This window comes from Pedobacter sp. T50_32 (assembly GCF_057652195.1).
Map to the genome: position 1 here is coordinate 1,211,103 of NZ_JBYFBY010000001.1, position 42,010 is coordinate 1,253,112.

Annotated in this window: 30 protein-coding genes; 25 read left to right on the top strand and 5 right to left on the bottom strand. The window is 42.6% G+C overall.

Going from position 1 to position 42,010, the window contains the following annotated elements:
* The first annotated feature begins 4 nt into the window (after window positions 1–4).
* Together AC23ME_RS05285 and mobC are read left to right on the top strand one after the other, a co-directional pair.
* Window positions 5–1,228, top strand: coding sequence for a relaxase/mobilization nuclease domain-containing protein (locus tag AC23ME_RS05285; RefSeq protein WP_487726698.1), 1,224 nt, complete (start codon window positions 5–7; stop codon window positions 1,226–1,228).
* Between the two features lie 4 nt (window positions 1,229–1,232).
* Window positions 1,233–3,302 (top strand): conjugal transfer protein MobC, encoded by a 2,070-nt coding sequence (mobC, locus tag AC23ME_RS05290; protein WP_487726699.1) that lies wholly within the window; start codon window positions 1,233–1,235, stop codon window positions 3,300–3,302.
* A gap of 457 nt (window positions 3,303–3,759) precedes the next feature.
* Here mobC and AC23ME_RS05295 read toward each other — a convergent pair whose 3' ends face one another.
* Both AC23ME_RS05295 and AC23ME_RS05300 read right to left on the bottom strand, forming a co-directional pair.
* A complete protein-coding gene (locus tag AC23ME_RS05295) occupies window positions 3,760–4,794 on the bottom strand; it encodes a PAS domain-containing protein (protein ID WP_487726700.1) in 1,035 nt (344 codons plus the stop codon).
* A gap of 71 nt (window positions 4,795–4,865) precedes the next feature.
* Window positions 4,866–5,411: a BLUF domain-containing protein gene (locus AC23ME_RS05300; protein ID WP_487726701.1), complete on the bottom strand. Its 546-nt coding sequence runs from the start codon at window positions 5,409–5,411 to the stop codon at window positions 4,866–4,868.
* 214 nt (window positions 5,412–5,625) lie between these two features.
* Between AC23ME_RS05300 and AC23ME_RS05305 the strand changes: the two genes are divergently transcribed.
* From AC23ME_RS05305 to AC23ME_RS05315, 3 genes are read left to right on the top strand one after another with little or no spacing between them, the layout of a single operon-like run.
* Window positions 5,626–6,495 carry a helix-turn-helix domain-containing protein gene (locus tag AC23ME_RS05305; protein ID WP_487726702.1) on the top strand — a complete coding sequence of 290 codons (870 nt, stop codon included), beginning with the start codon at window positions 5,626–5,628 and terminating at the stop codon, window positions 6,493–6,495.
* A 43-nt stretch (window positions 6,496–6,538) separates the two neighbouring features.
* Window positions 6,539–6,901: a response regulator gene (locus AC23ME_RS05310; protein ID WP_487726703.1), complete on the top strand. Its 363-nt coding sequence runs from the start codon at window positions 6,539–6,541 to the stop codon at window positions 6,899–6,901.
* 9 nt (window positions 6,902–6,910) lie between these two features.
* A complete protein-coding gene (locus AC23ME_RS05315) occupies window positions 6,911–7,438 on the top strand; it encodes a DUF892 family protein (RefSeq protein ID WP_487726704.1) in 528 nt (175 codons plus the stop codon).
* A 207-nt stretch (window positions 7,439–7,645) separates the two neighbouring features.
* Here the strand turns inward: AC23ME_RS05315 and nhaA are convergent, their stop codons facing one another.
* On the bottom strand, window positions 7,646–8,998 hold the full coding sequence (gene nhaA / locus AC23ME_RS05320) for a Na+/H+ antiporter NhaA (RefSeq protein WP_487726705.1): 1,353 nt from the start codon (window positions 8,996–8,998) through the stop codon (window positions 7,646–7,648).
* Between the two features lie 47 nt (window positions 8,999–9,045).
* The gene (locus AC23ME_RS05325; RefSeq protein ID WP_487726706.1) at window positions 9,046–9,891 is read right to left on the bottom strand and encodes an ion transporter; all 846 of its coding nucleotides are present in this window, start codon (window positions 9,889–9,891) and stop codon (window positions 9,046–9,048) included.
* 177 nt (window positions 9,892–10,068) lie between these two features.
* Here AC23ME_RS05325 and AC23ME_RS05330 point away from each other — a divergent pair, with 177 nt between their 5' ends.
* The 18 genes from AC23ME_RS05330 (at window position 10,069) to AC23ME_RS05415 (ending at window position 38,767) form a co-directional block, all read left to right on the top strand.
* Window positions 10,069–10,770, top strand: a complete 702-nt coding sequence (locus tag AC23ME_RS05330) for a PRC-barrel domain containing protein (protein ID WP_487726707.1) — start codon at window positions 10,069–10,071, stop codon at window positions 10,768–10,770.
* Between the two features lie 262 nt (window positions 10,771–11,032).
* The gene (locus tag AC23ME_RS05335) at window positions 11,033–12,265 is read left to right on the top strand and encodes a glycoside hydrolase family protein (RefSeq protein ID WP_487726708.1); all 1,233 of its coding nucleotides are present in this window, start codon (window positions 11,033–11,035) and stop codon (window positions 12,263–12,265) included.
* Window positions 12,266–12,381: 116 nt separating this feature from the next.
* Complete coding sequence (locus AC23ME_RS05340; protein WP_487726709.1) at window positions 12,382–12,963, top strand: RNA polymerase sigma factor; 582 nt, start codon at window positions 12,382–12,384, stop codon at window positions 12,961–12,963.
* 82 nt (window positions 12,964–13,045) lie between these two features.
* Window positions 13,046–14,206: a FecR family protein gene (locus AC23ME_RS05345; RefSeq protein ID WP_487726710.1), complete on the top strand. Its 1,161-nt coding sequence runs from the start codon at window positions 13,046–13,048 to the stop codon at window positions 14,204–14,206.
* 258 nt (window positions 14,207–14,464) lie between these two features.
* Window positions 14,465–17,875 carry a TonB-dependent receptor gene (locus AC23ME_RS05350; RefSeq protein WP_487726711.1) on the top strand — a complete coding sequence of 1,137 codons (3,411 nt, stop codon included), beginning with the start codon at window positions 14,465–14,467 and terminating at the stop codon, window positions 17,873–17,875.
* A gap of 12 nt (window positions 17,876–17,887) precedes the next feature.
* Complete coding sequence (locus tag AC23ME_RS05355) at window positions 17,888–19,357, top strand: RagB/SusD family nutrient uptake outer membrane protein (protein ID WP_487726712.1); 1,470 nt, start codon at window positions 17,888–17,890, stop codon at window positions 19,355–19,357.
* Window positions 19,358–19,445: 88 nt separating this feature from the next.
* A complete protein-coding gene (locus tag AC23ME_RS05360; protein WP_487726713.1) occupies window positions 19,446–20,906 on the top strand; it encodes a BNR-4 repeat-containing protein in 1,461 nt (486 codons plus the stop codon).
* A 2-nt stretch (window positions 20,907–20,908) separates the two neighbouring features.
* Window positions 20,909–22,402 (top strand): PQQ-dependent sugar dehydrogenase, encoded by a 1,494-nt coding sequence (locus AC23ME_RS05365; protein WP_487726714.1) that lies wholly within the window; start codon window positions 20,909–20,911, stop codon window positions 22,400–22,402.
* A gap of 5 nt (window positions 22,403–22,407) precedes the next feature.
* Window positions 22,408–23,610 carry an Nramp family divalent metal transporter gene (locus AC23ME_RS05370; protein ID WP_487726715.1) on the top strand — a complete coding sequence of 401 codons (1,203 nt, stop codon included), beginning with the start codon at window positions 22,408–22,410 and terminating at the stop codon, window positions 23,608–23,610.
* A gap of 25 nt (window positions 23,611–23,635) precedes the next feature.
* Entirely contained in the window at window positions 23,636–24,652 is a 1,017-nt protein-coding gene (locus tag AC23ME_RS05375) for an NAD-dependent epimerase/dehydratase family protein (protein ID WP_487726716.1), read from the top strand.
* Entirely contained in the window at window positions 24,652–25,716 is a 1,065-nt protein-coding gene (locus tag AC23ME_RS05380) for a dihydrodipicolinate synthase family protein (protein WP_487726717.1), read from the top strand. Before AC23ME_RS05375 ends, AC23ME_RS05380 begins: the two co-directional genes overlap by 1 nt.
* A gap of 1 nt (window position 25,717) precedes the next feature.
* Window positions 25,718–27,667: a ligand-binding sensor domain-containing protein gene (locus AC23ME_RS05385; RefSeq protein WP_487726718.1), complete on the top strand. Its 1,950-nt coding sequence runs from the start codon at window positions 25,718–25,720 to the stop codon at window positions 27,665–27,667.
* A 196-nt stretch (window positions 27,668–27,863) separates the two neighbouring features.
* A complete protein-coding gene (locus AC23ME_RS05390; protein ID WP_487726719.1) occupies window positions 27,864–30,398 on the top strand; it encodes a family 20 glycosylhydrolase in 2,535 nt (844 codons plus the stop codon).
* 87 nt (window positions 30,399–30,485) lie between these two features.
* A complete protein-coding gene (locus AC23ME_RS05395; RefSeq protein WP_487726720.1) occupies window positions 30,486–31,436 on the top strand; it encodes a Gfo/Idh/MocA family protein in 951 nt (316 codons plus the stop codon).
* A gap of 11 nt (window positions 31,437–31,447) precedes the next feature.
* On the top strand, window positions 31,448–31,999 hold the full coding sequence (locus AC23ME_RS05400; RefSeq protein WP_487726721.1) for an adenylyl-sulfate kinase: 552 nt from the start codon (window positions 31,448–31,450) through the stop codon (window positions 31,997–31,999).
* 19 nt (window positions 32,000–32,018) lie between these two features.
* The gene (locus AC23ME_RS05405; protein ID WP_487726722.1) at window positions 32,019–32,843 is read left to right on the top strand and encodes a sulfotransferase family protein; all 825 of its coding nucleotides are present in this window, start codon (window positions 32,019–32,021) and stop codon (window positions 32,841–32,843) included.
* Between the two features lie 17 nt (window positions 32,844–32,860).
* A complete protein-coding gene (locus tag AC23ME_RS05410) occupies window positions 32,861–38,086 on the top strand; it encodes a DUF4347 domain-containing protein (RefSeq protein WP_487726723.1) in 5,226 nt (1,741 codons plus the stop codon).
* Window positions 38,087–38,323: 237 nt separating this feature from the next.
* Window positions 38,324–38,767, top strand: a complete 444-nt coding sequence (locus tag AC23ME_RS05415) for a helix-turn-helix transcriptional regulator (protein ID WP_487726724.1) — start codon at window positions 38,324–38,326, stop codon at window positions 38,765–38,767.
* 94 nt (window positions 38,768–38,861) lie between these two features.
* Here AC23ME_RS05415 and AC23ME_RS05420 read toward each other — a convergent pair whose 3' ends face one another.
* Entirely contained in the window at window positions 38,862–39,941 is a 1,080-nt protein-coding gene (locus AC23ME_RS05420; protein ID WP_487726725.1) for a helix-turn-helix domain-containing protein, read from the bottom strand.
* 108 nt (window positions 39,942–40,049) lie between these two features.
* Between AC23ME_RS05420 and AC23ME_RS05425 the strand changes: the two genes are divergently transcribed.
* Window positions 40,050–41,096 (top strand): hypothetical protein, encoded by a 1,047-nt coding sequence (locus tag AC23ME_RS05425; protein ID WP_487726726.1) that lies wholly within the window; start codon window positions 40,050–40,052, stop codon window positions 41,094–41,096.
* Window positions 41,097–41,327: 231 nt separating this feature from the next.
* A complete protein-coding gene (locus AC23ME_RS05430) occupies window positions 41,328–41,954 on the top strand; it encodes a hypothetical protein (RefSeq protein WP_487726727.1) in 627 nt (208 codons plus the stop codon).
* Window positions 41,955–42,010 lie beyond the last annotated feature (56 nt).

Here is a 42,010-nt window from a genome sequence, read left to right on the forward strand (position 1 = left end):
CATTATGCTCTACAATGAAAATAAGGTCAAGGAGCAAAAGGCGAAGATTGTTATCGCTAACAAATTTGGTATTGATATAGAAAAACTGAATGTCGCCTCAAAGCTCAAACGCTTTGAACTGTTGACTTTCCTCAAGCCTAATGTGAAGGCCAATGCGCTCCATATCATGCTCAATTTTGATAGCAGCGATGCTTTGGATGCCAGCAAACTTCAAAACATAGCAGTTGAGTACATGGACAAAATTGGTTTCGGCGACCAGCCCTATCTGGTCTATCAGCACCATGATACGTCTCATCCACACCTACACGTGGTTACCACTAACATCACTGCTTATGGTCAGCGGATAGATATGCATGGCATTGGTAGAACACTTTCCGAGGACGCAAGAAAGGAATTGGAAGTTACCTATGGTTTGGTCAAGGCGGAAGGTAGACAGAGAAGTGAAATCCTACAAACGGCGCCAATCGATCTGGTCAAAGCTGTTTATGGAAAGGCCGCGACCAAACGTACGATTACCAATGTCGTATGGGCAGTGATCAGGGATTATAAGTATACCTCGCTCGCAGAATTCAATGCTGTTCTTGGACAATTTGGGGTAGTTGCAGATAAGGGAAAGGAGGAGACTAAAATGTTTGAGAACCGTGGCTTGGTCTATTCGCTGATCGATGTGGATGGTAAAAGGATTGGTGTCCCTTTCAAGGCTTCCCGATTGAGTGGAAGGCCGTTATTGGATGTGGTAGAGAGGAAGTTCGGAAGAAGCAGGGGAATCAGGCAGACGTATAAGGAAAGTGTTACGCAGCGGATTGATCAGGTAATGAATAAATATAACCTGTTGACCAAACATACTTTTGATAAGGAGCTTGCTGCTCAGAAGATCGGAATGGTCTATCGGATGAATACAGAAGGCAGGTGTTATGGTGTGACTTTCGTAGACCATCGTACCAAATGCGTTTTCAATGGAAGTGATCTCGGCAAGGTATATTCCGCTAAAGCACTAACGGAAACATTTGCAAGTAGGGACGAACCAAAAACTTATTTGGGGGCTGCCATCAAATCGGTCCAAGCAAATGCTCCCGAACATGGCAGCCTGTCCAAATCTAATTCATCAGACATCGGACTGCTTGATATGGTACTGTCAAAAAACTACAATGAAGAAGTACCAGGCAGCTTTAAGACTAAAAAGAAACGCAAAAAGGGAAAATCAAATTCACAGGGTTTAAATCGTTAAACATATGAATACAGGGGAAGATATCCAATCGCTGCGCAAGATCATTGATTTCACTAGATTGATCAGCACATTTATTTTGGCCATCCATTTCTATGTTGGCTGTTATCGGGCATTCCTAGCATGGGGTCTGACTACTGGTGTTACCGATCAGATTGTAGCTAATATTGCCACGACTGGGCTATTTACAGGTTTCCTCGCAGCCAAGGCTGCAGCACTGGTCTGTCTGATTGTTTCACTGGTCGGAGCCAAGGGAAGAAAGGATGAAAAGTTGAAACTGGCGCCGATCTGTTGGCTGATTGGAACAGGATTATTCATCTATTTTTCCAGCCCTTTGGTACTTTACCTTCAGCTTGGAGTTGTTTTGTTGGCACTGCTTTACATGCTCCTAACCTCGCTAGGTTATCTATTGGTCTTGACTGGAGGAGTAAAATTATCAAGGTTGATCAAAAACCATCTGGATAGTGATATCTTCAATAACCTGGCAGAAACCTTTCCGCAGGAAGAGCGATTGCTCGAAAATGAATATTCGATCAACCTTCCGGCAAAATATCGGTTGAGGGATAAGGTTAGGGAAAGTTGGATCAATATCATCAATCCCTTCAGGGGACTTTTGGTGGCAGGGACCCCGGGGTCTGGTAAATCCTACTTTGTGATCAGGCATTTGATAGAGCAGCATATCAAAAAAGGGTTTTCTATGTTTCTCTATGATTTTAAGTTCGATGACCTTTCTAAGCTGGCCTACAATATGCTCCTGAAATATCGGGGCAACTATAAGGTGCAGCCCCAATTCTTTGTGATCAACTTCGATGATCTAAGCAGGACGCACCGCTGCAATCCCCTTGATCCGTTGAGTATGGATGACATTACCGATGCAACTGAGGCCAGCAGGACGATTATGCTCGGACTGAATAGGGACTGGATCAAAAAACAGGGGGATTTCTTTGTGGAGAGCCCGATCAATTTTTTGACAGCGATTATCTGGTACCTCCGTAGATATGAAGAGGGTAAGTATTGTACGCTGCCGCATGTGATCGAATTGATGCAGACCGACTATGACCAGTTATTTGCCGTATTATACCAGCAGGAAGAGATCAGGGTGTTGATCAATCCCTTTGTATCGGCTTATCAGAATAAGGCCATGGCGCAATTGGAAGGACAGATCGCCTCTGCTAAGATCGGATTGGCAAGGCTTGCCTCTCCATCTTTGTATTACGTGCTGAGCGGGAATGATTTTACCCTGGATGTGAACAATCCGGAAGAACCGAAGATCATCTGTGTCGGAAATAATCCACAGAAGCTACAGGTTTATGGGGCGGTGCTATCCCTTTATATCTCTAGGATGATCAAATTGGTCAATCAGAAAGGGAAGCTGAAAAGTAGTTTGGTATTCGATGAGTTTCCAACAATATTCTTCAACAATATTGATAGCCTGATCGCTACAGCCCGAAGTAACAAGGTGGCAACGACCTTAGCGGTACAAGATTTTAGTCAGCTGAAAAAGGATTATGGTGCTGAACAGGCAGATGTAATTACGGGTATCGTAGGCAATATTATCTCGGGACAGGTTACAGGAGATACGGCCAGGAAACTATCAGAGGGATTTGGCAAGATCATGCAGGAAAGGCAGAGCAAGTCAATTAACAGCAGCGACATTTCGATTTCCCAGTCCACCCAGTTGGACTTTGCCATTCCAGCCGCAAAAATTGCGAGCCTATCCAGTGGCGAGTTTGTGGGCATAGTTGCAGATAATCCAGAGCAGAAGATTACTTTAAAAATGTTCCATAGCGAAATACAGAATGACCATGGCGCTCTTGTAAGGGAGGAGCGGGTCTATGGGGACATCCCGGTGGTACAGGAGGTTTCAAAGGAAGAAATTGCAGAGAATTACCAAATGATCAAAAGACAGGTGGCGGCGTTGGTCAATCAAGAGCTACAGCTGATTTCGGCAAGGGATAAAACGGATGATGGGGATGGAAGCGTCCAGCAGACCCTGGATACAAAGAAAGAGCCTTCGAAGGCTAGGGTAAGAAAATCTAACAAGGCAAAAACTCAGGATAGACCTACGTCACTTTAATTATTCCTTACGTGCTGATTTTTACTTCCCTGCTGGGAGGGGTGTGAATTTTCGAGTGATGGAAGCTGTACAGGGCCACGTATGGAAAGTTCATGAAGTTTCATCCCGATAAGCATAGAGCCAGGTTGGAGGCCAAGGCCTTTTAGAACAGATGTGCTAGTTACAGGTCGTTCAGCTGTATGTTCTCCAGCTGTTTTAAAAGCAATTTTTCGGAACCGTATTCAGGGATCAGTTCTATACGGACCGAAGCTGAGGAGATGCGGATATAATGATGTTTCATGATTGGTTCCTCTCGGTATGCCACCGCATTTGCTCTTTTTAGGAATATTCGTTATTTTCTTCGCTATCTTTAATGTGTCTCGTTGTTCACTCAGTCCTTATTTATGAGCAGAATGATATATACCTATAACACCATCGCAATTTATCCCATAGTGGTACTACAAAGTCTGCTTTAATGTCATCGCTCAGGTGCAGCCGTCGGGGTATCATTCAGCCTTTTCATAGTCTTTTTAATCACCGAGTCAAGTTCTTTAACCTGTGCAATAAGCTTGGTGAGCAGTACCGTATGCTGATCGCTACGATCTTCCAATTCTAATAGCTCGGTAAGACCTAAAAGATTAGATAGGGGCTTTCTGACCTCATGGGCCTGAATCCAGGAGAGCTCCCTTAACTTGGAAATACTCTGTTCTTTGGCTATGTTTGCTGCAAGCTCGTCAGTCTTATCGACAACGACAACCAATCTGGCTGGCCTGCCGTTGAATACTATCGTGGTTCCTTTCACTTCTGTATAGATGATGTCCCCGTTCTTCTTACGGTGTCTGACCATACTTTGCTGAGCGAAGTTGGCTTGATGGATATTCAGCAGTGCTTCTTCCAGGGCGGGGATGTCCTCGGGAGGTCTGATGTCCCTTAGGCCGCTGGTGAGAAATTCTTCACGAGAGTATCCATAATGGGTCACTGCCGCTTCGTTGACATCGAGAAATGATAGATCGTCAATGTCATATACCCATTGTGGCAATGGGTTATGGTTAAAAAGATCACGGTACTTCTGGCGCTCGTTTTCCAGCTGTTGGGCACTCAGCTTTCGATAGGAGATGTCCTTGAAATAAACAGAAAGTCCTTGTCCGTTGGGGAATACGGCAACTTCAAACCACATCTGACGCGGTTCAAAATATTCTTCGAACTTGGTGGCCGTCTGTTCGGTTAAGCAACGGTGGTATTCAGTAAAGAACTTTAGCGATGTAGCTTCTGGATAACATTTCCACAAGTTTTGTCCAATAATCTGCTGCCTTGGCATGAGCAATAGCTCTTCGGCCGTACGGTTCCAATAGGTAACCGTCCAATTGCCGTCGACCTCGAAGAATCCATCGGTAAAACTTTCCAGAATAGTTTCTACCCGTCTACGGTAGGCGCTATGCCGTCCTTCGGAACGATTGGGATCTTTTCGGAGTTCAGCGCTACTAATATGGTCAATGGTTTTCGGAATTTTCATGGTTGGAAACAGGTTTCTGTGCTTAAGATAGTTAATTTACCTTATATAACTACTCTAGTACACATGATTTATCAACTTATCATCATCAATTTAGGGGGGGAGTCTGCCAAGGGCAATTCAATATCGCTATAGTCTTGAAGGAGGGGATATCGGTCCGTGTTTTGAAGCTCTAGGTTGTAGTCATAAAAGCTCCTGAGATAGTTGTAGGGCTGGATTTTCTGTTTTAGTAGGGACTGTTCAAATAATTTATCATGTAGCTCTTGGTATGCTTCGTGTTCAGGTTGCACTAGGTCGCGTGGTCGAAAGCTCATGCACCAAGAATTGAAGTGTTTTTTTTCCTGGAAGCCACTGGCTAATATAACGGGGATCTGATGCCGGGGGTCGCAGCTTATTCTTTCATAAACTTTCATAACTTCAGTCTCTTCTCCCTCGATCACATGCATGAACCTTCCCTGTAACTTAACTATGAAACGAGATTCCATATAGAGGAGCATTCCCGTTATATTGCGTGCCAGGTTGTAGCCATGGGAATGTTCAAGGAGCTGGAGCAGACTGCTGTCGTTCATCCTCGCTGGGGCGATACTTATACAAATCAGATAAAATGATTTTTTATGCATCTCAAAGTTAGTTGTCGTAGGTTTCGAAAAGACATGGGAACATTGCAAATTATTTCCAAGTGCTACACATTTTTGCCTTCCAAAAACAAAATTCAAGAAAAAAATGATGATGGTTCTGCCAATTTAGAGATGCGACTGACAAAATGAGATAACGTAGCCCACAGCTGAAACAAAACAGCTAATTTGCTGTTGCCTTGACACCAAAACATATTTTTTGGCTGATTTTAAAAAGGAATATCAAACCAAGAAAATGAAGAGTAAACCCCATAATGTCCAATTCGATTTTGAATACTATTTTAAACAGATCCCTGACTTTATATGTGTCTCGGGTTATGATGGCTACTTCAAGAAAGTCAATCCTGCGGCATTGAACATATTGGGTTATAGTGAGCAGGAACTGCTCTCGGCTCCCATTTATAGCTTTGTACATCCGGAGGATAGGGAGCTTACTTCCAAAAAACTGGAATGTTTGCGCAATGGAGAGATTTTGTTGTGTTTCGAGAGCCGGTACCTGGCAAAGGGCGGAAAAGTCGTTTGGCTTTTATGGACTTCGGTTCCCCTAGAAAGGGATAGGGTGGTTTTTTCGATCGCAAAAGATATTACCTTATTAAAGGAAGCAAGAGACCTGCATATCGGAACGATTTTGGAAAAACTGAATACTGATCAGATGCAAAGATTTGAGGCCGATATTAAGTTCATCAGACCGGCAATGGTCGTCGATAGTTCGAATTTGAAGTGGATGGGGAATGTTTCCCCAATATCCCAAAGGGACCAGGTTTGGCTGAACAGGCTAGAGGCGGTGGTCAGACAACATGTTGGCCGCTTAGAGATCAACCTTGCAATGCTCAGTTCGGATATGGCGATCAGTGAGCGGCAGCTTTTTAGACAGGTGAAGCGGATCATGGGCGTTACCCCGAGCAAGCTTGTACAGACCATACGTTTTCACCTAGCCTGGGAAGCAATTGCATCTGGAAAGTATCATTCTCTTGCCGAAATTGCAAGTATAGCCGGATACACTTCCAAAACTCATTTCAAAAAAGTTTTCAATAGAACTTATGGTATCGATATAGCGGAATTGCTCTAGATCATTGGTGTAGTGCTGTGATTTTTTCAAATAGATAGTAAATATGGATAAAAAAATATTGGTGATCGACGATGACCCTGATATCTTGGACGTTGTTGAATTGATCCTGATAGAAGGGGGATACCAGCCTGTTTTACGGCAGACTGGCGCCCAGGCCTCGGACATCGTTATGTTGAATCCTAGATTAATTCTGATGGACGTTAGGATAAAGGGCTACCCCTACTTGGGTACGGAAATCTGTGCCCAAATAAAGTCTGACAGCACGATGGCGAACATCCCTATTCTGCTATTCTCCTCTGAAGATGGCCTGGCTGAATTGACATCCAACAGTGGCGCCGATGGCTATATCCGTAAGCCATTTGATATTCAAGTTTTATTGGGCAAGATCAGGGAATTTGTATCTTAGCTCCCTGTTATGGAAGGAAGATCAAGTATACCCAATTCATGGAACCGTATCAATATGGATTCAGATAAGCTGAGGCTATTTTTTCTCAGGCATCTGGATCGCATCTACGCTGCAAAGCTACATTTGGTAACAAAGGTTCCCACCTTGGCCGTAGAGGTGCAGTTTTCGGCACTCAAGCATGCGATAGAAGAAACGGTTTCTGATGTCGAAAAACAGATTGCCCGCATGCAGATGATCTATACGCTGTTGGAAGCAGAGGTGAACCATGGAAGTATCCACGGTCTATCTGGTTTGATCGATGATGCATTTGAGGCGATCGGATCGCTGGTGGGCGAGCCTGAATTACAGGACCTGTCCATTATGTTTTACCTTCAGAATATTGAAAGCGTGGAGATGTCCTCATTTCAAGTACTCCAGATGGCAGCGGTCAAGTTGGGAAACAAACAGGTCAGTATGCTCTTGAAGGAAAATTATTTGGACGCGAAGGCGGATAGGGCATTGCTGTTAATGATCTCATCTAAATATATGGTAGGCTGATTGTATGCGCAGCTTAAACTTTTCTTTTTCGTATCGCAGCTAATTTGATGTCAATTCGTATGTAGCTGACTGCAGTTTTAATGCCGAATTTAAGGTCTATTAGGAGCTTAATTCCATTTGGCGTCGCACTACTTTTCTACAGAATCTTTAGAATTCAATGCTACAGTTGTCAGCGATCTTATAAAAGGCGGAGATATGATTTGGGCATTAGGTTGACGACGAGGGGTCAATCTCCCTTTTAGTCAGCTTATTCAAGGTAAGATAGCCCCCGATACCGCCTATCAGCGATGCCGCGAAAATGCCAATCTTTGCCTGGGTAATCAATTCCTCGCTACTGAAGGCCAAAGAGGTGACAAAAAGGGACATGGTAAAGCCTATCGATGCCAACAATCCCAGTCCTAACAGGTTACGGAAGTCCATGCCTTCGGGCAAGGGCGCAATGCGTACTTTTACCGCAAGAAAGGTGAAACCAACTACTCCAATCACTTTTCCAAGCAATAGTCCAAGTGCCACTCCGACAGCGACGTTGGTACTGAATAAATGGTCTATGTCTATATCCAGCGACACCCCAGCGTTGGCAAGGGCAAAAATGGGAATAATTAGGAACGTTACCATAGGGTGCATGGCGTGCTCCAATCTTTGCAGCGGGGGTGTTGCGGCAATAGTGGTTTCCTGGATCTTTTCCAGTTCGTGCAGTTGTTCGTTCGTTAGGGTAGGCGTATTGTCCGTAGGGTCAAGGCTACGAAAGCGGTTAAGGAAGTTTGTGATCCGTTCGATATAGTTTTTTTCGTCAATTTTCACATCTGCTGGTATGGTAAATGCGGCCAGCACAGCTGCGATGGTAGCATGAACGCCAGACAAAAGAAAGGTAGTCCATACGCCCCCAATGCCCAATATGGCATAGAACAGTATGCTCCTCACACCCATTCGGTTACCAATGTACATCATGACGAGTACAACTCCGCCAGTAATTAGGTGCATGCTCGAAATTTCGGAAGTGTAGAAAAATGCGATAACCAACACAGCACCGAGATCGTCTACAATGGCAAGGGCAGTAAGAAATACTTTTAGTGCCAGGGGAATTCGGTCGCCCAAGAGGTAGAGTACGCCCAATGCAAAGGCAATATCTGTTGCCATTGGAATTCCCCAGCCTGCGTGCGCCTGACCTGAAGGATTGAAGATCAGATAAATTACGGCTGGTACGGCCATCCCGCCCAAGGCAGCAGCAATGGGCAACATCGCTTTACGTGGATTTGAGAGTTCGCCACCCACAATTTCGCGTTTTAGTTCGAGGCCTACCACGAAAAAGAAAATAGCCATAAAACCATCATTGATCCAATGGTGAAGGTTGAAATTAAAATAGGGCTCGCCATCCCATTGAAATCCAAATTGGTGTTCGAGAAAATGGTGATAGGCGTGCGACAATGGCGAATTAGCCAGTATCAGGGCGATCACCACACTTAAACCTAAAACAATTCCTCCCGCCTTTTGCTGCTGGATAAAGCGTTGTATCGGTTTGGAGATTTTTTCTATAGGTGCGGGCTTTAGACCTTGTATCATGTGATAACAGATTTTATGGATGGGAAATGGCAAAAATAGCAAAATTATTAAATTGAAGTTTGTGGCCGCTGCTCGTCTGATGGTGGCACAGCTATTCCGCAATGGGAACAATACCTGTCTGTTGGCGAGTGCAGAGCCCCCAAACAATTGGGGCAGCGCCGCTTAGCCTCTTCGGTAGCCCTGGCCATTTCTACCGAAACTATTCCCGTAGGAACGGCAATGATCCCGTAACCGATGACCATTAGCACGCTGGCCAGCAGTTGACCTAAGGGAGATTGCGGTGAGATATCCCCATAGCCCACCGTTGTTACGGTTACAATAGCCCAGTAGATAGATACAGGGATGTTGGTAAAACCCGTATCCTCGCCCTCAATGATGTACATTAGCGTACCGATAATTGTTACGAGTGTAAGTACGCAGGTAAGGAATACGATGATTTTGTGCGAACTTGCCTTAAGTGCATTGCCCAGCACGTTGCCTTCGTTCATAAAGCGGGTAAGTTTCATGATCCTGAAAACCCGAAGCAGTCTGATGGCCCGCACCACAATCAGGTACTGGCCTCCTGGGAAGAACAAGCTGAGAAAGCTGGGTAAAATTGCAATAAGGTCTATTAGTCCATAAAACGAAAGGATGTATCGCCAAGGTTTTCTGCTGCTGTAAATCCTCAAAATATATTCTATCGTAAAAAGTCCGGTGAATAGCCACTCTAGTAGGTGAATGAACCGACCATAGGTCAGCCTTATTTCGGCTACGCTCTCCAGAAAAACCAAAAGTATACTCGCTACAATCAGTCCCAATAAAAGCATGTCGAAGTTTTTGCCTGCTGGGGTGTCGGCACGAAAGATGATAATATACAATCGTTGTTTTAGGGAACTGTGTCTATGTTTATCCATATGCTCTGTTCTTTAAACAGCCTAAGTTAAAGGATGTTTTTAAATGACGATGAGTCGTATGGCTACGTTGTCTCCATCATCATTATAAATGGGTAGGCTATAACCGTTACAAAGCGACTTTGGTTACCCTACTTTCATCATTTCCTACACGATAGCACAATTAATTTAGCGCAACAAATGCCATATGTTAATGAATTAATAGGTACTTTGGTTGTGGCTGCCGATGGGGAGCTGGGAAAAGTGAAAGATATTTATTTCGAGGATAAGGAATGGCGGGTGCAGTATTTGGTTGTGGATACTGGCAGCTGGCCATTTGGTCAATCGGTACTTATTTCGCCACTAGATACTGCCCTGTATCTCGCGGAACAAAAGGTTTTAATGTCTGCATTAACTAAAGCGGAATTAAAGCGTATTTCGGAGGATGAAGATCCTAGACCCATCACAAAACGAAATACTTCGCTGCTCTACAGCCATCGTGCCTGGCCTGCCTTTGGAAGGGCGGGCAATGGTTATCCTACGCTTGGAATGATGAAAGCTGGCTCCGGATTGGCCAACGTTGCCGAGTTTTCGGTTAAACGGCGCAGACATACACTCAGTTTCAAACCTATCGTAAATTATGATATACATAATAGTGACGGACGTCTTGGACTCTTAAAAGACCTCATGATGGATCTGGAAAAATGGTCATTACCCTATCTGCTCTTCGACGACACCTCGACATCTGATCGGGAGCGTGTAATTATTGCCAATGATAGAGTTATCTCTTTTGACTCCCGCCAATCATTACTGAACATATCGATTAGCCAAGCTCAATTTCAGGCCAGCCCAAAAATTAATCCAGTGGTTTTTTTTGCCAATGGGGCGGTGCAATGGTGTTAGTCAATAAGAGGAACTATCTTTCAATTTCAAAGAAAATAGTTTTGCGAAAAGTAGAAGCATTAGAATGGCCATGGTTGCTGCAAATCTGATGAAAGATCGCAGATTACATCATTTGGGAATTATTATCAGCAGATAATATATGCTGCCATACACATCACATCATTCAAAGATGAAATTAATTTGTTCATATTTTTTGCAAGCATATGGGATTTTCGGGTACTAGTTACTCTTCTATAGTACATAACACTAAAATATGATTAAGATGGGTAAATTTTTGACAGTGTGTATCATCTCACTGTCAATGAGCGGTCCTTTGACGGCGCAGGAATCAGAATTTGTAAGCAAGAGTTTTAAGACAGCGGAACCGCTCTATGAAAATCTACTAGCCAAAACAAGAGGTAATTTTAAAGATTATCCGCATTCGCTTTATGAGAATGGAGAAATCAAATACTTACAGATTGATGAGTGGACTGGCGGTTTTTGGCCTGGAGCTTTGTGGTATATGTATGAATTTACTAAAGATGAAAAATGGAAAGCTGCTGCCTTAGCATGGACACATTCCTTGGAAGACAACCAGTTTAACACTTCGCATCATGATATCGGCTTTATGATGTACTGTAGTTATGGCAATGCATTAAGATTTGTGAACAACGAAAAATACCCTCAAATACTTTTACAGTCGGCAAAATCGCTCTGCCAAAGATATTCTCCGGTGGTGGGCAGCATCCAATCTTGGAACAAACGCAAATCAAAGGGCGATATCAACACTTGGCAGTACCCGGTAATTATGGATAATATGATGAATTTGGAGCTATTGTTTTATGCTAGTAAAATAAGCGGGGATACTAGCTTTAAGCATATTGCGATTAAACATGCAGAGCAGACGATGAAAAACCATTTGAGGAAAGACTATAGTTCTTATCATGTAGTGAATTACGATCCCTTATCAGGAGAAGTGTTGCACAAGCAAACATTACAAGGTTTTTCAGATAATTCTACTTGGGCTAGAGGTCAAGCTTGGGGGGTTTACGGCTTTACCACCGTTTACCGCGAAACCAAGGATCCTCGCTTTCTAAAAGCAGCAATGAAAATGGCAGATTATTTTATCGATCATCCAAATCTACCGACAGATAAAATTCCCTATTGGGATTTCAATGTGGGGCAAGTTGGTTTTAAACCGGATTGGAATTTTAATCCAGCCAAATTTGAGGAAACACCTAGAGATGCATCAGCAGCTGCCATAGCCAGTTCTGGCTTATTAGAGTTAAGTACGATGCTTAAAGGTGAACATAAGCAGAAGTATTTCAATGCGGCTGTAGGGATGTTAAAATCACTCAGTACTGATAGATATCTTAACGTAGACCATCAAAATCCATATTTTCTGTTGAAACAAAGTACTGGTAATTTACCATCTAATAGAGAGATAGATGTGCCATTAATCTATGCGGATTATTATTTTTTGGAAGGGTTATTGCGTTACCAGAGAATAAAATAGGCTTAATTTTGTGGGAGATTGGAGTGCAGTAATCGAGCTTCGTTGTGGCGATACAAAGTGCCGCTTTTTGTAAAATCGAAAATATTAGATAGCTTTGGTTGAGTACTGCACTGAGTATGATTAGATCAACAGACAACCAAGTAGACGACCAATATTTGCTAACTCAAATGAGATCGGGTGACGAATCTGCTTTTCATTTGCTGTACGATAAGTATTGGGAGCAGGTCTACAATGCTGCCTTCAAGCGCTTGAAAGACTCTGATTACGCAAAAGACATTACGCAGGATATATTTTTGCAACTTTGGGCTAGAAGGACAGAGATACAAATTGCTTTTGTGCCAGGTTACCTTTATGCCGCTGTGAGAAACAATGTTTTTAAATGGATGGAAAAAGAACAACGTTTTACTACCATTCCAGATTTATTGTTGTGTTTAGAAAGGGTAAGCGACCAAGCCGATGTAGAGTTATTGCGAAAAGAGTTTATGTTGAAATACGAAAACTTGGTGAATAGTTTACCACCAGCTCAACAAGTTATTTTCAAGCTTCGTTTTCATGAAGAACTGTCTACCAAAGAAATTGCCGAAAAGCTGAATATCAGTAGAAAGACAGTGCAAAACCAACTTGGAAAGAGCGTGGGGCAATTGAGAGACGCCCTAGATGTACTTTATTTAGTAGCGATGCTGCACCTTTCAAACTAATTTTATTTTCTTGTGGGAGTTTTCCGTATTTGCTGGTCTTGATCATATAGGGCTACGCTAAACTCGTGGCACATAATTTAAAATGGATAAAAAAACATTCATCGATATTCTTGGTAAATACAATAAGGGTAAAGCCAGCGAGCAGGAAATTGAATTGTTGGAGGCTTACTATGAGTTGTTTGATGTAGAAGAGAATATCCTCGATAAAATGGATCTGGGCCGAAAAGAGCAATTGAAAAAGACAATATTAGCCGAGGTAATGCCAGAAAATCCAGAGGGGACTACAATAAAAATAAAAAGATGGTATAAAGGTCGATGGCTATCTGCAGCAGCTGTTTTAGTGTTGTTGTTTTCTGTAAGCCTCTTATGGTTTAAAAAACCTGCCAATAAAGGGGTGGTAGTTGAAAACACGGAAACTGTAACAGTGATTAAACCTGGGAGCAACCAAGCTATCCTCACATTGGCCGACGGATCTACCATAGGTTTAAACGAAGAGGAAAAAGGCATTATTGTGGCGCAAGCTGGCCTTCGGGTAACAAAAGGTAACGACGGAGAAGTAAAGTACGAATCTAACGATGAATTGGTGCCTACTATTAATACCATTGCTACACCTAGAGGCGGACAGTATCAATTGGTGTTAGACGATGGTACCAAAGTTTGGCTTAATGCCCAATCTTCTATCAAATTTCCTACACGTTTTACCGGAGATAATAGAACCGTAGATATTACAGGAGAAGTATACTTTGAAGTAGCGAAAAATAAGAATATGCCATTTCAGGTACGCACACCAAACCAACAAATTGAAGTGCTGGGTACACATTTTAACGTCAATACTTACACGGATGAAGAGGCTGAGAAAACTACTTTGATTGAAGGTAGTGTAAAAGTAGCTAGGTTGAAAAATGGTGTTGCCGAAATGGCCTGGGCTAAAATGTTAAAGCCCGGACAAGAAGCTTCATTAATTGAAGGAAGTAATATTGTAAATATTGCTGCTGCAGATACAGAAGTGGCCATTTCTTGGAAAAATGGTTATTTCAAATTTGATAAAGCCGATATACAAACAGTAATGCGCCAAATTTCTAGATGGTACAATGTAGATGTGAAATACGAAGGGCAAACTAGTAAAGATCTTTTTGTAGGTAAAATTAAGCGTACAGAAGATATTAACGGGGTATTGAGAATTTTAGAACTGAGTAAAATAAATACTTCCGTAAAGGGAAGAACAATCATCATCAACAACTAAATAATTACTAACCAAAACTTAAACCCAATTTAGTATGAAAACTTAGCTACCCTCATCACTAAATGGTTAACAAACTAAAAACCGGATGTGCGGGAACACAACCGGTTTGACCTCCGTTGAGGAGCCTGTTTGGTCTAACCTAAATGCTGTGTAAAGAACCTTTATTCAAAAACCAAACTTAACAAAAGTATGCAATTAAATTTTTATGGTAAAATCCAGGAAAATTCTGGGTTTTATTCATCCAAAATGTTTCTAATCATGAAACTTACGGTTGTCTTTATTTTCATTACTTGCTTTCATATCAGCGCAAAAAGCTATTCGCAAAGTATCAATTTATCAGGTAGAAATATATCACTAGAGAAAGCTTTAACGCTCATTAGCGAGCAAAGTGGTCACTACTTGTTTTATAAATATAATGAGGTAAAGGAAGCTACACCAGTAACTTTAAACCTGAAAAACGCATCGCTATCAAAAGCTTTGCAAGAAATTTTAAAAGACCAACCATTTACGTTTTCTATAGAACAGAAAACCATTGTGGTTACAAAAGTAAAGCTAACCACCAAAGCAGTTGTGCCTATAGATATTAAAGGTAAGGTATTGGGCGATAAATCGACCCCTTTACCCGGCGCTGGTATTCGAGTTAAAAATGGTACGCAAACCACCACAACAGATAGTGATGGTAATTTTTCTTTAACCAATTTGCCAGAAAATGCGGTGCTTGTGGTCAGTTATGTGGGCTACGTAACGCAAGAAATTACCGTTGGCAGCAAAACATCGCTTACCGTTACTTTGGTAGAGGATGCCAGTAACCTCAATACTTTGGTAGTAGTAGGTTACGGTAAACAAGAGCGTAAAGACATTACCGGGTCTATCAGTTCTATCAATTCGCAAAAAATTAAAGACCAACCCGTAGTTAGTTTAGATAATGCGATGGCTGGGCAAATGGCTGGGGTGCAAGTTAGCCAAGCTACAGGTGCACCAGGAGGCGGTTCTACCGTTAGAATTAGGGGCGCAGGTTCTTTAAGTGCTGGTAACGAACCATTGTACGTAGTAGATGGTTTTCCTGTAACTAATGACTATAACCAAAGAAATAATCCATTAGCTACCATTAATCCGGCTGATATAGATAACATTCAAGTCTTAAAAGACGCTTCTGCAACAGCAATTTATGGTTCAAGAGGGTCAAATGGCGTGGTAATTATCACTACAAAATCAGGCAAGTCGGGTGTTTCTAAAATCGATTTCAATTTAAACACCGGTGTACAACAAGTAGAGAGAACCCTAGAAGTATTAAATGCCAGTGAGTTTGCTACTTTTATCAACGAAACAAGAAATAATGCCTGGATAAATTCGGCTGCTGGCCGTTCGGCTTCAGATCCAAATTCGGCAAGGTTAAATAATGTGATGTATTTACTACCAGCGTCGCTTTCAAATCCTAGCGCTTTAGGCCAAGGTACCAACTGGCAAGACGAAATATTTAGAAATGCACCGATGAGCAACTATCAGATTAATTTTTCTGGTGGTAACGAGAAAACTAAATACTTTGTTTCTGGCGGATATTTAACCCAAGATGGTATTGTTTTAAACTCTGATTTAAAACGTTACTCGTTTCGTGTAAATGTAGAATCTCAGGTAAATAAAGCCGTAAAAGTGGGAGCAAACCTTACACCAACCTACAATTTCTCTAATCAAAGTTTGGCCGAGGGTAACTGGCAAGGTGGTGGTATCATTCAATCAGCTTTAACAGCAAATCCACTTTTAACGCCTTACAATGTAGATGGTAGTTATACTAAAATTACAGGTCAAGGTATAGGAACTAGTGAGGTAGATAATCCGGTGAAGATTGCCAGAGAATATTTCCATCAACAGGGTAATATGAGATTATTGGGAACTGCCTTTGCCGAAGTAAGTATCATTAAAGATTTAAACTTCAAAGCATTGGTTGGTGCTGATATCAGGAACTTTAGAGAGCAAATTTTTAATCCATCGGTAATTAATCCCAATAGTGTTAACGATACCAAGTTGGCTACTGCGAACAACAATACTTTGGAAACCAGAAATTGGCTGACCGAATTTACCTTAAACTACAACAAGAAAATAAAAAAGCACTCGTTTGATGCCTTGTTAGGTTATACCATTCAGCAAGAAAACATCGAATTAAATTCTATAAGCGCTACCAACTTTCCTAATGATCAAATTAAAACCATTAGTGCAGCAGGTGCTATTACCAGTGCCACGGCAACAAAAGAGGAGTGGGCATTGCTGTCGTACATAGCTCGTATCAATTATAGTTTCGATAACAAGTATTTGCTAACGGCAACATTCAGGACAGATGGCTCGTCTCGTTTTGGTTTTAATAGCCGCTGGGGAGCTTTTCCATCTGTTTCATTAGGTTGGAGAATTTCAGAAGAAAACTTTATGAAGGATGTGAACTGGGTATCTGATTTAAAATTGAGAACCAGTTATGGTTTAACGGGAAATAATTTCATTAGCAACTATGGCGCTATTGGCTTAACTGCTCCAGATAATTATGTTTTTGGTGCTAGCGGCGGAACAGTAGTTAACGGTATAAGATTAGCCAATATTGGCAATGCCGATTTGAGCTGGGAGAAGAACAAGCAGCTAGATATCGGTCTAGAGTTCGGTATCTTGAGAAATCGTGTCTCTTTAGGTGTAGATTATTACAATAAAAGAACTTCAGATTTATTATTGAACGTTCCAACACCTACTTTAATAGGCTTCAGCAATGCTTTGCAGAATATTGGCGAAATAGAGAACAAAGGTTTCGAATTTACGGTAACCAGCAGAAATTTAGTAGGAGAGTTTAAATGGAATACGGATATCAACTTTTCTACCAACAATATCAAGGTGTTGGCTTTAGGTCCAGATGGTTCTAGAATTTTAGCTAGACAAACCACTTTTGCAGCTGGAAACACACATATTACCGAAATTGGAGGTACCCCTGGTGCATTTTTTGGTTACAAAGTGATTGGTGTGTTCCAAAATCAAAATGAAGTTAATACACAACCTGGTTTTGTAAATGCAAGTGGCGTGCCTACGGGTAAACCTGGACAGTTAAAATTTGCAGATGTGAACGGAGATGGAATCATCACAGCTGATGACAGAACAAATATTGGAAGTCCATTTCCAGATTTTACCTACGGGATGACCAACAGCTTTTCTTATAAAGGTTTCGATTTGGCTTTTACACTACAAGGTGTTCAAGGTTTCGAGGTATTGAATGCAGCTCGTAGATTTTATGGAAACTATGCAGGTTCCTATAATGTATTAAAGAGCACGGCCAACGGTTGGAAATCTGAAAGTGACCGCGGAGATGGCGTAACCCCACAGTTAGATCGTAATTTTAATGCCTTAGGCAATGCTTCGGTAATTAATAATGCAACTTCTGCATTTGTAGAAGATGGTTCTTTTTTAAGGATTAGAAATGTCACCTTAGGCTATAATTTGCCAGCTACAGTAGCCAAAAGCTTAAAAGTAGCTAATGCGAGGTTAAGTTTTACGATACAAAACTTGCATACTTTTACAAAATACGAGGGCTACAATCCAGAAGTAAGTGTTGAGGGTGCAAATCCTTTAATGCCTGGTGTAGATTCTGGTGGTTACCCACTTGCTCGCACATTTATGTTTGGTTTAAATTTTGGATTTTAAGAAGTATTAGACATGAAAAATATAAAAACAATTTTTGTCGCAGGCGTATTAGTGATACTGTCTGTCTGCAGTTGTACCAAAGACTTTTTAGACCGTGCACCAATTTCTCAGATGAATGGGAACAACTTTTATAAAACTGCCGATGATATGAAAAATGCACTTTCTTCGGTGTATAGTGGTTTGCAAACTGCAGGTCTGTATTACTCATCTATGCACGTCATTGGCGACATGAGATCGGATAATACAGAAATTACCAATCCAAATGCAGGTTCTGATTTGGTGGCTATCGATAACTTTCAAAATTTGCCAACCACATCTATCAGCAGCACTACTTGGGCAGGTCATTATCAAGCCATCCAATCGGCTAACATTGTGATAGAGAAAATACAAGCTGTAAATATGGATGCCAATTTAAAAGCTAGATATGCAGCCGAAGCTAAATTTTTGCGAGGATTGATGTATTTTAACTTGGTGCGTATTTTTGGCGACGTTCCTTTGGTAGTAAAGGTGATCAATAGCCCGCAGGAAGGCTATACGTACGGCAGAAACCCCTCAGCCGAAGTTTATAATCAAATTATTACTGATTTAAGCGAAGCCGAAGCTGTTTTACCACACGAATTTACAGGTGTAGATATTGGTAGGGCAACTAAAGGTGCAGCAGCTGCTTTATTGGGAAAAGTTTATCTAACCCAAAAAAGATGGGATCTTGCAGCGCCACAACTTAAAAAAGTAATAGACAACGTATCGCTAAATAAATACCAGATTATGCCAACCTATGCTGGTGTTTTTGGTATTGCTAACGAGAATAACAGAGAGTCTATTTTCGAAGTTCAGTTTAAAAAAGGTTCGGCAGGAGAAGGTAGCCCGTTTACCAACCAATTTGCTCCAATTGGCTCTGGAACTGCGGTAGTAGCTATCGGAAATCCATTAGGGCAGAACATCCCTACTGCTAATATGAGCAATGCTTATGAAGCTGGCGATTTAAGAAAAGCGGTATCTATGAGAAATAGTTATGTGCTGGGAGCAAATACAGTACAACATAATTACGTTGTCAAATATTTGGGAACACCAGCAGCAAGTTTGGATAGTGACAACAACTGGATTGTGTTGAGGTATGCTGACGTGCTATTAATGTATGCTGAAGCCTTAAACGAGCAAGGTTACGTAGCCGATGGTCCAGCTTTCACTTATCTTAACCAAATTAGAAATAGGGCAGGTCTGTTACCTAAAACCAGTAATAACGCAGATTTAGCACTGCGGATTGCCGATCAGAATGCTTTTCGATTGGCTATAGAACAGGAAAGAAGGGTAGAACTTGCCTTCGAAGGCCACCGCTGGTTCGATTTAGTTCGTACTGATCGTGCTTTAACGGTAATGGCTGGTAGTGGTATACAAGCACATCATATATTGTTCCCTATTCCCCAAAGTCAAATAGATATTAACCCTGCTTTAATTAGGCAAAATACGGGTTACCCTAACTAAGTTATCTTTTTCCCGTCTTTGCTGCGGCTGTGGCAAAGACGGGAATTTGATTTGATATCTTTCTACCTATCTTTTAATTCCTAAATTTATGAGAAGATTATTTCTGTCTTGCTTAATGGCCATTGTTTGCTTTCAATTTTCATGGGCGCAGGTAAAAACACTTAACCAAAAAGATACTGGCTATAGAGGGATATGGTACAGCAACCAGCCTTCTAACGACGAATACGTCTACAAATATAGCGGCGGTTTGGGCACTTACCCAGCCAATCACTATCCTTTTTCTGTATACGTAGCTAAAGAGAACAAAACATTTTTTTGTTACGGCGGAGCAGATCTAGCTGGCAAGACATTGCTGCACATGGTTTCTTATTTCGATCACAAAACTGGGATGGTACCCAAACCAACCATTGTTTTAGATAAAAAAACAGACAACGCACATGATAATCCGGTAATGAATATTGATGGCGAGGGTTACATTTGGCTGTTTTCTACAGCACACGGTACCAACGGGCCATCTTATGTGCATAAAAGCGTAAAGCCTTATGATATTACTAAGTTCGAACAAATTCAGGCTACCAAAGTCGAGAATGGCAAAGTGGTGCCGATGAACAATTTTTCTTACCTGCAAAGTTGGTATCAAAAGGGAAATGGCTTTATCAATTTATTTACCCATTACGATAGAAAAGTGATACCAAACCAACCTAGCAAGCCACGTAGAACGATTAGTTATATGACTAGCCCCGATGGTATAAGCTACAGCGATTGGAAGGATTTGGCCACTATCGAAGAAGGGCATTACCAAACCAGTGGTAGTTTTGGCAATACAGTGGGTACTTCGTTTAACTTCCACCCAGTAAAGCAGGGAGAGAACGGACTGAACTACCGTACGAATTTGTACTATATCCAAACCAAAGATTTTGGAAAAACTTGGGAGAACGTAACTGGTAAAAAGATGCAGCTACCCTTAACCCAAATTCAAAATGAAGCATTGGTAAAAGATTATCAATCACTTGACCTAAACGTTTATATTAACGATTTAGCCTACGATAACCAAGGCAATCCTATCATTTTATTCATCACTAGTAAAGGCTACCAAGCTGGCCCAGGAAACGCACCCTATACTTGGCATACTGCAAGGTTTACAGGTACGCAGTGGGAAATATTGCCGGTAACCACTTCTGATAATAATTATGATATGGGCTCTTTAATGGTAGATAAAAAAGGTAATTGGACTATTGTAGGGCCAACTACTACCGGGCCTCAAGCTTTCAACACTGGTGGAGAAATGGTGATGTGGACTAGCAGTAATCAAGGTAAAAACTGGAAAGCAAAACCGCTAACAGCGAATAGCACATATAATCACTCTTATGCCAGAAAACCTGTAAATGTACATGATGGTTTCTTCGCTTTTTGGGCCGATGGACATGGAAGAAAGCGTTCTGTATCTCATTTGTATTTCTCGGATAAAAAAGGAAATGTATATCAGCTACCAGACAATATGACTGCCGATATGATGAAGCCCATCAAACTAAATAAACCAAATAAATAAGCATGAGGAGTTACGCAAAGCTGATATTTGGATTGCTGACAGCGCTTTGTTTTACGGCTTGTAACCAAAACAAACTGCAATTGCCAACCATTGATAATATTCAACTGCAGCGCAATTTATTGAAAGTAGAGGTGTTGGCCAAAGATCTGGATGTCCCTTGGGATATTTGCTATGCCGATGACCATTCACTTCTTGTTGCCGAACAAGGCGGAACGGTTTCTAGGATAGATTTAGCGACGGGGGAAAAAAGACAGTTGGTTAAAATAGCTGAGGTTTGGCGTAAACGCACAGCCGGTTTGTTGGGTTTAGTGGTGCATCCGCAGGTGCAAAAAAATCCTTACCTATTTGTGAACTACACCGTTAAAAAGGATAGTTTGCTTGTCATAAACCGTTTGGTGCGTTACGAAATTACCGCCGACACCCTGAAAAATCCTAAAATACTTTTAGAAATAGATGGCTACACTGCACACAATGGTTCTCGCTTAGCTATCGGTCCTGATCAAAAGTTATATTGGGCCACAGGCGATGCCTATTTCGGTGAAAAAGCACAAGACCCCAAAAGCTTAAACGGTAAAATTCTGCGGATAAATACTGATGGTTCCGTGCCTTCCGATAACCCAACACGAAATAGTTACGTTTGGGCTTCGGGCTTTAGAAATATGCAGGGACTAACATTTTCAGATAGAGGTTTGCTCTATACTTCCGAACACGGTGATGCTATTGAAGATGAAGTCAACCTCATTGAAAAAGGGAAGAACTATGGTTGGCCAGTTATTGAAGGTAAGGAAGATTTGCCAGCCGAAAAAGCATTTGCGTTGCAATATCATACCACGCCACCCATCAAATCGTGGACACCCGTTATTGCTCCAGCAGGAATTACCTATCACAACGGTAAAGGCATCCCCGAATGGGCAAATAGTTTACTGCTTACCACATTAAAGGGCAAAAGTTTAAGGGTGATTAAGTTAAGCGATGATGGTAGGAGCACGAAAGGAGAAGAAATCTTTTTTGAAAAATATTATGGCAGGTTACGTGATGTTTGTACCGATAAATATGGTGCTGTTTATATCGCAACCAGCAACAAAGATTGGAACCCTTCACCAGGTTTCCCACTACCAGAAGATGATAAAATCTTAAAAATTAGCAAAGCTGATAAAGCGACGCACAAGGTACTCAAAGCCAAAGAACCAGAAATTGAAAATCTCGTTTCTGGTAAAACCATCTATCAACAATATTGCGCTTCTTGCCATAAAGAAGATGGAAAAGGCGTGTTAGGTACATTCCCTGCTTTAGCAGGTTCGGCCAAAGTAAAGGCTAGCCCAGAAATGCTAATTCCTATTTTGTTAAATGGCATTAGCAAGGAACAAGCAGGTGCGGCCATGCCAGCTTTTGATTTTTTAAGCATTCAAGAATCTGCTGCCGTTCTTACTTACATCCGCCAAAACTGGGGTAACAAAGCAAGCGCCATTACACCTTCGCAAATCAAAAAACAGTAGATCAAATGGCAAATTCAAATAAAATCATATCCATATTAAAAGGATTGGGGCCGGGTATCATTACAGCCGCCTTGGTTTTTGGTCCAAGTAAAATGACCATTACTTCTCGCTTAGGCGCCGATTTTGGTTACGCCATGTTGTGGATTGTAGTAATAGCCATATTTTTTATGCTCGCTTTTACCAATATGGGCGCTCGCATAGGGCTTAGCAGTAACGAAAGTTTACTTACTCAAATTAGACTAAAATGGGGCAAAAGTGCCGCCATTGCTATTGGATTAGGGGTGTTTTTAGTCACTACTTCTTTTCAAGCTGGTAACTCTATTGGCGTTGGCATTGCCATTGCCGAAGCCAGCGGCACACCAGTTTGGTTTTGGGTGGTATTGTTCAATGCACTAGGTTTGGCGCTGCTGTTTTTTAGGAGTTTTTATAAGGTATTGGAAAGATTGATGATTGCCCTAGTAGCAGTAATGCTCATCGCTTTTTTAACCACACTTTTTTTAGCCAAACCATCTGTTTCTGGAATAGTACAAGGTTTCGTACCTAGCTATGATACAAATGCTTCTGTATTGTTAATTGCTTTTGTAGCCTCATGCTTTTCCATTGTGGGGGCTTTTTATCAATCGTATTTAATGCAAGAGCGTAAAAAATTAGGTGCCCAAGTGACCAACAAAAGCACAACAGGCATCCTGATTTTGGGTTTTATGAGTGCCGTGGTAATCATTTGTGCCGCTGCGGTGCTCCATCCGCAAGGCATCAAGGTAAACAGCGCCTCCGAAATGTCTAAAGCTCTACAGCCACTGTTTGGCGAATATGCCGCCGATTTATTTTTGGTGGGCTTATTTGGCGCTTCATTTTCATCTTTAGTAGGTAATGCTACGGTAGGCGGCAGTTTACTGGGCGATGCTTTTGGTTATGGCAGTCAGTTGAGTGCTAAAATGGTGCGATTGTTTATTGCGCTGGTCATGGTTTGCGGAGCTACCATTTCCTTAATTTTTGGAAAGCTGCCTTTAGAACTCATCATTTTCGCCCAAAGCGTAACCATTTTCTTGGTACCATTCATCGGCTATGCCATGTACCAAATTGCTAACGACGAAAAAATTATGGGTGCTCAAAAAAACAGCACTTACATTAAAATAGTAGGAGCCATTGGCTTGCTGTTACTGGTAGCACTAGCCGCATGGAATTTCTACAATATGTTTATTCAATAAAAACGATCAAATACAACACATAAATATGGAAGATTTAAAAGCGCTTGAAGAAAGATATACACGTCCTTCGGAAGCTCTTATTGCAGACGTAAAGAAAATTAATGGTGATATTGTACTGTTAGGTATTGGCGGTAAAATGGGGCCGAGCATGGGCAAATTATTGGTAGATGCCCTGCGTGAAGCGGGAATGTCTAACCGTGTAATTGGCGTATCTCGTTTCTCTGATCAGGAGGCAAAAGAAGCACTTCTAGCGGTAGGCATAGAAGTAATTGCTTGCGATTTATTAAACGACGAAGAACTTTTTGCCTTGCCAGATGCGCCAAACGTAATCTATTTGGCAGGCAACAAATTCGGTACCACCGGAAAAGAAAATTTTACTTGGGCAATGAATGCTTACTTACCGGGTAGGGTAGCCGAAAAGTACAAAAAATCAAATATCGTAGTGTTTTCTTCGGGTAACGTATTGCCTTTTGTACCCGTTACTTCGGGTGGTGTATCTGAAGAAACTATACCAGAGCCTATTGGCGAATATGCACAATCTTGTTTGGGTAGAGAGCGTATTTTCGAATATTTTGCACATAAAAATCAAACCCCAACTTTGATTTACAGGCTAAATTATGCGGTAGATTTTAGGTATGGTGTAGTGATGGAGATTGCCAAGGCTATTTTGGCAGGAAAGGAAATAGATCTGAGCACCGAAAACGTGAACGTAATTTGGCAGGGCGATGCCAATGAAATTGCAATCCGTTCGCTCTTACATTGCACGGCTCCTGCAAAAATTTTAAACGTTACTGGTCCCGAAATTCTATCCATCCGATGGATAGCGCAGCAATTTGCCAGCATTTTCAATATCGAACCAAAATTTGTAAACGAACCTGTAGGTACTGCATTGTTAAATAATGCTTCGGAGTGTCATCGCATTTTTGGTTATCCAAAAGTTACCATCAGAGAGATTATAGACATTACTGCTACTTGGTTAAGCAACGGTGGTGATGAATTTGGCAAAGCAACCCATTTTCAAGAAAGAGGAGGGAAATTCTAATGAAATTAAGTAACGAATTATATCAGCATTTGCAGCGGGGTACGGTTATACCTGCTCATCCGTTGGCACTTAAAGCCAATAGGACTATAGATGAGAAAATGCAGCGCCAGCTTACCAGATATTATATCGAAAGCGGTGCAGGTGGTATGGCAGTTGCTGTTCATTCTACGCAATTCGAAATCCGCGATCCAGGAGTGAATTTGTTTACCACAGTATTGTCTTGGGCAGCCGAAGAAGTAGAAAAAGCCAACTTGCAACGCCCGTTTTTAAAAGCGGCAGGTATTTGCGGCCCAACAGCGCAAGCAGTTAGCGAAGCAAAAATTGCGTCTGGTTTGGGATATGACATGGGACTGCTGAGCATGGGTGGCCTACAAGGTTGGAGTGAAACACAAATTTTAGCTAGAGTGAGGGAAGTGGCCAAGGTAATGCCGGTATTTGGCTTTTATCTACAGCCATCTGTAGGTGGGCGTATTTTCAGCTACGATTTTTGGCTGCAGTTTGCGGAGATAGAAAACGTATTGGCAATTAAATGTGCTTCTTTTAACCGTTACCAAACTCTAGATGTAGTAAGAGCGGTTTGTAACAGCAGCAGGCGAGATGAAATTGCACTCTATACTGGTAACGATGATAATATTGTGGCCGATTTGCTTACTCCTTATCGTTTTACTGTACATGGAACACAAGTGGAGAAAGGTTTTGTAGGTGGTTTGTTAGGTCATTGGGCAGTTTGGACACAAAAAGCGGTAACCTTGATGGAAGAAATCAAAGCTTATCGCGAAAATCCAACGGCTACTCAATTTGATGATTTGATGAGCCGAGGTGTAGAAATTACTGACGTTAATGCCGCATTGTTTGATCCAGCGAACCATTTCCACGGCTGTATTCCTGGTATTCACCAAATGTTACGCAAACAGGGTTTGTTGAAAGGTATTTGGTGCTTAAACCCTAACGAGCAACTTTCTGTTGGGCAATTAGAGGAAATTGAACGTGTACATCAGGATTATCCACACTTAAATGATGATGCATTTGTAACCAGTTTTTTAGCAAAGCAAGGAGGACTTTAAGATGAAGCTATTGAAAATTTGGGTGCTATTACTTGCTTTTACTTTTGTTAAAACGGCCACAGCACAGCAGAATAAATTTGTAAACCATGGCCCGCAACTAACGGCTACCATGATACAGGGCAGTATCTTCTTGAAAGATGCCAAAGGAAATTTATTGCTTTATACCGTAGTGAGAGGCGAACCTGCACATTTGCTTGCGTTTAATGTAAAAACTAAAGCCTTGGTGCTCGATGTTCCCTTGCCAAAATCTGATGGCGCTTGGGATTTAGCACAATCTACTGATGGGATGTTGTACGTTCCCGGTGCTGGAGGGAAGCTGTTTAGCCACAAACCAGGCACTAAAACTATCACAGATTTAGGTAATGCTTTACCAAACGAAACGTATCTATGGAACCTTACGGCTGGTAAAAATGGGGAAGTTTTCGGTGCTACTTATCCCGGTTGTAGGGTGTTCAGGTATCACCCAAAAGATGGATTTACAGATTTGGTTAATGGCCCACTAGTTGTTGGCGAAAATTATGTACGTAGCCTTGCTTTTGATGCCAAACGCAATGTTTTGTATGCTGGTGTGGGTTCCCATGCGCATCTAATTGCTGTTAATTTAACTACCAAAGAGAAAAAGGAAATACTGCCAACTAAATATCAAGACAGAGAATTTGTTTATGGTTTAGAAATGGTAAAAGGTACAGACGGCCAAGACAGGTTATTAGCCTTACTTACTGCTGGGCAAACTACCTTGGTGTACAACCTTGAAACACAAAAAGTAGAGCAGGAAGTTGCCAATATGGACATGAAGGCGGTTGGTTTAGATGTGAATAAATCGATGCTGTACTATACCTCAAAAGGAAGTTTGAAACGTGTTGATGCGGGTAAAAATTTCAATACTGCCGTTACTTTAGCAACAGATATTGCTGCTGCAACGGCATTCTATAACGACAATTCCGGGAATATTTACGCATTAAACGTTAAAGGAAATTTACTGCGTTACCATTCTCCAAACCAGAAAATACAAAGCACTACATTAAAAATTCCGTCGCAGCCGATACCAATAAATGCCATTATGTACGGCCCAGATAAAAAAGTATGGACTGGTGGTTATCTGGCAGGTGGTCATGCTACATTTGATCCTGCAACGCACAAAAACACTAAATATGCTGGCTTAGACCAAACCGAAGGAATGACCTTTATGGACAGTAAAATCTATTTTGGTATTTATCCCAAAGGGAGATTTTACACTTATGATGTTACCCAAGCTTGGAATACCGCTAAAAACAATCCGAAATTGATTTTCGAAGAGAAAGACCAAAGTCGTTCTTTTGCGGTATATGCCTTGCCGAAGTTGCAAAAGGTTTATTTTGGTACTGTACCGGAATATGGTAAATTGGGTGGCGTGTTAGCCATGTACGATGAAGCTAACGATACACACACTTCTTTTGGAGAGGTATTAGAAAAGCAGTCGGTGGCAAGTTTGGCCAGCAAAGGCGATGTGTTGATTTTGGGCGGATCTATTTCTGGGGGCTTAGGTGTAAAACCAGCACTTAAAGAAGCAGAGCTGATGCTTTGGGATCTCAAAACCAATCAGCCTATGAAAAAGTTGGTGCCAGTGGCCGGTGCAGCTGCCATTACCTGCCTTATTAATGGTCCAGATGGTCATATTTGGGGCATCGCCGATGGTCATTTGTTCATCTTAGATATAGCACAACAAGAAGTGCTTTTTGTACAAAAGTTGTATGATTATCCTCCCTTTGGTAGTCACATTTGGCGCAGTGCATTTTTAGCAGTCCATCCGTCGGGAGCAATTTACGGAACCGATAATGGAAAGCTTTTCAAGCTAGATCCATCCACTAAAAAAGTAGAATTTTTAGCAGAAAACGCTGGACTAATGATTATGGATCCAACCGGGAAAATTTACTTTAAACGTGGTACGGAACTGTGGTCTTATACGCCGTAATTCACGTGATTATGGGACTTATCTCGTCCTTTCGACCGCAGCGAAGCGAGTGGAGAAATCTTTGGATATATTTATTATAACTATCCAAAGATTTCTCGGCTACTCTCGAAATGACGGCCGTTTCATACATGAAGAATAACACAAGACATTGGAAAACTATTACTAATACGGATAGTTCACCTTAATTTAGGTCAATATGAAAAAATTATTTTTACTGCTACTAACAACAATAACAGCAACCCTTTCTGCAAATGCCCAGCAAACGGAATTGCTAAAGAAAATTAGTATCGAATGGCAACTGCATCAAAACGATTACCCACAGCAAGGACAATTTACCGCATCGTTCGTATTTACGAATAACAATAATGTAGCTGTAAATTTGCAAGATTGGGAATTATACTTTTCGTATCCTCGAGATATTATTTCGATCACTACCGCAAATGCTTTAGCCAAACCTCACGGGGGCGAGTTTAGACAATTAAGTTTCATCAACGATAAAGCTACACTTGCCGCTGGAAAAAGCTTAGCTATAAATTACGTAGCCAAAGGTAAATCAATGAACCTTACCGATGCGCCAAGTGGCTTGTATTGGGTAGCAAAAAACAATGATCAAACCATCGTTAACGTTAATGATTTAAAAATCAATTTAGGTGAGCAGCACGAACAAGCTTTAGTAAAACAGTCGGCAGCGGCAGCTTTTACCAAAAATAGCAACGTATCGGCTTTACCAACTAGTCAAATAGTTAAAATATTACCAAAACCAGTAAGTTATAAAGAGCATTTGGGTACGTTTAGCTTATCTGCAGCTACGAAATTAGTTTTTGATTCAGTTTTTGCTCAAGAAGCGGCGCTATTTAACCAAGAGTTAGGGGAGCTGCTAGGCAAAACATTAGCGATAGCAATGGGTGCATCAACCAACTATATTCAATTGAAGTTAATTCAAGGCCTGCCCGATGAAAATTATCAGCTATCTGTAACTAAAGATAGGGTAGTCATCTCTGCTTCTTCTACATCAGGTATTTTCTACGCATTGCAGTCGCTAAAAATGCTAATGCCTCCAACTTCTTGGTCTAAAAAGCAGCAGCAAATCAGTATTCAAGCCGTAGAAGTTAAAGATGCACCAAGGTTTGGCTATCGCTCTTTTATGTTAGATGTGGCTAGGAATTTTCAAAGCAAAGCTGAAATCTTAAAACTGTTAGACCTTTTGGGGCTTTATAAAATCAATACTTTTCATTTTCATTTAAATGATGATGAAGGTTGGAGACTAGAGATTAAGGGGCTTCCAGAACTTACCCAAGTGGGTGCAAGAAGAGGACATACCTTAAATGATGCCGATTACCTAAAACCTGCCTATGGTTCTGGACCAGACGTAGCAAAAGCACCCGGCAGCGGTTATTATAGTCAGCAAGATTTTATAGAGATTTTAAAGTATGCCAAACAGCGCCACATTACCGTAATTCCAGAACTTGAAACTCCGGGACATGCAAGAGCAGCCATCAAAGCCATGGATAACCGATACCGCAGATTGATGCAGCAAGGTAAACCTACAGAAGCTCGCCAATATTTACTGCGTGATACGCTAGATCAATCGGTTTACAGATCGGTACAAGGCTATAGTGATAATGTGATGAATATCGCTTTGCCATCTACCTATAATTTTATTAGCAAAGTAGTAGATGAGATGGTAGAAATGTACCGTTTGGCTGGAGCTACATTAAAAACTGTGCACTTAGGGGGGGATGAAGTACCAAAGGGGGTTTGGGAAAAATCGCCTGCTATTGCCCAGTTGATGCAACAACATAAAATTGCTACTTACGACGATCTTTGGTACTACTACATCGGCAGAGCCAATCAGCTATTAAAAGCTAAAAATTTGCAAATGGCGGGCTGGGAAGAAATCGCTATGCGAAAAGTAAGCACAGCTGATGGTAAATCAACCTACATTGCTAATCCAGATTTTGTGAACGAAAACTTCCAAGTTTACGTATGGAACAACGTTTGGGGAGGTGGTAACGAAGATTTATCCTATCGATTAGCCAATGCTGGTTACAACGTTGTACTATCTGCGGTAACCAATTATTACTTTGATCTGGCTTATAATCAAAATTCTAGCGAGCCTGGCCTTTACTGGGGCAGCTATGTAGATACCGACAAAGCCTTTTATTTTTCGCCATTTAATTATTATAAAACGGCAACTGAAGATGCTGGTGGAAATGTATTAAACACCACTATTTTTAAAGATAAGGAAAGGTTAACTGATAAGGGTAAGCAACATATTGTAGGCATACAGAGCCAATTATGGTCTGAGAAAATTAACGGACCCGAAGCAGTGGAATACATGTTGCTGCCCAAATTACTTGGCTATGCAGAACGTGCTTGGGCGGCAGAACCTGCTTGGTCAAAAGAAACCGATAGTGCTAAATCATGGTCGTACTATTTAGAAGACTGGAACCATTTTGCGAACCAGTTAGGACAGCGAGAATTACTACGACTTCTTCATTATGCTGGTGGTTTTAAGTTTCGTGTACCGCCTCCAGGTGTGTCGCTTAAAGAAGGGAAGCTAAGTGTAAACCTACAGTTTCCAAGTATTCAAATTAAATACACTACCGATGGCAGTGAACCAACTTTGCAGAGTAAAAGTTACAAAGGACCAATAGATGCTACATCTACCATTAAATTCAAAACTTTTGTTGGACAGCGGGGCAGTAAAACCATCACCATAAAAAAATAAAAAATAGTTGTGGGAGTTTTTGGGTTAAGGCAGTCTATATAGAAAAGTAACCAAGTCTTGATCATCCAAAGGCGCAATTTTATAAAGATGTTGACCTTGGGAAGTGCTGTTTTTGCACTTCCAGGGAATTCCCTTGGTCATCAATCTGTGCAAAAGCGGGTAGGGGTTATTGGTCTAGATACCAGCCACAGCCTTGCATTCACAAAATTGCTAAATGCCGAAAATGCCAATTCATCCTTGTTGGGCTACAGAGTGGTTGCCGCTTATCCCTATGGCAGTAAAACGTTAGCATTAAGTAGGCAACGTATTCCTTTACAGATTGAAGAGATAAAAAAATATGGTGTTAAAATTGTCAATTCCATTGCCCAGTTGCTACAAGAGGTAGATGTTGTCTTGTTGGAAACTAATGATGGTCGCCTCCATAAAGAACAGGCATTGGAGGTAATTCGAGCTAGAAAACCGCTCTTTATTGATAAACCTTTGGCAGCCTCTTTAACAGATGGTAAATTGATTTTTGGGGAAGCTAAAAAGTTTGGTGTACCCGTTTTTTCTGCTTCTTCTCTTCGTTTTATGGATAATTTTAAACAAATTTGGAGTATCAAGGAATTGAAAGTGCTCGGGGCGGACACCTATAGTCCGGCCACCATTGAACCTACACATCCCGATTTGTTTTGGTATGGCATACATGGCGTAGAAATGTTATTTGCGGCGATGGGACCGAATTGTATTTCTGTAAATCGGTTTTACACGGACGAAACTGATGTGGTGGTTGGCAAGTGGGACGACGGGCGTATAGGTACTTTTAGGGGTACGCGAAATGGTAAGGCCGATTTTGGTGGTGTTTGTTTTACCAGCAAAGGTAATTTTCAACTAGGTCCTTATTTAGGCTACGAGCCATTGTTGCTAGAAATTGTGAAGTTTTTTGAAACAGGTATTGCTCCAGTTGAGGCAAAAGAAACGTTGGCCATTTTGGCTTTTATGGAAGCAGCTGAAGAAAGCAAGTTCAAACAGGGAGCAACCATTAAACTACAATATTAATGAGATAAATTATGTCTAAAAACGTCTTTCAATTTACTGGGCTTTCCGGGGTCGGAAAAAGCACCTTGTCTCTGGCAGTTAGCGAAAAGCTAAGGGCCAAAGGCTACAAAGTAACGGTGCTAGATGGGGACGAATTAAGAAAGACGATCTCGGCCGATTTAGGCTTTAGTGAAATAGACCGTCTAAAACATTTAAAAAGGGTAGCGCAATTGGCTGCCACAGTAAACGCCGATATTGTATTGATTGCGGTAATTAATCCTTACGAAAAAGGTAGGCAGTTGTTTAGGGATTATGCCAATGCCAAGTTGATTTGGTTGCGATGTAGCATAGAAGTGTTGAGGCATAGAGATACCAAGGGTTTATATCAAAGAGCATTTTTACCAGATGATCATCCAGATAAGTTGTCGAATTTAACTGGCGTAAATGCTCCATTTGAATATCCTGAGCAAGCAGATTTAATTATAGATACCGATCGATTGGAAATACACGAAGCCGCTAAACTGATTGTTCGGCGTATTCTGTTGGGTAAAATGAATAGTCAGGAAGTAACTATCTCAAGATGATAACTAAAATAAAATTAACGTGATTAAAAAAATACATTTCATTTCCGGACTACCTAGGTCTGGTTCTACGCTGCTTTCGGGTATTTTAACCCAAAATCCGTTAATCCATGCAGGCATGAGCAGTCCGGTTGCTTCATTAATCAACGGATGTTTGGAGCAGATTGGTGCGGGCAGCGAGTTTTACAGTTTCTTCGATGAGAAAAAGCGAAAAACAATCTGTTCTGCATTGTTCGATGCCTATTACGAAGATATGCCAAAGGAAATCATTTTTGATACCAACCGCTTATGGACAGCCCGCATGCACCAGTTGGTAGAAATGTTTGATGATTTTAAAGTGGTTTGCCTGGTACGTAACCCGGCATGGATCATGGATAGTTTTGAGAAGATCTATCGTAAAAACCCTTTTGATTATAGCCGTATGTTCTCCGCGGGAAACCGTGCTACGGTTTATACCCGTTGCGAAAGTCTTTTAAATGGGCCTGTAGGTATTGCGCTTACTGCACTTAAAGAAGCTTTTTATGGCGAATATGCTGATAAGCTCCTGTTGGTAGATTATGACTTGCTGGCCCGTTTTCCTGAAAAAACCATGCAGCTGGTTTATGATTTTACGGGCATTGGCCATTATCATCATGATTTTGATAATGTAGATTACTCGCACGACGAATTTGACTACACCCTTGGCGTAAAAGGCTTACATACCATTGGCAAAAAAGTAAAATTTAAACAGCGCCGCTCCATTTTACCGCCAGACCTTTTCCAGAAATATAGCGAAATGGCTTTTTGGAACGATACCGCGGGCAGTTCGGCAAATGTTATTGCCGCTAAAGATTCCCATAACCTATAAATTAATTGCATATCGATATGAAATTTACAAAAGCAAGCAAAAAAGCAAGTGCCGCCCTCATGCAGATGGTGGTAATGGCTACTTCGTTTTCCGCCGGTGCGGCTGGCGCAGCCTATTATGTTGGCAAGCGTGGTAACCATGCTCCAGGAAAAAACAAAAGCTATTTGGCAGAGCCATCATTGGGAGCTGTGCCGCACAATTTACTTCAACCCTACAAGACGAATAAAAGGCTAACAGGACCTGCAAAAATTACCAATGCCGATCATTTGGAAATTGTAAGTTCGCCAGTAAGGGAACTTTTAGTGGTAGATCACAACATTAAAGGCCATCAGCAGTTCAGTAGTTTGGCAAGGCCTGGAGTGACACTGGTAGAAATACCAAAAGATGTAGATGGTTTGGCTTTTTTAATGGAGAAGCTTGCAGGATATCAAAATTTGAAGGCGGTCCATTTATTCTCCCATGCCAATGGAGGAGAACTGCTTTTGGGCAACACACAGGTAAACAGCGAGGCCCTAGCCAACCATACCGCATTTGCGAAGGTGGTTAATAGTGCTATGAAAGCCGGAGGCGATTTTCTGCTTTATGGCTGCGAATTGGGTAAAGGCCAAAAAGGCGATGAATTTTTAGAAATCATTAAGAGAAATACCCATGTAGATGTAGCGGCTTCCAGCAATTTGACCGGCAATACCGAATTTAACGGTGACTGGAATTTGGAAGTACAAAAGGGTAATATCGAGACACAGCCCTTGGCTAATTCTATAGCTATGAGAGATTTTACGGAGGTGCTGCAAAATGTGACTTTTCAAGTTGGTACTTGGACGATAGTTGACGCAGGATTTAGCAACAGGAGATTTACACCAAATGGTGCAAATAATTCTGCTGCTACAGGTATTGATGCCTTAGTTAAACAAACGGTAAATGGTGTTGAGCGTACTTTAAAGGTTGATGGGGCCTACAATAGTATTAAAGCCGACAATAGCTATGGGATCTCTTTTGGGTTTTCGGAAAAGGCACTCACCATTAGCTTTACGGACGGCAGTACATTTAAGCCTGTTTCGATTGAAATTTATAGTTGGCAAGGAGATCCAGCTACAATCACTACAAATAATGGAGGAAGTATAAATGTAAATATTAAGGACAGTTATGATGTGGGATATAGCAATCAAATTTTTGATCTTAGTGCATTGCCTGCAGGAGCTACCTCGATAACCATTACCAATAATGCGTGGGCACCTTTTCAGATAAACACCAATGTGGGTTTTATGGGAGCGATAAAAAAAATAACATTTAAAGACATTGGCTTTACTGCCAATGCTAAACCGGTTGTTACTGCTTCAGGCGGTACAACGGCCCATTTAGAGGGTACTCCTGTAGTGATCGACAATGGCTTGACGGTAAGTGACACTGATCATACTACCCTGGCTTCTGCAGCGGTGACTATTTCGGGCAATTTCCAGAGCGGGCAAGATGTATTGGCATTTACCAACAATGGTACCACCATGGGCAACGTAACAGGTAGCTATACTACCGGTGTGCTGACCTTGACTTCTGCTGGGGCCAACGCTACATTGGCACAGTGGCAAGCTGCTTTGCGGTCGGTTACATACAACAATACCTCCAACACTCCAAACACCTCAAACCGTACCATCTCTTTCGTGGTAAATGATGGTACCGATAATAGCACCGCTGCCACCAAAACCCTAAGTGTAACAGATGTAAATGATCCACCTACCTTAACGGCTACAGCTTCAAACCCTACGTTTACAGAAAAAGGATCGGCAGTAAATCTATTTAGTGCAGCTGCGGTAAGTACGGTAGAAAGCGGGCAAGCCATTGTAAGTTTGCAGTTAAGAGTGAGCAATCTTGCCAATGGCAGTAGTGAAATCTTGACTGTCGACGGTACGGATATTACCTTAACGAATGGGACAACAGCTACTACGGCAACCAATGCCTTGTCAGCGAGTGTATCGGTAGCAAGTGGGGTAGCAACGGTTACGCTTTCCAAAACGGCAGGTATCAGTACAGCGGCCACACAAACATTGATCAATGGCATTACGTATAGAAACACCAGCAATGCTCCAACAGGCGCTAGCCGTACTGTTACTTTATCATCAATTGGTGATAATGGCGGTGTAGCTAATGGAGGCATAAGTGCAGTTAGCGTTAACATTCCATCACCGGTAACCATTGTTGCGGTAAATGATGCGCCAACTTTGGCCGGGGGGCCTTATTCCTTGGGTAGTATCAATGCAAGCGAAACTTCAAACGGTACGTTGGTAAGCACTATACTTGCAGGTTTAACTTATGCTGATCTTGATGCGGGAGCCTTGTCAGGCATAGCGATTACCGCTACCTCGGGTGGCGGGGCTTGGCAGTATTCTACCGATGGAAACACATGGACCGGTGTAGGAAGCGTATCTGCTAGTTCGGCATTGTTGCTTACATCTACCACACAGCTACGTTACGTACCTAGTGGTGCTGGTGCCGAAACACCAAGTCTTACTTTTAGGGCTTGGGACAGGACTTCTGGTACAGCATCTGTCAACGGTGTAAGGGGCCTTTCAAATACCAATACAAATGGCGGTACCACTGCTTTCTCTACTGGTACAGCACAGGCTTCTCTAAGTGTATTGGCAGTGCCGGTAAATACGGTAGCTCCAGTAATTACAGGAGCAGCTACGATGGGGAACGTACTATCTAGCAATACTGGTACTTGGACAAATGCAAGCAGTTATACCTATCAATGGTATCGTGCCGATGATAACAGTGGTACTAACCTAGCTGTTATTGCTAGTGCCACAAATGCAAGTTATACCTTAACCACCAGCGATGCACACAAATACCTGCGTGTGGTGGTTACTGCTAACAACGGAACTGGCGGTACCGCAACCGTCAACTCGGACTATGTGGCCATAGTTAACTCTGCTCCGGTAAACAGCGCTGCACCAAGTATCAGCGGGACGGCTGCAGTAGGGAATGCGTTGAGCACTAGCAATGGCACCTGGTCTGATGCCGATGGAGATGGCCGCACTTACAGCTACCAATGGTACCGTGCCGATGATAATGTGGGTACGAACCTGGCCTCGATTGCCGGGGCCAACAGTGCAAGTTATACCTTGACCAGCAGTGATGCGCACAAGTACCTGCGTATGGTGGTTACGGCGAACGATGGTAAAGGCGGTACCACAACAGCCAACTCGACGTATGTTGCGGTGGCCAATTCGGCTCCGGTAAATAGTGTTGCACCGAGTATCAGCGGGACGGCTGCTGTGGGCAATGCGCTGATCACTAGCAATGGCACCTGGACTGATGCCGATGGCGATGGCCGCACTTACAGCTACCAATGGTATCGTGCCGATGATAATGCGGGTACGAACCTGGCCTCGATTGCCGGGGCCAACAGTGCAAGTTATACCTTGACCACCAGTGATGCGCACAAATATCTGCGAGTGGTGGTTACGGCGAACGATGGTAAAGGCGGTACCACAACAGCCAACTCGGCCTACGTGGCAGTGGCCAATTCGGCTCCTGTAAATAGTGTTGCACCAAGTATCAGCGGAACCGCTGCGGTAGGCAATGCGCTGATCACTAGCAATGGCACCTGGTCTGATGCCGATGGCGATGGCCGCACTTACAGCTACCAATGGTACCGTGCTGATGATAATGTGGGTACGAACCTGGCCTCGATTGCCGGGGCCAACAGTGCAAGCTATACCTTGACCAGCAGTGATGCGCACAAATATCTGCGTGTGGTGGTTACGGCGAACGATGGTAAAGGCGGTACCACAACAGCCAACTCGGCCTACGTAGCGGTGGCCAATTCGGCTCCTGTAAATAGTGTTGCACCGAGTATCAGCGGCACGGCTGCGATAGGCAATGCGCTGATCACTAGCAATGGCACCTGGTCTGATGCCGATGGCGATGGCCGCACTTACAGCTACCAATGGTACCGTGCTGATGATAATGCGGGTACGAACCTGGCCTCGATTGCCGGGGCCAATAGTGCAAGCTATACCTTGACCAGCAGTGATGCGCACAAGTACCTGCGTGTGGTGGTTACGGCGAACGATGGTAAAGGCGGTACCACAACATCCAACTCGGCCTATGTGGCGGTGGCCAACAGCCTACCGACAGATATCAGCTTGTCTAGCCTGACAGTTAACCAAAGTGCTGGTGCAAATGCTGTGATCGGAACGATAAGCACTACGGATCTTGATGCCACCGACACTCATAGCTATACGCTGGTCGCTGGAGCGGGAAGTGCAAATAACGCAAGCTTCAATATTAGTGGCTCTAGTTTAAGGGCTAATGATGTTTCCGTTCTGCCAGCTGGTAACTACACTATCCGTATCAGGGCTACCGATAATTTCGGTGGTAACTTCGAAAAGACTTTTACAGTTACGGTTGCAGATAACGTAGCACCAACTGTAGTGATCTCATCTTCGCTGGGGGCATCTGGTACGGCAACGACAACCTCACCGGTTCCATTTACGGTAACTTTTTCTGAAGCCGTAAATGATTTTACAGTTGGGGATATCACAGTTACAAATGGAACAGTAGGTGGGTTTACTGGTAGCGGTAGCAATTATAGTTTTAATGTTGTTCCTAATGGCAACGGTAATGTAGTCGTTAATGTTACCGCTAATGTGGCGACAGATGCCGCTGGTAACGGCAACACTGCGGCAACACAATTCGTGATCAACTACCAAAATGTGCTGCCAGTTACGCTCGTAGATTTTACGGTTAAAATAGATGGTAATCATGCAAGGTTACAATGGCAGACAGCAATGGAACAAAACAATGGTGGCTTTGAAATTTACCGAAGTGGAGATGATAAGCGCTTTGTGAGATTAACCGAAATAGCGGGCAGAAATGTAGCAAGTTTGTATTCATTTATTGATAAAAATCCTCTGAATGGTAACAATTATTACAGATTGGTTCAGCTAGATAGGAACGGAACTTCTACTGAACTGGGAGAGAAAGTATTGAATTTTGATCTAGGCTCAGTTAATGTCGCTGTTTTTCCCAATCCATCGTCAGGCAAAACAAAAGTGAAGTTTGGTGCAAATAGATTTAGGGAGTTGATAGTAGCTGCAGTTGATGGCCGCATTATCAACCAACAGAAGCTCAGTATTGGGCAATTGGAGGCGGAACTTGATTTATCTGCCTACCCGAATGGAACCTATTTTGTGAAACTTCTTGGAGATAAAGAGAGTAACGTGGTTAAGGTAGTAAAAAAATAGACTAATAAGCTTTAAGTAGTGACTGTTCTTGAAGAGCAGTCGCTACTTCGTTCAGCTGAGGTTTTGATTGTGTTGGCCGTCTAAAAAGGTTGCTGACTAATGTTGGCGATAAACTGGAACTCGTATTTTATTTAGGTTCATTGGAGCAAAATGCCGATTTCATGATCGCCATTTTCTGGCAGTGGCAAATCGTCGACCATGGTAAAACGATTCGAAGAAACCCGAACAGAAAGAAAAATGGATGGTGATAACGAGACTAAACGACTTTCACGACTAACTGCAATTTTGACAATTTTGCAAACGAAACGACTTTTGACAGCTTCGGAATTAGCGATTAGATTTTCAGTTAGTAACAGGACAATTTATCGAGATATAAAAGCATTAGAACAAGCGGGTATTCCTATTTTGACAGAAGAGGGGAAAGGCTATTCCTTAATGGAAAATTACAGAATACCTCCAGTAATGTTTACCGAAAGCGAAGCCAATGCCCTAATTACAGCCGAACAACTCGTTTTAAAAAATAAAGACGCTTCATTTATAAAAGAATATTCAGAAGCTATCAGTAAAATAAAATCTGTCTTACGAAACAATACCAGGGACAAAGCAAACTTACTTTCCAACCGAATTGTATTTAGACAAAATGCAGGGAACGACAGAACAAGTAATTACATCTACCGCTGAGATCGCTGCTGAGATAAATGGATTTTAGGTTACAACAGTTTTGGTTAGGGTCAATGCCATCCGTTATCGGGTTCAAATCCGTCTGCGCCGGAGGTCATTCTTCGGTATAGCTTGCTGGCGCTTGGCCTTTTATTTTTTTGAAGGCAGCATAGAAGGTCGTCCGGGAATTAAAGCCCGATCTAACCGCTACTTCCTGCATGTCACCGCGGGCATAATGTCCGGTCTTTAGCAACCTTACGGCTTCGTTGGTGCGCAGCTCGTTGATGTACGTGTAGAAGTTCTTTCCGAAACCCTGGTTGAGCACCAGTGAAAGCTCATGGATGTTGATGCCGACCTGATCGGCCATGAGCTTCAGGTTCAGGGAGGGATCCAGATATAGCCTGTCTTTGTCCATGATTTCGGCCACCCTTTGTTTCAGGATAGCAATCTGCTCGTGGCTAAGGCGCTGGTGGATGTTGTTGCTTAGGGTCGTGATCTTGTCGAGTTCATCCAAGGCTTCAATTTCAGTGGGGTACACGGCTCTCTGTCTGAGGGATGCTGTGATGAAATAGAGGCAAAAGATCAAACAGATCAGGTGGGGGAGCACTGGGCCCAAATGCCAATGCTTGGCCAGCAGCCAGATCAAGGCCATCAGAAATGGGGCCAAGGTGAAATGGCGCAGCCAATCCAGGTCAGATGCCCTGTCGCCGAGCAGTTGCCTTACCTTGGCTTTGTGCGATTGTAGGAGGTTAAGGTTCAATAAGGTGTATAAGATCCCCTGTAGAAAAAAGAAATATTTTACCAGCCAATTGATGGCGATGCCTAGGTCAACCTGGGATAAAAATCCCTGGTCATTTAGGATGTTTAGGACGATAAATACCAATGCCGGTAGTAGATGGAGATCAAACAGCTTCGGTCTGAGGCCGTGATGTACAAACGCGTATACTGCAAAGTAGACGAAGGGGAAGGTGAGCCACCGGGGCCATTCGGCCATCCTGATCAATACAGGATCGGGTCTGCCTGACAGTTCCAAAAGGAGCTGAACGAATAATAGACTTAACAGCAAGAAAAATAAACCGAGCCATTTGTTGGCCGATGGGTTGGGGCTGGGTAGGCCGGTGATCAACAAGAAAGCAGCCAAAAAGAGGCTGCCGGCGTTAAGGGCGCTCAACAGTAGGGCCAGTGAAGTTTCCATATCATCAAAATCTGGATCAAATATAACGTTTGGATACAAACAGTCTGTTCGCCTGTATCCATCCGAACAGCTGATGGGGGTATCCGGACTACATTTGGGGCAAAAAAGATGGAAAAGACTTCCCTTAAACACAAATTATGCCTGGGTATAATTGCTGGATTGGTAACGGGCGCTACTTTTAGGCGCTTGGGGTCCAAATATTTAATCGATTATCTGCCGGTAGATGTGGTTTATCTATTTGCCTACGCTATCCTGTTGGCTGGTCTGGGAATGGCCTTTGTCTGGCATTACCGGCAGGTAGACGATCGACAACATTCCGCTTATGGCGTTGTTCTGGTGCAGCTCATTGCCACTGTTGTCGCTGTAGATTTGATCATGTTTGGGATGCAGAAGCTGCTGGGACTACAGATGATCGTTCCGCTGGGGCTACTGGATACGCCCTTTTCTTCATTTTCTGGAGAAAATCTGGTGTGGGCATTTTTCAGGTATTCATACGGGTTTACAGTTGTGGTGGCGGTGTTGCAGGTGACCGCTTCGCTTTTATTGTTTTACCCCAGGACCAGGCTGTACGGTTGCCTGGTTGCCCTGCCCATTATGGGCTTCATCTTGCTGATGGATTTCTGCTATGACATGCCCTTTGGTGTGCTGCTCCACGGAACTATACTTTCAGTGGCGATCCTATATTTCCTGTCGCATCACCTCAAACGGCTTTTTGCCGCGCTCTGGTTAGGGGAGGTTCCGGTGAAGCTTTCTGGCCTATGGTCATGGATGCTGGCCTTGCTGGCGATCCCTGTTTTTTGCATGTTGCACCTCAGGCATCCCGATCGGCATCCCGGACTTACCGGTAAATATGTGGTCACTGGCCTGAAGATCGATGGCATTGCCCGGCAGACGCGGTCCGATACGGACAGTGTACTTACGACCGTGTATTTTGACCTTGATGATGAGGTGGTCTTCAGGTGGAATGACTATCGTCGTCAGCGTGTGGGCAGCTACAGTTTAGGTCGGGACGGCGCAATTGACATGCGATGGCGATACCCCAGCAGTGGAGCAGCTGCGTTTGAGGGTAGTTTGGAAGCCCTTGGAGACGGGTGGAGGCTCAATGGTTTGATGGGCCAACAACATTATGAAATGCGTTTGGAAAGAAGTAGATAGGTTTTGCTGGTCTAGATGGGGGAGATCGTAATGGAGGGATGTTATCCAGATGGATCCCTCTTCTAGGAATGAAACTTTGATTTTTTGGCCCTGCGGAACGGAAGTAGGACAGCTACTTTTTTGGAAGGTACATCAGACCCAGTAACCTTAAAAATTACCTACTATTAGTGATTGTTTGTTTTCATGACAATCGATAGTTTTGGGCATTACGAATACTTTTCAACTCAAATTATGGAAAAAGTAACTAGAAAAATCTTAATGTCTGCACTGGCGATGTTATTTTTATTGGTGCTGCATGCTGGTAACGCCTTCGCTCAATCGCACAATAGGGCTGCCAAAAATTGCCTGTTCCACGATGATTACCTGAAGGCTACGAAGGATAAAAAGAATTCGGTAGCCTGTGTGGACTGTTTCTGCAAGGTATGTGGCAACAAGAAGGAGATTGCTCGAAAGCAGAAACTGGAAAGAGAGCGGTTAGCATCGGACCAAAAACATAAGGCCGATGAGCAGGGGCGCAAGCTGGAATATAGTAAGGGAGTTTCGGAAAAACAGCGGCAGGCCGAACTGGCAAGAAAAAAAGCAAAGGAGAATGACGTGGTAGTTGTTGCTCCAAGATCGGCTGGCAGCGTGGATGCTAAAGATGTGATAAAGGTGGAAAGGGAGAATATGGGACGTGATGAGAAAAAAAGGGCGTGGTCTCCCAGATTTTCCCAACGGACCAAGGAAGCTGGCTTTGGCTTTTTTGATGAGAATGCAAATTGGGTATGGGCCTTGCAGACCCCTGGTTTCAGGGAATCTGCCAGTTTTGGCAGTTTTCCCGAGAATGGGGAGTATGCTTGTATATTTCGGAGAAACTGACCATGGGATTCCGTGTCAAACTGACCACCCAAACTGCTGGCGAACCTGTGCAACAG

What these genes read in the sequence shown, in the direction of transcription:
- AC23ME_RS05285 (WP_487726698.1), top strand. Translation starts at nt 5, where the DNA reads ATGCTCTACAATGAAAATAAGGTCAAGGAGCAAAAGGCGAAGATTGTT.
- mobC (WP_487726699.1), top strand. Translation starts at nt 1,233, where the DNA reads ATGAATACAGGGGAAGATATCCAATCGCTGCGCAAGATCATTGATTTC.
- AC23ME_RS05295 (WP_487726700.1), bottom strand. Translation starts at nt 4,794, where the DNA reads ATGAAAATTCCGAAAACCATTGACCATATTAGTAGCGCTGAACTCCGA.
- AC23ME_RS05300 (WP_487726701.1), bottom strand. Translation starts at nt 5,411, where the DNA reads ATGCATAAAAAATCATTTTATCTGATTTGTATAAGTATCGCCCCAGCG.
- AC23ME_RS05310 (WP_487726703.1), top strand. Translation starts at nt 6,539, where the DNA reads ATGGATAAAAAAATATTGGTGATCGACGATGACCCTGATATCTTGGAC.
- AC23ME_RS05315 (WP_487726704.1), top strand. Translation starts at nt 6,911, where the DNA reads ATGGAAGGAAGATCAAGTATACCCAATTCATGGAACCGTATCAATATG.
- nhaA (WP_487726705.1), bottom strand. Translation starts at nt 8,998, where the DNA reads ATGATACAAGGTCTAAAGCCCGCACCTATAGAAAAAATCTCCAAACCG.
- AC23ME_RS05325 (WP_487726706.1), bottom strand. Translation starts at nt 9,891, where the DNA reads ATGGATAAACATAGACACAGTTCCCTAAAACAACGATTGTATATTATC.
- AC23ME_RS05330 (WP_487726707.1), top strand. Translation starts at nt 10,069, where the DNA reads ATGCCATATGTTAATGAATTAATAGGTACTTTGGTTGTGGCTGCCGAT.
- AC23ME_RS05335 (WP_487726708.1), top strand. Translation starts at nt 11,033, where the DNA reads ATGGGTAAATTTTTGACAGTGTGTATCATCTCACTGTCAATGAGCGGT.
- AC23ME_RS05340 (WP_487726709.1), top strand. Translation starts at nt 12,382, where the DNA reads ATGATTAGATCAACAGACAACCAAGTAGACGACCAATATTTGCTAACT.
- AC23ME_RS05345 (WP_487726710.1), top strand. Translation starts at nt 13,046, where the DNA reads ATGGATAAAAAAACATTCATCGATATTCTTGGTAAATACAATAAGGGT.
- AC23ME_RS05350 (WP_487726711.1), top strand. Translation starts at nt 14,465, where the DNA reads ATGAAACTTACGGTTGTCTTTATTTTCATTACTTGCTTTCATATCAGC.
- AC23ME_RS05355 (WP_487726712.1), top strand. Translation starts at nt 17,888, where the DNA reads ATGAAAAATATAAAAACAATTTTTGTCGCAGGCGTATTAGTGATACTG.
- AC23ME_RS05360 (WP_487726713.1), top strand. Translation starts at nt 19,446, where the DNA reads ATGAGAAGATTATTTCTGTCTTGCTTAATGGCCATTGTTTGCTTTCAA.
- AC23ME_RS05365 (WP_487726714.1), top strand. Translation starts at nt 20,909, where the DNA reads ATGAGGAGTTACGCAAAGCTGATATTTGGATTGCTGACAGCGCTTTGT.
- AC23ME_RS05370 (WP_487726715.1), top strand. Translation starts at nt 22,408, where the DNA reads ATGGCAAATTCAAATAAAATCATATCCATATTAAAAGGATTGGGGCCG.
- AC23ME_RS05375 (WP_487726716.1), top strand. Translation starts at nt 23,636, where the DNA reads ATGGAAGATTTAAAAGCGCTTGAAGAAAGATATACACGTCCTTCGGAA.
- AC23ME_RS05380 (WP_487726717.1), top strand. Translation starts at nt 24,652, where the DNA reads ATGAAATTAAGTAACGAATTATATCAGCATTTGCAGCGGGGTACGGTT.
- AC23ME_RS05385 (WP_487726718.1), top strand. Translation starts at nt 25,718, where the DNA reads ATGAAGCTATTGAAAATTTGGGTGCTATTACTTGCTTTTACTTTTGTT.
- AC23ME_RS05390 (WP_487726719.1), top strand. Translation starts at nt 27,864, where the DNA reads ATGAAAAAATTATTTTTACTGCTACTAACAACAATAACAGCAACCCTT.
- AC23ME_RS05395 (WP_487726720.1), top strand. Translation starts at nt 30,486, where the DNA reads ATGTTGACCTTGGGAAGTGCTGTTTTTGCACTTCCAGGGAATTCCCTT.
- AC23ME_RS05400 (WP_487726721.1), top strand. Translation starts at nt 31,448, where the DNA reads ATGTCTAAAAACGTCTTTCAATTTACTGGGCTTTCCGGGGTCGGAAAA.
- AC23ME_RS05410 (WP_487726723.1), top strand. Translation starts at nt 32,861, where the DNA reads ATGAAATTTACAAAAGCAAGCAAAAAAGCAAGTGCCGCCCTCATGCAG.
- AC23ME_RS05415 (WP_487726724.1), top strand. Translation starts at nt 38,324, where the DNA reads ATGGATGGTGATAACGAGACTAAACGACTTTCACGACTAACTGCAATT.
- AC23ME_RS05420 (WP_487726725.1), bottom strand. Translation starts at nt 39,941, where the DNA reads ATGGAAACTTCACTGGCCCTACTGTTGAGCGCCCTTAACGCCGGCAGC.
- AC23ME_RS05425 (WP_487726726.1), top strand. Translation starts at nt 40,050, where the DNA reads ATGGAAAAGACTTCCCTTAAACACAAATTATGCCTGGGTATAATTGCT.
- AC23ME_RS05430 (WP_487726727.1), top strand. Translation starts at nt 41,328, where the DNA reads ATGGAAAAAGTAACTAGAAAAATCTTAATGTCTGCACTGGCGATGTTA.